Genomic DNA, 56,934 nt, shown 5'->3' on the forward strand with positions numbered 1-56,934 from the left:
CCTCCTTTGGCTTGTCGGCGCCATGGCGATCTTCATCAGCGGAGCAACAGCCTCGCGCGCCTACATCACCAACGACAACTTATTGGTGCTCATCCTGGCACTCATCCTTTATTGCGTCGGCAACCTGATGATGGTGCGGCTGATGCGCGAGGGCGGTCTTGGGCTGGCAATCTCCGCCTCCTCCATCGCGCAGCTCGTCGTCGTCAACGTCATCGCCTTCATCGTGTTCGGCGAGCGCCTGAGCCTGCAGCAGATCGCGGGCGTCGGTCTCGGCATCGTCGCCATGGTTCTCATGCTCTATCCCACGCAAGGACGGGCATGACGATGGAAAAGGAACGGTTCTTCAAACACAAATTCCTGCCCGTTGTGACCGTCGTGCTTGCCATCCTGGCGCTGTGGTACGTCTTCGCCGTTGCTCTCAACGCTCCGTTCCAGCGCGATCTCGACCGGCGTGGCAATGTCACGTCGACGACGATGGAATTCATCGGCAAGACCCTCGCCCAGCCCAAGCCCATCCTGCCGGCACCACATCAAGTGGCGCAGAACGTCTTCGAAAACACCTTCCTGCGAGCTCTGACCAGCAGTCGAAGCCTGGTTTACAACGCGTGGGTGACCCTGTCCTCCACAGCGGTCGGCTTCGCGTTCGGCACGATCCTCGGCATTCTGATTGCCGTCGGCATCGTCCATGTCGTCGCGCTGGATCGCAGCCTCATGCCTTGGATCATCGCGTCTCAGACGATCCCGATCCTTGCCATCGCACCCATGGTCGTTGTCGTGCTCGGTTCCATCGGCGTGACAGGCCTCATACCCAAGGCGCTCGTCTCGACCTATCTGTCCTTCTTTCCCGTCGCCGTCGGCATGGTGAAGGGGTTGCGCTCGCCCGAGGTCATGCATCTCGATCTGATGCGCACCTATAATGCCAGCGCCATGCAGACTTTCTGGAAGTTGCGCGTCCCCGCTTCCGTGCCGTTCCTCTTCACCTCCATGAAGGTGGCGATCGCGGCCAGCCTGACCGGAACGATCGTCGGCGAGCTGCCAACGGGCGCCGTCGCCGGCATCGGGGCGAAATTGCTCGCCGGTTCCTACCAGAGCCTGACGATCGATATTTGGGCAGCGCTCGTTGCCGGTTCGATCCTCGCAGCCGTGCTGATCGCAATCGTCAGCATCATCGCGCGGATCGTCGATCGCGCCATGGGAGGTCGGCCAGCATGAAGATCTTTCATTTCTCCTGGCAATGCATCCTCGCGCTGCTTCTCTGTCTCGCCGCGATCACGACACTGCCGCTGTTTTCAGCCGATACGGCCGCGCCCGTCAGTAGCGGCACAGTCTTCGTGATCTTCATTCTCATCGCAGGTGCCGCCGCCATTTCGTTCACCAACCTGTCGGCAGGCCTCGGCGCTGCGATCCTTTTCTTTGCCGCCCATGCTGTCGCATGGCTGCTGCTTGCAGGACTATCCGGCAACGAGGGCAATGCGGAGGCTGCATTTTTCATTCTGCTCGCGGCAGCCTGGCTGCTCGCCTGGCGTTGCGTTTCTATCCTTTCCACCATTCCCGCGCATTCCTCCGCCGGCAGCTATACGCTGCGATTGCTGATCCCCGCGATTTTCGGGGTGTGGATCGTCATCGTCTGGGAGGCGGTGACGCGCGGCGCCGGCATACCATTCATCCTCCTGCCGCCGCCAAGCGCAATCGGCGCCAGAATTGCCGGTTCCCTATCGACGCTTTGGATCGATGTGCAGCAGACCATCTTCCGATCGGTCCTGATCGGCTATGTCATCGGTTGCGCCAGCGGCTTCGTCGTCGCCATTCTGGCCGATCGCTTCGCCTTCCTTCGCCGCGGCCTTTTGCCGATCGGCAACCTTGTCTCGGCCCTGCCGATCATCGGTGTTGCTCCGATCATGGTCATGTGGTTCGGGTTCGATTGGCAGTCGAAGGCTGCGGTCGTCGTCGTCATGACATTCTTCCCGATGCTGGTGAACACCGTGGCGGGGCTGACCGCAGCCGGCAACATGGAAAAGGACCTGATGCGGACCTACGCATCGAGCTACTGGCAGACCTTGTTCAAGCTGCGCCTGCCAGCCGCCGCGCCCTTTATCTTCAACGCGCTGAAGATCAACTCGACCTTGGCTCTGATCGGTGCCATCGTGGCCGAATTCTTCGGCACGCCCATGTCTGGCATGGGCTTCCGCATCTCAACCGAGAATGGTCGGTTGAACCTCGACATGGTCTGGGCCGAAATCGCGGTTGCCGCGATCGCAGGCTCCGTCTTCTACGGCATCGTCGCCATCATCGAACGAATGGTGACGTTCTGGCATCCGTCTATCCGTGGTGGGCAGACGTAATCCAGGATCCCCTTCAAGGGATCAAGGCATAACTCCAGAGGGAAAAGGGTGAAGACATGAAAAAAATAATGTTAGCATTGATGGCCAGTGCCATGACGCTTGCCGCCACCCAGGCTGCGATGGCAGCGGACAAGATCACGCTGCAGCTGAAATGGGTCGCTCAGGGCCAGTTCGGCGGCTACTTCGTCGCCAAGGACAAGGGTTTCTACAAGGATGAAGGCCTCGATGTCGACATCAAGCCGGGCGGCCCGGATATCGCCCCGGAACAGGTGATCGCCGGCGGTGGCGCCGACGTGATCGTCGACTGGATGGGCGGCGCCCTCGTTGCCCGCGAAAAGGGCGTTCCGCTCATCAACATCGCCCAGCCCTTCGACAAGTCCGGCCTCGAACTGATCTGCCCCAAGGACGGTCCGATCAAGACCGAGAAGGACTTCAAGGGCCACACGCTCGGCGTCTGGTTCTACGGCAACGAATATCCCTTCTTTGCCTGGATGCACAAACTCGGCCTGAAGACGGACGGCGGCGCCGACGGCGTCAACGTCCTGAAGCAGAGCTTCGATGTGCAGCCGCTCGTGCAGAAGCAGGCCGACTGCATCTCGGTCATGACCTATAACGAATACTGGCAGGCGATCGATGCCGGCTTCAAGGCCGAAGACCTGACCGTCTTCAACTACACCAAGCTCGGCAACGACCTTCTGGAAGACGGCCTCTACGTCAAGGAAGACAAGCTGAAGGATGCGAAGTTCAAGGCCGACATGGTGAAGTTCGTCCGCGCATCGATGAAGGGCTGGAAATACGCCGTCGAGCATCCGGATGAAGCAGCCGAGATCGTCATGGACAATGGCGGTCAGGATGAAAACCACCAGAAGCGCATGACGGCCGAAGTCGGCAAGCTCATCGGCAACGGCAAGCTGGACATGAAGACGTATGACCGTACGGTCGAGGCATTGCTCGATCAGAAGATCATCACCAAGAAGCCGTCCGGCGCCTACACGCATGAAATCACGGACGCTGCCCTGAAATAAGCTTCCAGCCGTCCAGGACTGTCGAGACGCGCGAGGTTCCGACCCCGCGCGTTTTTTTTCATTTTGTAACAAGAGCAACAAAATGCTGGCTTTCCTGCAGCATTTGACTGAAAAGCCCTCAGCTATCAACTTTTCGAATGCTGACATCACAAAGCCGTGATTGCTTCGCAAGGTTGCAGGCTATAGAAATACCCGCGAAATCATTTTCTCGTGATCTTGCGAGAATTGGAAACCGTTCCCATGTTGAGGAGCGATTTTAGGATGAGGGACCTGCAGCCATGACAGACGGATGTTAATCCGCCGGGTAAGCCGGCTCGCATGCATTGATCCCCCGTGTTCGCGACGGATAACAGCGAAATCCTTTTGACCAAGACGCTGAACTGGAACCAGACGCATGGCCCTCACGCCGTTCAGACTGCTAAGCACGACTGCCATCCTACTTTCCCTGCTCACACCGGCTGCGCTGGCGGAAGAATCCCCCGTGACTGCTCCGAAACAGAACCTGCCGGCGATCGTCATCACGACCGCCACCATGCGCAAGCTGACCGACAAGGTCGTTGCGACGGGCACGGTGAAGGCTGTCGAGGAAGTCTACATCCAGCCGCAGGTGGATGGGTTGTCGATCCGCACGCTCAACGCCGATGTCGGCGACAAGGTCGACGCCAATAGCGCGCTCGCTACATTGAATGACGACGCGCTCGTGCTGCAGAAGAGCCAGATGCAGGCGACACGCGCAAAGGGCGAAGCAAGCCTCGCTCAATTGCGGGCACAGCTGACGGAAGCCCATGCCAACGCCGAGGAAGCCGAGCTGCAGCGGGTTCGTGCCGTCGCAATGGGGGCCAAAGGCACGATGTCGACCTCGTCAGTCGAGCAGGCCAATGCCTCCGCAGCGGCCAACAAGGCGCGCGTGGTCTCCGCCGAGCAGGCGATCGCCGTTGCGGAAGCCGACCTGAAGGTTACCGATAGCCAGATCGCCGACACCGACCTGAAACTGGCTCGCACAGGCATCAAGACGCCCGTCGCAGGCACCGTCGCCTCGCGCAATGCCCGTATCGGCGCCATCGCCAACGGCAGCGGCGATCCACTCTTCACCATCATCCGCGACAGCCAACTCGAGCTGGTGGTCGATGTTTCCGAAAGCGACATCACCAAGATCGTCATCGGGCAGAAGGCGTTGATCTCCCTGTCCGGCGGCCACGAAAAGCTCTCCGGCAAAGTGCGTCTGGTTGCGCCTATCGTCGACTCCGTAACCCGCCTCGGCGCCGTGCATATCTCGATCGATGATGGCGAAAAAGCTCGCGCAGGCATGTATGGCAGCGCCGAAATCGTCATTCGACAGGACGAAGGCGTGGCGTTGCCGCTGACGGCCGTCAACAGCGAGGAAAACAGCTCCTCCGCCCGCAAGGTCGAGAACGGCGTGGTCAAGTTCGTGACTGTCGAAACCGGCATCCAGGACGGCGCCTATGTCGAAATCGTCAAAGGCTTGAAAGCCGGAGATGAGGTCGTCGCCAAGGCCGGCGCCTATGTTCGCGATGGTGACCATATCACGCCCGTACGCGACGCGTCGCAAGCCTCCAACTGAGCGAGAACGGCAAGATGAATTTCTCCGCCTGGTCCATCCGAAATCCGGTCGCACCGCTCCTCGGCTTTTTCCTGCTGATGGTGGTGGGCGCGCACGCCTTCTTCAACCTGCCGATCACCCGCTTCCCGAACATCGACGTTCCGGTCGTCAACGTCACCGTGACCCAGAGCGGCGCCTCGCCGGCGGAACTCGAAATGCAGGTGACGAAAGAGGTCGAAGATGCTGTCGCCGGCATCAACGGCATCGACGAGATACAGTCGACCGTCACTGACGGCCAATCTCAGACGGTCGTGATCTTCCGCCTGGAAGTGCCGACGCAGCAGGCCGTTCAGGACACCAAGGATGCCATCGACCGCATTCGCGGCAACCTGCCCTCGACGATCGATGAGCCCATCGTCTCGAAGGTCGACGTCGAAGGCCAGGCGATCCAGAGCTTTGCCGTTTCCTCGCCCAACATGACGCTCGAAGAGCTGTCCTGGTTCGTCGACGACACGGTCAAGCGTGCCTTGCAGGGCCAGAAGGGCATCGGTCGTGTCGACCGCTACGGCGGCGCCGACCGCGAAGTCCGCATCGAACTCGACCCGAACAAGCTGAATGCCTATGGCATCACTGCGCTCTCGGTCAGCCAGCAGCTGCGCGGCACCAACATCGACCTCGGCTCCGGTCGTGGCCAGGTTGCCGGCAGCGAGCAGGCAATCCGCGTGCTCGGCGATGCCCGCAATGTCGCACAGCTTGCCGATACGACCATCGCGCTGACCAACGGTCGCTTCGTCAAGCTTTCCGATCTCGGCATGATCAAAGACACCTATCAGGAGCCGAAGTCGTTCTCGCGCTTCAACAGCACGCCTGTGGTGACCTTCGGTGTCTTTCGTGCCAAGGGCGCGAGCGAAGTGACCGTCGCCCAGACGGTCGGCGATACGCTCGACAAGGTGCGCGCGGAAAATCCGAACGTCTCGATCGAGATGATCGACGATTCCGTCTACTATACCTACGGCAACTATGAAGCCGCGATGCACACCCTGCTCGAGGGTGCGCTGCTCGCCGTCATCGTCGTGTTCCTCTTCCTGCGAAATTGGCGCGCAACGCTGATCTCCGCAGTCGCGCTGCCGCTATCCGCGATCCCCACTTTCTGGATCATGAACCAGATCGGCTTCTCGCTGAACCTCGTCAGCTTCCTGGCCTTGACGCTGGCAACCGGTATCCTCGTGGATGACGCCATCGTCGAGATCGAGAACATCGCCCGCCACATCAAGATGGGCAAGACGCCATACCGCGCCGCCATCGATGCCGCCGATGAAATCGGTCTCGCCGTCATCGCGACGACCTTCACGATCATCGCGGTCTTTGTACCGGTCTCGTTCATGCCGGGCATTCCGGGCCAGTATTTCATCCAGTTCGGTCTGACTGTCGCCTTCTCGGTATTCTTCTCGCTGCTTGTGGCGCGCTTGATCACACCGATGATGGCCGCCTATCTCATGCGGGCTGAGGACGCCGTTGACGATCATCACGATAATGACGGCCGCCTCATGCGCGGATACAGCTGGCTGGTGCGGGTTACGACCAGCCGGTGGTACACGCGCTATCCGACGTTGCTTGCCGCCTTTGCCTTTTCGATCGCTTCCGTCGCGGCGCTCATCATGTTCGTTCCGGGCAGCTTCATTCCGCCGGATGATTCCTCGCGTATCGTGCTGTCGGCCGAGTTGCCGCCGAATGCGCGTCTTGACGACACCGAACAGGCAACGAACGAGATCTACCGGCGCGTGAAGGGCATCGACGGCGTGCAGAACGTCTTCGTCCTCGGCGGCGCCTCGCCGAAGGGTGATCTGGAACTGCGCCGCGCGACCGTCACGCTCACGCTCGGCAAGCTCGATCAATCGCTGACCAAGAAGCTGGTGAACGATGTCCTTGGCTCACTGCCGGTCATCGGCCCCTATATGCCGAAGGTCACGGTTCACGGCCGCGAGCGCCCGCAATGGGAAGTGGAAAAGGAAGTCTTCGCAAAACTGCGCTCGATCCCCGACGTCCGGATCACCAAGCTCAACGACCGTGGCGACCGCGACCTGACCTATAACTTCCTCTCGCGCAACGAGAAGGATCTGAACCAGGCGGTCGGCATTCTCGAAGCCAAGCTGCGCACCGATCCGGCGCTGGCCAATGTCAGCGCAGACGGCGCTCTGCCGCGCCCGGAACTGCAGATCTATCCGCGCAAGGACGAGGCTGCCCGCCTCGGCATCACGCCGCAGATGATTTCCGACACGGTGCGCGTGGCCACCATCGGCGATATCGACGCGTCGCTTGCCAAGATCTCGCTCGACGATCGTCAGATCCCGATCAGGGTCCAGGCTTCGCTCGGCATGCGCCGAGATCTGGCGGCAATTCGTGCGTTGCGCATCAAGACGTCGATGGGCACTGCCGGACAGGCATCCACCAACTCCAGCGTGCCGCTGTCGAGCGTAGCCGACATCGACTATTCGGAGGGTCTGTCTTCCATCAAGCGCAACAACCGCTTCCGTGTCGTCGCCATCGGCGCCGACCTGCCGCAGGGCGTTGCGTTGGATACGGCATCGGAGCATTTCCTCAACATCGTCAACAATGCCAAGATCCCGGCAACCGTGCATCTGGCTGAAAGCGGCGATACCAAGGTTCAGAAGGAGATGGTGCAGAGCTTCGGCAACGCGATGCTGCTTGGCCTTCTGCTCGTGCTGACCGTGTTGATCCTGCTGTTCAAGGACGTGATCCAGCCCTTTACGATCCTGCTATCGCTGCCATTGGCGATCGGCGGCGTTGCGCTGGCCCTGATGATGACCGGCAACGCGCTGTCGATGCCCGTGATGATCGGTATTCTGATGCTGATGGGCATCGTCACCAAGAACGCCATCCTGCTGGTCGATTTCGCCATCGAGATGATGCATCACGGCATGCCGAGACTGGATGCCGTCATCGAAGCCGGCCGCAAGCGTGCCCGACCGATCATCATGACCTCGATCGCCATGTCGGCCGGCATGCTGCCCTCAGCTCTCGGCGTCGGTGAAGGCGGTTCATTCCGCGCGCCGATGGCGATTGCCGTGATCGGCGGCATTATCGTCTCGACCGTGCTCAGCCTCGTGGTCGTGCCGTCATTCTTCCTGATCATGGACGATCTGTCCCGTCTGCTCGGCTTCCTCTTCGGCAAGCTGGTCGGCAAGAAGGATGCGGATGATGAGGTGCTCACCAAGGAAGGCCTGGCAACCGCCGTCGATGAGAACCGCAAATCGCTGGCATCGCTGGAAGAGCGGCTGGAAACCATCGAGAACAGGGACGGCAGAGGTCGCAAGGCGGCTGGCACGAATGTGCTGAAGTTGCCACCATTTGCCGCGGAATAGCCGGCTGAAATGAATGGATGCGTTATGACGGGGCGGCTTAAAGGCCGCCCTGTTCCTTTAGGAAGCTGACGATAGAGCTGACCCCCTCGCCCCGCTTCATGTCGGAAAAGACGAACGGGCGAGCCTGGCGCATCCGGTTGGCATCACGATCCATCACATCGAGATCGACCTCGACGAAGGGCGCGAGGTCCTTCTTGTTGATGACGAGCAGATCAGACTTGGTGATGCCCGGACCACCCTTGCGCGGAATTTCCTCTCCTTGGCACACCGAGATCACGTAGATGGTGATATCGGCAAGATCCGGCGAAAAGGTCGCCGCCAAATTGTCACCGCCGGATTCGATGAAAACAACGTCGAGATCGGGAAGCCGCTCGTTGAGACCGGCAATGGCCTGCAGATTGATCGTCGCATCCTCACGGATCGCCGTGTGAGGGCATCCTCCGGTTTCAACGCCGACGATACGATCGGAGGCCAGCGCCTGCATGCGCACCAGCGCTTCGGCATCCTCAGTCGTGTAGATGTCGTTTGTGACGACGGCGACCGAGTATTCATCCCGCATCGCCTTGCACAGCTTCTCCGTCAGCGCCGTCTTGCCCGATCCGACAGGGCCGCCGATACCGACGCGCAAGGGTCCATTTCTCGATTTCATGCTCGCAACTCCGATGAAGCGACAGCATAGCGAGGCATCCGCTCGCCGCACAGCGGCGAATGACGTAGATGGCTCATTGATTGCGTGATTTTCCCTGTGCCAGATATCATGAGCGAAAGAGACGCGTGGCCTGCGTCTCGTGCCGAAGACTGGCAATATCGGCTTGCACGGTGGCGGCGCCGAGATCGCCGAGGCCGGATTGCGCCGCCTGCGTCGCAACATCGGCAACGACAGTCTCAAGAGCCGCTAGAACGGCGACGCCATCCTTCTGACCGGTCACGCCGAGCCGAATACCGGCCGACACCATCTGCGATACAACGGCGTGAAGAAAAGCGGCCAGCGCCTTTTCTGCGGAAATCCCATGTGCGCGGGCAACCGCGCCGACTGCAACGGGATAAGCGGTCTTTGCCGGCAGGATCGAGAAGATCTCGTGTGGCCACGCGACGGCGGCCGTCAGGAAAGCCTCTCCAAGCAGCATGGTTTCCATATGTCGTTCTTTTGAGCCCGCGAGCGCCTCTGCAAGCTCGCCGATCGCCATCAGCCGCAGCGCATCGTCGCCGGCATGATGTGCTTCGGCAAAAAGCACCGCATCGTTCCAAACGGAGCCATTGCGAAGAAGCGTTTCGATCCAAGTGCGAAGGCTGCCGCTATCGGGCACCAGCCCATCATGCACGGCGCGCTCAAGCCCACCGGAATAGGCAAACGAACCAACGGGAAAGGCCGGCGACATCCAGGCCATCAGTCGCAGCAGGGCCTGAAGATCGTGGTCGTCGGACATCAACGCGCCGCTCACGAGCGATCAATCATGCGAGTGGTGGTCATGGTGATGGCCGTGGCCATGCGAATGGCTGCCGTGGGAATGATAGGCGCCGCGAGCCGGCTGAAACGGTTCAGTGACCTCGCTTACCGTCGCACCGAGCCCCTCGAGCATGGAGCGAATGACATGGTCGCGCAAGATGAGGATGCGCTCCTCCTCGATCTGTGCCGAGAGGTGGCGGTTGCCGAGATGCCAGGCAAGCTCGATAAGATGTCGGCGATCGCGCGGCTTGATTTCGAAGAGTTTTTCGTCGGCGGCAACGATCTCGATCAATTCGCCATCCTCACGCACCAGAAGATCACCGCTGGCAAACAACACAGGCTCCTTCAGGTCGAGCATGACCATTTCGCCGTTTTCGAGATGCAGCAGCTTGCGGCGCAGATGCCGCAAATCATGCGGCAGCACGACACGATCGATCGGATTGGAAGACGGAGTACCGGCAGGCAGATGGGAGGTGACGCGTAGCATGGCTGATCCAGTTCAAGGCTTGGTCAGACCATGCAAAATAGTCGCCTGCTGTGCAAGCGCAATGCGGCTCAGCCGCACTATATGCATTGCATATAAAGGTGCAATTCCCCGGCATCCATCCTCGGTTCCCGACCTTGCTCGGCAACCGAGCGTTGCCAGATCTGCCGCAGCCGTTCGCACTCGTGGATCACGCGATTGCGTCCAAGCGTCTTTGCCAGATACAGCGCCTTGTCGGCCGCTGCATAGACCGCGTCGGACTTTCGATCCGCGCCGATCTCGGCAATGCCGGCAGAGATGGTGATCTTGACCGAGCCGCCCTCGACGGCAATCGGGTGATTGGCGACCTGCTCCTTGACGGCCTCTATCCGCGCCATGCGCCTGGCGATATCGCCACCATGGATGATGACGCCGAATTCTTCCCCGCCGAGCCGGGCAATCACCTCCTGCTCCGTAAAGACACCAGCGAACAGCTGCGATACCGCAACGATGACCGCATCACCGGAGGCATGGCCAAAACGATCATTGATCGTCTTGAATCGATCGACATCGAAAATCACCAGCGAGCTGCCATCACCCGCCGTATTCAGCGCCTCGGTGAAGGCGCGGCGGTTGAGCAGGCCGGAAAGCATGTCGGTGCGGCTGAGCCTCTCGAATTCGGCGCGGGAAACGGCAAGCTTATGGATCGAATACCCCGCAACGATCGCCAATGCGCCGGATACGATCCCGCCGATGATCCAGGCAAGCATGACGCCGAAGCGCATCGCATCCATGAATGGCAGCGGCAACAGATCGAGCCACTGCAGAACCGGAAGCATCGCAATCATGATCGCAAGAGACATGATGATGGCGATGAAACTCATCTTAAGCGCGAAAATATAAATCGCACCTCGCTGCTGAAAGTTACCAAGCTCGGTCTGCAGCGAAATCCATTGTCTCATGCGATTCACCTCCCTCTGCCACCGGTTTCGTTATGTGAGATAGGGGTGAACGCGCTTCCAGCTCCTTAACACAACAATTAAAATGCGCGATATTTCCCAACTTATGAACTGTTAGAAACAGGTACGCACTCTTGCGGCCGCATATGGACAAGGACTGCGTCACCGTCGACAGGCGCAAGCCGTTGATTATGTTGCACTACCCAGAACGGGAAGATGCTATCTTACGAAAATCCTTAAAATAGGAGGCTTGCGGAATAAAAAAATTGTGACGCGCCGCAGCCAATTGCCCGATCGGAATCTACATAAATCGGGAGCTTAATACTCTTGGATGCGCTGTTCGATTTTGCCGCGGTTCTTTTCGAGATAGCGACGGTTTTTCGTGAAATTGGCACGAAGCCCGCTGGTGGCATATTGCCCTATGGGCGAGACATCCTCGTTCGTCAGCAGCGCTCTTACAGCCAGCGCAAACCCCCATTCGTTTTGGGTGAGATACCCCAAGCGTCGCGTCGACCAGCCTTGCGTACTGCTGGCATCATCACGATATTGACTGAACTGAAACGACTGGTTTCCACCGAAAACGCCGAAGCCCAGGAACACCGTTGCAAGATCTGTCATGAACTCTTCGTTTTCAGCCCAATCCGGCGGCCTTGTGGGAACCGAAAACAATATCGAATGGCAGATTTCGTGGATGAGAACAGCGATCAGCTGCTCCAGATCGCGCACGATTCCGGGCGTATAAGTGATGATGTGCCGATTGTTTGCGGCGCGATACGTACCGCCCGGATCTTGCGGGACATTTTGCACGAGGGCCAGACCGCCCAGGTGCGGCTCGATTGCCTCCTCCTGCTCACGAACTTCGAAGCTCTCGGCATCAAGCTTGAGAAGTTGACAGAGATGAGAAAAGACAAAAATCACATGCTCATGCCCCGATTGCCCGGAATTTGGGAAATCGGCATGTCGCGGATATCTTGAGGTGAACCTTTTCAAGGCGTCCAAGCCCCCAAGATTTTCCAGCAGCCATCCCCACGCCGAAAGCTGCCAATCCTCGTCATCGGTGCTTATCGTGGATTTGGAAAACCAGAACATGTTCAGAACAGGAAATAGCGCTGTGCCATTGGCAACACAGTCGCCGGTTCGCAGGTCAGAAGCTCGCCATCGGCTCGAACTTCGTAGGTTTCCGGATCGACCTCGATATGGGGCGTGAGGTTGTTGTGGATCATCGATGCCTTTGAAATGCCGCCGCGCGTGTTTTTCACCGGCAGCAGTGCCTTGGCCACGCCAAGCTTGCCGGCAAGCCCGGCATCGAAGGCCGCCTGAGAAACGAATGTCACGGAGGAATTGGTGCGATTCTTGCCGAAAGCACCGAACATGGGACGATAATGCATCGGCTGCGGCGTCGGGATAGACGCGTTAGGATCGCCCATCGGCGCTGCAGCGATGGAACCGCCAAGCAGGACCATCTCGGGCTTCACGCCGAAAAAGGCCGGATTCCAGAGCACGAGGTCGGCACGCTTGCCGATCTCGATCGATCCCACCTCGTGACTGACGCCATGGGCGATAGCCGGGTTGATCGTGTATTTGGCAATATAGCGCTTCACACGAAAATTGTCGTTGTCCCCGATTTCCTGAGCAAGACGGCCGCGCTGACGCTTCATCTTGTCGGCGGTCTGCCATGTCCGGATCGCCACCTCACCGACGCGACCCATGGCCTGGCTGTCGGACGAAATGATCGAGAAGGCGCCGATATCATGCAGGATATCCTCGGCCGCAATCGTTTCCTTGCGAATGCGGCTTTCCGCAAAGGCGATATCTTCCGGGATCGACGGCGACAGATGATGGCAGACCATCAGCATGTCGAGATGCTCTGCGATCGTGTTAACCGTGTAGGGCCGCGTCGGGTTGGTCGAGGACGGGATGACGTTGGACTGACCGCAGATTTTGATGATGTCGGGAGCGTGGCCGCCACCGGCGCCTTCCGTATGAAAAGCATGGATCGTGCGGCCCTTGATGGATCCGATCGTGTCCTCGACGAAGCCGCTTTCATTCAACGTATCCGTGTGGATCATCACCTGGACGTCGTATTCATCGGCAACGCCCAGGCAGCAGTCGATGGCCGCCGGCGTCGTGCCCCAGTCCTCATGCAGCTTGAGGGCGCACGCGCCGCCCAGCACCATCTCTTCCAGAGCCGCCGGCACGGAGGCATTCCCCTTGCCTGACAATCCGATGTTCATCGGGAAGGCATCGAAAGACTCGATCATCCGCGCCAGATGCCAGGGGCCGGGGGTGCAGGTTGTCGCCAACGTGCCATGTGCCGGCCCGGTGCCGCCGCCGAGCATGGTCGTAATGCCCGACATCAGAGCCTCTTCGATCTGCTGAGGGCAGATGAAGTGGATGTGGCTGTCCATGCCGCCGGCGGTGACGATCTTGCCCTCACCGGCAATCGCCTCGGTGCCCGGCCCGACGATGATGTTGACGTTCGGCTGAGTGTCGGGATTGCCGGCCTTGCCGATCGCGATGATGCGGCCGTCTTTCAGGCCGATATCTGCCTTGACGATCCCCCAATGGTCGAGAATGAGCGCATTGGTGATGACCGTGTCGACGGCACCTGCCGCCCGCGTTACCTGGCTTTGCCCCATGCCGTCGCGGATAACCTTGCCGCCGCCGAATTTCACTTCCTCGCCATAGGTGGTGAAATCCTTCTCCACTTCGATGAACAACTCGGTATCGGCAAGCCGCACCTTGTCGCCCACCGTCGGTCCGAACATGTTGGCATAGGCAGCGCGGGAAATCCTGTAGGGCATCGATCAATCTCCTTGGGAGGCAGAGAAGAGGGTCTTGTCGGCAAGACGGCGCAGCCGACCGAGGGAGACATAAGCATTCACCAATCGCTTCTCGGCGGCAAAAGGATGCTCTTCCCAGCCGGTATGGCTGAAGCCGGTAATAGCGATATCGTCGTCCGGATAGCGCGCCATCGCCTCGGCAATCACGATCATGCCGCTGCTCGGCACCACGTAGGAGCCTGGATCGTGCTCTGCGAGAGCGGCATCGACGCTTTCGTGAAGGGATTGATCGATCACCACATGCCTCTTGCCGACGGCCTGACAGAAAACGGTGAACTGGTCCGTATAATCATCGCAGAAATCGTCGAGTTCCGGATGCGACACGGCAAGCGGCGCGCGCAACGCCTCGAACTTGCGGGGATCGCGGACGCTCCAGATTTCGGACGCTGCGGCGACGGCAGGGCTCTTGCGCCACTCCGCCGAGCCGAGCATGGCCCGCGCCGGCCGGCCGGTATTGCAGACGGCCACGACATCCGTCCTGTTGCCGCCGGCACCCATCGAGCGGCTGTCATTGAATCGGATCACCAGATCGGCGGCATCAATCTCGGCCGCAGCGCCCGCTGCGACTTCGCCATTGCCAACGATAACCACACGGCGCCTCGAACTCACTGATTAGCCTCCGGCCCATCGGCAAGTTCTTTCAGCTCCTTGGTTCGCTGCTTGGTGAGGCTCTCCTTGCAACCCGAAACAACCATGGGCTCCGCCGAACCACCGCGCATCCGGAAGCCCTGCGACTCGCATTCGCCATCGCGATAATCGACCCAGGCGCGTTGCGCCTTGACGAGCGCTTTTTCAGCACCTTTCAACTCACCGCTAAGGTTGGCATCAAGGGCGACCATTGCGGCACGGGCTTTCTTGTATTGAACGTTCAACGCCTGGTCCGCCTTGTCGAAGGCACGATCAGCACAAATATTCAGCTCCGATTGCACCGAGGTGTTGGCGCAATCCACCTTTGCGTCATCTGTACCGCTTTGCGCAAAGGCCGGGCCGCAGACGAAAACAGCGGCGATGGCCACGGCAGGTACAAGCAATTTCAAAAACATCGACTTCTTCTCCCAATTCTCAAAGCTTGCCCATGACCTGCTGGCGAAAGCCGTATACTTCGCGCTTGCCCGACAAAGGGATCAGCGTCACCTCGCGCGTCTGCCCCGGCTCGAAGCGCACCGCGGTGCCGGCCGGAATATCCAGCCGCATGCCTTTGGCCTTGTCGCGTTCGAACGAAAGCCCCGCATTGGTTTCGGCGAAATGATAGTGGCTGCCAACCTGGACCGGACGGTCGCCGGTATTGGAAACCTCGAGCGTCACGGTCGGCGCGCCGACATTGAGCTCGATATCGCCGCTCGCAGCGATAACTTCACCTGGGATCATGGTTTTCTCCTCATGAGGATCAGCACCAGCCGGCGTTCCGGCGGTAAATCCGTGTCGCATTGGCAATCGGCTCTCAGACGGAGCATCGCATCTTACCGGATCGGTTCGTGGACGGTGACAAGCTTCGTGCCGTCAGGAAACGTCGCCTCGACCTGAATGTCGTGGATCATCTCGGCGATGCCTTCCATCACCTGATCCCGCGTGATGACGTGGGCGCCAGCCTCCATCAACTCGGCGACTGGACGACCGTCACGGGCGCCTTCGACGACGAAATCGGTGATCAGTGCGATGGCTTCGGGATGGTTGAGCTTGACGCCGCGTTCAAGACGGCGCCGTGCCACCATTGCCGCCATGGAAATCAGCAGCTTGTCTTTTTCTCTCGGAGTAAGGTTCATCGCCTACCTATGTGATTGCTGTTCTTCAGAGCATGATGTCGAAAAGTACGAGCGGTTTTCGGCGTCATGATCGACTTCTCTGATTTTGGTGCCGGAGGATCTCAGGTCAAGCAGCCCTAAAATCTTTCGGCGTCGAGGACTACAAGTTCCAGACTTTCGGCACAGGCGCTCCATTGCGCAAGGCTGATATGATGGGGATCAGAATTTTTCTCAGCGCAAATCCATCGGCGGCGGCGAGGCGCACCACCAGCTTCTCACCCCATTGGCTGACGCCTCCCATATGGGTTTCGACAAGCGGCCTGATGCGGGAGAGATAAGTCTCGGCCGAGGTCCCGACATAAAGCAGGGTCGCAAACGCGACCTGCCCGCTGAGAACGGCCGCCTTGGCCGTCAAACCGGCGACATCATCCTGCAGGCGCAATTCCTCGGCATGAACCAGGCGCCCGTTGCGACGAATGCGCCAGCGATCCTGAAAAAGGCCCTCTGCCATCGCTTCACCCATGGCCTTGCGCCCGAGCAAAATCGCCTCGACGGCCAGGAATTCGGCTGTATCGTCAAGCTCGACGCTCAGGCTGCGCGAAAGCGATGCACGGTCGAACAGGATGGTTTCCTGCGGCAGCCAGTCGACCCGCGCGCCGGCGCTGACCTTGATCGATGTCTCCACTTCGGCCGTCGCAGCCGAAGCCTTGTAGATTTTTTCGCAGGCTTGCGTTGTCACATCGATGCGCGTGCCGGGCCCTGCCACCACGCTCCAATCCATGTGATCACCACCGGTAAGGCCGCCAGCGGTGTTGATGATGACGGCTTCCATGGAGCGATCGAAGGTCTCGGGCAGCCGGATTTTGGCCGCACCTTCCTGAAACAATTCGGCAAGGCGCGTGCATCCGCCGAGCGACTTGGCCGCAAGATGGCCGCGACCCCGCGCCCTCTGCGGTCTTGTCTCTGCAGCCATCATCGCCATCAGCCTCTCCAGACATCACACCATATCGTGCCCGATCATTGAAACCCGGCAACGAATAACTGCAAGCAATTCCCGTGCCTTGTTCGACACCCGGCGACAAGGGTGCTTCAGCCGCAGCAATCGCCGCATTTTTCGCCAAACGCTAAAAACAAAGGCAATTCCTTGGGGCTCGATGCGCGAGCAGGCTCCGAAACTAGACCACGCGGTCCGGTGGCTCACGGCCATCAAAGAAGGCGGTGATGTTGTCGACCACCTTCATGCCCATCGCCGAGCGCGTCTCCTCCGTCGCACTGCCGAGATGCGGCAGAAGCACGACGTTATCGAGCGCTCTCAATCGTTCCGGCACATGCGGTTCGGCCTCGTAAACGTCAAGGCCCGCACCGCGGATCGTGCCTCGTTCAAGCGCTGCGATCAATGCGGCTTCATCGACAACATCGCCCCGCGCCGTGTTGATCAGGAAGGCCTCCGGCTTCATCCTCGAGAGGCGCTCGGCATTCATCAGATGCTTGTTTTCCGTACCGCCTGGGCAATGCAGGGAGACAAAATCAGAAACCTCCAGAACCTCTTCGACGGTCTGCAATTGCATGGCGCCATAGCGCGAGGCTTCCATCGGATCGATGGCGGAGCGGTTATAGAAGACCACGTCCATGCCGAAGCCGAAGTGGCAGCGCTGCGCGAAAGCCCGGCCGATACGGCCAAAGCCGATGATGCCGACGGTCTTACCCGTGACCTTCGTGCCGACGAGATGCGTCGGCCGCCAGCCGGTCCACCCCCCTGCCCGCACCTCACGTTCGCCTTCACCGCCGCGACGGGCGACGGACAGCAGGAGAAGCATGGCGATATCGGCCGTGCAGTCGGTCAGCACGCCGGGCGTATTGGTGACGACGACGCCTTTTTCCTTGGCCGCGGCGATATCGATATGATTGAAGCCGACCCCGAAATTGCCGAGAATTTTGGTCTGGATCGCCCCACCCTCGAAAAGTGAAGCCGGAAACCTGTCGGAAACCGTCGGAAGGACTGCATCATAGGTCGACAACGCCTCGCGCAATTGTGCCGCATCGAGAGCCACGTCATCCGTGTTCAACGTAACGTCAAAGCGCTCTGCCAGCACAGCCTCGACAGAGGCCGGCCAACGCCGGGTAACGAGAATACGGGGCTTGCTCATGCTCAATTCCTCCTGCCGATACCGCGCAGACTTAATCCAGGACGGACCCGAAGGAAATGGCGAAGATCTTCTGAGTGCTTGAAAAGCGCAGAAACGAAAAAGCCCGGCCAAAAGGCCGGGCTTCGTAACTCTCGTATCAACCGGCAAGCCGGCCGCGATGATTACTTCGTGATTTCGGCGTAAGCGTACTTGCCGTCGGAACCCTTGGACCACTTGTACATGACATAGTCCGGACGGGTGATGTCGCCCTTGGCATTGAAGCTGAGGTCGCCGATTGCGGTCTTGAACGGGCCCTTTGCCTTGATTGCGTCGGCAACGGCCATCGGGTCGTTCGAGCCGGCAGCCTTGGCAGCAGCAGCAATGACCTGCATCGCCGCATAGCTGTAGAAGGTATAACCTTCCGGTTCGTAACCGGCAGCGCGGAACTTGGTCACGAGATCGGCAGCAGCCGGATTCTTGCGTGCATCCGGTGCGAACGTCATGAGCGTGCCGTCGACGGCATCGCCGGCGATGGAAGCAAGCTCGTTGGTGACGATACCGTCACCCGACATGAAGTGAGCCTTCACGCCCTGATCGGCCATCTGGCGCAGGATCAGGCCGGCTTCGGTGTGGAGACCACCGTAGTAGACGAAATCGATGCCTGCCTGCTTCATCTTGGCGATGAGGGCCGAGTAGTCCTTGTCGCCGGGAGTGATGCCTTCATAAAGAACTTCCGTAACGCCAGCGGCATTCAGGTTCTTCTTGGTTTCATCGGCAAGGCCCTGGCCGTATGGGGTTTTGTCGTGAACGACGGCAACCTTGGCGCCCTTGAAATTGTCGACGATGTACTTGGCGGCAACGATACCCTGCTGGTCGTCACGGCCGCAGGTACGGAAGGTGTTCCAAAGGCCACGCTCGGTGTAGGTCGGGTTGGTGGCAGCCGGCGAAATCTCAAGAATGCCGTTTTCGGCGTAGACTTCCGAAGCCGGGATGGAAACGCCCGAGTTGAAGTGACCGACAACGAACTTGACACCATCGGCGACGAACTTGTTGGCAACCGAAACGCCCTGCTTGGCGTCGGATACGTCATCGCCGAGTTCGACCTTGATCTTTTCCCCATTGATGCCGCCAGCCGCATTGATATCGGCAGCAGCCTGCTCGGCGCCCTTCTGAAGCTGCGCGCCAAACGCGGCATTCGGGCCCGTGAGGGGAGCGCCGACTGCAATAATGACATCGGCCTTCGCAACGCCGCCGAATGCGATCATCGCCGACAATGCCACTGCCGACAGAAGATACTTCTTCATATTGTTACTCCCAATTTTTGAGCGGGTTCCGTTTGATTCGCCCTGCGCGATACCCACCAATCATCACGCCGGTAAACGCTTGTATTCCGAACTCTGGAAGCACGATCCCGCTGTGTGCTGCTTGTTTTTATCATGCAGGAAAGTGCCAGTAGTGCAATCAGACTGTGCCCAGTTTCAGGGCACTGTCAATTCTTCTTCTTCCAGGAAAAGGCCGAAGTCTTTTCATAGAGCCAGTAATAGTTATTCACCATCTGATCGGTACGTCGATACCGGTATCCTGCCGTCGAGAAAATGAGCAGGCACACAATATCGATGATGTAGATAGTGAGATCGAACACGGGGCCAGCAAACAGCGCATGATGCAGAAACTGCAGCGCAAATCCGAGCAGGATGCTGTAGACGACCGCGAGCGGATAGCTTTCCCAATTGGAAGCGACAGCGCGACCGGTGCGCCATGCCGTCCAGAATCCGAGGATGACGATGACGACGCGGATGACCATACGGCCGCCGGTATCGCTATCGAAGAGAAGTCCTTGCATGTCAAATTCTCCGCGAAACGAAACTCAATGGTGCCCGCCTTCAAGATAGGCGGCGCGGACTTCCGGATTGGCCAGCAACTCCTTGCCCGAACCGCTCATCGTCACCCGACCGTTGACCATCACATAAGCGCGGTCCGAAAGCTTCAGCGCCGCAAAGGCGTTCTGCTCGACCAGGAACACGGTCAGACCCTGCGTCTGATTCAGAACCTTGATCGCTTCGAAGATGCCCTTGATGATCAGCGGCGCAAGACCAAGCGAAGGCTCGTCCAGCAACAGCAGCTTGGGACGTGCCATCAGCGCGCGACCGATCGACAACATCTGCTGCTCGCCGCCTGAAAGCGTGCCGCCGCGCTGCGCCTGGCGTTCCTTCAGGCGCGGAAAGAGCGTGAAGATCTTCTCGACGTCCTCGTTGAAATATTTGAGCTTGTCGAGGCTCGCACCCATCTGCAGGTTTTCATAAACCGTCATGCGGGGGAAAATGCGCCGGCCTTCAGGCGACTGGGCAATGCGAAGCCGCGCAATCTCATGCGTCGGCATGCGCGTGATGTCCTGGCCGTCAAAGGTGATTTTGCCGCTGCGAGCCTGCGGCGTCCCGCAGATCGTCATCATCAGCGTCGATTTTCCGGCGCCATTGGCGCCGATCAGACTGACGATCTCGCCACTGTTGACCTCGATATCGACGCCGGCAAGAGCACGGATATTGCCATAATAGGTTTCGACGCCCGCGACCTTGAGAAGTGGTTGTCCCGTCATCAATTCTCGCCCTCTTGGAGGTGCTCGACTTCGGCAATCACCTCTTCCACTTCTTCGTCCTCAACGCCCAGATAGGCCGCGATCACCCTCGGATCGTTCTTGACCTCGTCCGGCGTACCGTCCGAAATCTTCTGCCCGTATTCGAGCACGATGACATGGTCGGAGATTTCCATGACGACCGACATGTCGTGCTCGATGAGGAGAAGCGACGTGCCGGTATCCTTGCGGATGCTGCGCAGAAACTCGTTGAGAACGAGGGACTCGCGAGGATTGAGACCGGCTGCCGGCTCGTCCAGGCAAAGCAGTTCGGGGCCGGTGCACATGGCACGGGCGATTTCCAGACGGCGCTGCGCACCATAGGAAAGGTCACCGGCCGGGTCATCGGCACGGTCGATCAGATCGGCCTTTTCGAGCCAGAAGCGCGCCAGCTCGATCGCGTTCTTGGCTTCCGTGCTGTAACGGCCGATGCCGAGCAGCCCGAGAATCGTATAACCGGAGGCGCGCATCAGCTTGTTATGCTGCGCCACAAGCAGGTTTTCGAGCACGGTCAGACCGGAAAAGAGCCGGATATTCTGGAACGTGCGCGCCACCTTGGCTTCGCGCGTAATCCGGAAATCCGGAAGCCGCTCGAGGAGATATTCCTTGCCGCTCTTCTGGTTGAGGGTGATCATGCCCATGGTCGGCTTGTAGAAGCCGGTGATGCAGTTGAATACCGTGGTTTTGCCGGCGCCGTTCGGACCGATCAGCGCGGTGATGTCGCCACGCTTCGCCTCGAAGGAGAAGTCGTTGATCGCCATCAGGCCACCGAACTTCATCGAGAGATGATCGACCTTCAGCAGGATGTCGTTGGGGGTTGTGGTCACAGCGTTCATCAGCCGTGGCCCTCCTTGGTAAAGCTGCCGGAGACCGCTTTTCGTTCCTTGAGGAACGCGGTCGGTTCGCGCGTGCCGACGAAGCCGCGCGGCTTGATGATCATAACGACCACCATGGCGAGACCGAAGATCAGCATGCGGTAGAGTTCCGGGGTGAAATCTTCGCCGAAGAAGAACTTGAGGAAGCCCATGTAACGCAGCGCTTCCGTGCCGCCGATCATCACGATCGCCGCAATGGCGATCCCTCGAAGCGAGCCCATGCCGCCAAGCACGACGATGGCCAGGATCACAGCCGATTCAAGGAACACGAAGGATTCCGGCGAAACGAAGCCCTGGCGGGCGGCGAAGAACGAGCCGGCGAAGCCGCCGAACATCGCGCCCGTTGCGAAAGCCGTCAGCTTCGTCGTCACGGTGTTGATGCCGAGCGAGCGGCAGGCGATTTCGTCTTCACGCAATGCTTCCCACGCCCGTCCGATCGGCATGCGGCGCAGCCGGATCGTCACATAGGCGGTCAGCATGCAGAGCGCCAGGATGACGTAAAACAGGAAGATCTTGTACCACGCCGTCGACATCGGCAGCCCGAAGGTGCGAACGAAATTGTTCGGATCCTTGATATCGAACGAGTAAAGCCCGAACAGCGATGCCTTGGTGATGTTGGAGACGCCGAAGGTGCCCTTCGTCACGTCGGTCCAGTTGATCAGCACGATGCGGATGATTTCACCGAAGGCAAGCGTGACGATCGCAAGATAGTCGCCCCGCAGACGCAGGACCGGGAAGCCCAAAATCATACCCCAGAGTGCTGCGAAAATACCCGAAAGCGGCAGAAGCACCCAGAAGGACAGGCCGAAATGGGCCGACAACAACGCGTAGGAATAAGCACCGACCGCGTAGAAGGCCACGTAGCCAAGATCGAGCAGGCCGGCGAGGCCGACGACGATGTTCAGCCCCCAGGCCAGCATGACGTAGATCAGGATCTGGATGCCGAAGTTATCGACGAAGACCAGCGACCCTTGAGGACCGCGAAGTGCCAGCGCGACGAACGGGTAGATCAGCAACAGGCCCAACGCCACCACGTTGAAGTTCCTGGAGATGACGCCTGGCTCTTTGACAACGGGCGCAGCCTTGGCCTTTCGGGCCTTTCTGGCGGCGAGATAAGGCTGGACGAAAACCGTCATCATAAAACGGCCGGCGGCGGCAATGGCAACGATGACTGCCAACAAGCCCCAGCGCTGCACGATGATCAGCTTGTTGTCCATGTTCTGATCGGTTTTGAGACCGATATAGAGCACGAACATGCCGAGCGCGATCAGCGCGGTCCAGAAGGCATCCGTAATCCCTTTCCGGACAAGGCCGGACGCGGTCTTGCCTGCAACGAAATTTGAATTTGCCATGGCGTTATACCTTTTCGACTTCCGGCCGTCCGAGGATACCGGTCGGCTTGAAAATCAGAACGAAAGCCAGGATGCCGAAGGTTGCGACATCCTTGTACGCGATGGGGAAATTGCCCGACCAGAACGATTCGATAAGGCCGATCATCAGGCCGCCGAGAACGGCGCCCGGAAGCGAGCCGATACCGCCGAGAACAGCTGCCGTGAACGCCTTGACGCCCGGAATGAAACCGTCGGTGAAGTTCGCGACGCCATAATACATCAGATACATCGTGCCGGCGACGGCAGCGAGTGCCGCACCCATGATGAACGTGACGGAAATGGTGCGGTCGACATTGATGCCGAGCAACGCCGCCATCTTTCGATCCTGTTCGGTGGCGCGCTGGGCGCGGCCGAGCGACGTCTTGTTGACCAGATACCAGAATGCGGTCAGCAGCACGATCGTCACGGCGAAGATGATGAGCTGCTTCAGCGACACCGAAACGGCGCCGAAATTGTAAACATCGCCCACCAGTGTCGGGATCGGCTTGTTGCGCGGGCCCTGAGCAACCTGGATGAAGTTCGACAGCACGATCGACATGCCGATCGCGGTGATCAGCGGCGCCAGGCGGAACGAACCGCGCAGCGGACGATAGGCAACGCGCTCGATCACCCAGTTCCAAAGGCTGGTCATCAGCATGGCGACGAGGAGCATCACCAACAACAGGATAGCGACCGGTAGGCCGGCGAAGAGCGAAACGAGAACGAGGTAGGTGATCAAAGCGGCAAAGCCGCCGAGCATGAACACGTCACCATGGGCGAAATTGATCATGCCGATGATGCCGTAGACCATGGTATAACCAATGGCGATCAGGCCATAGATAGACCCAAGAGTCAGCCCGTTTAGGAGCTGCTGGATAAAATAATCCATATGTCATTTCCCCTGGATGCGACGTTAAACGACCGCACCTCTTATTACTTTTTTGGTTTCCTTCATGAGGACCCGTGGGGCCGATTCCATACTGCTTTCGAAGGAAATGTGAAGCCAAAAAGGCAAGAAATTGACAAATTCTTTTCAAATCACCGTAAGCTGACGCAAATCCGGCCGAAAATGATATAAAAACGGCAATTCACAGCTCAAAAACTAGCCAAACTGGTCGAGCTTAAAGCGGGCGCTGAAGAATTTTTATCAGCAGCGGGCCATTGCAAAGCCCGCTGCATTTGCGTTCAGACCGGCGATACTAGGCACGCATCCTTGCACCATCGGCATCGAACAACGGCTCGACCTGCAGTCTTGCGGGCAGAAGCTGACCGAGCAGCTCGATCTGCCAACCCTGCGAGTCGTCGGCGATCTCCTTCGGCACGTAGCCGACGGCAACGGAGAGTCCCGATGCATGGGCATAGCCGCCCGACGTCACCCAGCCGCAGACGGCGCCATTGTGATAGATGGGCTCATCCCCGATGACGTCGGCATCGTTGGCGCTTAGAATGAAGGTGCGCAGCCGCAGCGTTCCGCCTTCGGCCTTCTCCTTGGCCGCAGCAGCCTTGCCGACGAAATCCGCCTCCTTGGACAGCGCGACGAATCGATTGAGACCGGCCTCGAACGGCCCGTAGAGCGGCCGATATTCCCGCGACCAGCTGCCGTAGGACTTGTCCAGACGCAGCGCATTCAGCGCCCTCAGACCGAAGAGGCGGATGTCGAACTCCGCGCCTTCCTGCATCAGAAGATCGAAAATATAGCGCTGATGCTCCGGCTTCATCCAGATTTCGTAGCCGAGGTCGCCCGTATAAGAGACGCGGCCGACGATGGCGGGCGCCATGCCGATATCCATGCGCCGGATCGACATGAAGGGGAAGGCAGCCGTCGACAGATCTTGATGCGTCAGCTTCTGCAGCAGCTTGCGGGCGTTCGGACCGGCAATCGAGAGACCGAGGAGAGAAAGGCCGAGTGCCTGTAGTTCGACGGAGCCGTCCTTGGGCAGCAGGCTTTCGAACCAGCGCATATGATAGGCTTCAGCAATACCGGAGCCGATGAGAAGGAAATCCCCCTCACCGAGCTTCGCCAGCGTGAAATCACCGATCAGCTTTCCGTCGTGCTTGAGCATTGGCGCGAGCGTCATGCGGCCGATGGCTGGGATACGGCAGGTCAGCAGCGTGTCTAGGAAGGCTTCCGCACCCGGTCCCTTCACCGAATACTTGGCAAAGCCTGAAGTCTCCATCAGCCCGACGCTCTCGCGCACCGCCTTGGCTTCGGCAGCGACGACATCGAAATCGTTGGAGCGACGCCAGGAGAACTGATCGACCTCGCCCTTCGGCGCGAACCATAACGCCTGTTCCAGACCGTAGTAGGCACCGAAGACGCCGCCGGCATCCTTCAGCTTATCGTAGATCGGCGTCGTCAGCAGCGGACGCGCGGCCGGCAGCTCTTCGTTCGGATAGCGGATCGAGAAGCGGCGGGCGTAGTTCTCACGCACCTTGGCATTGGTATAGGCGAGCGTCGCATAGTCGCCATAGCGGGAGACGTCCATGGCGAAGACGTCGAAGCCCGGATCGCCGTAGATCATCCAGTTGGCGAGCGCGAGACCGACGCCGCCGCCCTGGCTGAAGCCGGCCATGACGGCGCAGGCCGACCAGTAGTTGCGAAGCCCGCGTACCGGTCCGACGAGCGGGTTGCCATCGGGCGAGAAGGTGAACGGGCCGTTGATGATCCGCTTGATGCCCGCATTGTTGAAAGCCGGGAAATGGCGGAAGCCGACTTCCAGCTCCGGCGTGATACGCTCGATGTCCTCGGCCAGCAGCTCATGACCGAAATCCCAGGGCGTCGTCACCGGCGACCATGGGCGACACGCCTTTTCATAGGTGCCCATCAGCATGCCCTGCCGCTCCTGGCGAAGATAGATCTCGCCGTCGAAGTCGACGCAGTGCATCAGCTCCTTGCCCGTCGTCTTGTTGAAGTCGATGACCTCGGGCATGTCCTCGGTGATGAGGTACATATGCTCCATCGCGAGCACCGGCAGTTCCAGACCCACCATGCGGCCGACTTCGCGCGCCCAGAGACCGGCGGCGTTGACGACATGCTCGGCGATGATCTCGCCCTGGTTGGTGATGACACGCCAGGAACCATCCTCGCGCTGCACCAACTCTTCCACCTTGGTGTGGAGATAAATGTCGGCACCATTCTTCTTGGCCGAGCGGGCATAGGCATGGGTGGTGCCGTAGGGGTCGAGATGGCCTTCGACGGGATCGTAGAGAGCACCGACGAACTGATCGGGATCGAGAAGCGGCATCATCTCATGCGCCTCCTTCGGCGTCAGCAGCGTCGCTTCAAGACCATTATAACGCCCCTTGGCAAGAATGGACTTCAGCCAATCGAAGCGCTGCGGCGTTGCGGCCAGCATCAGGCCGGAGGTCAGGTGCAGGCCGATGTCCTGGCCGGAATATTCCTCGATCTCCTTGTAGAGCTCGACGGTATATTTCTGCAGCTTGGCAACGTTCGGATCGCCGTTGATCGTATGCATGCCGCCGGCGGCATGCCAGGTCGATCCGGATGTCAGCTCGGAGCGCTCAAGCAGCACCACATCCTTCCAGCCGAATTTCGTCAGGTGATAGAGCACCGAACATCCGACGACACCGCCACCGATGACGACGACCTTGGCATGGCTTTTCATCTAAGGAATCCCCTGTTTTCGGTACGAAGCCGCCGAGTGTCTTCCCGAGCGACCGACCGCATTTGAGAGGAAACCTAGAGACTATCCGATAAGCCAAATAGCCCGAACTGCGAAACCGATATGTCTGTTTGCGCCATCGCAATTGTTCGGATCGCGCCATTGGCCATCGAATGCCCATGCCGGCTGGCTGGGCATTCGAACTCCGACGATGCAGGATTTCTCAGTCTGCGAAACCGGCCGTCAGCGCAAACTCGCGGCCCATCTCCATGATCTCTTCGAAGACGCTGCCGGCATAGGAGCGCGGAACGATGATTTCGAAGCGATCGGGCCCGGTGCGGGCCACATTGGCGCTGACATGGCAGCACAGCATATTGGCCGAATGCCCCTCGGCAAAAACCTGCGGGTGGAGGTCGACCGCCACGCATTTGGCAAGGATGCGGCGAACGCTGGGGCCGGAGATAAGCAAAAGGACGCGACCATCGCTTTGCTCGAAAAACGAGACCTTCGCCGGATCAAGCGTAAAGAGATCCCGCGCCACGCTATCGGCGCCGAGCGTATCGGAGACGACAAACCATTCCCTGGGTCCGACTTCGCGAACAGATACGTCCTTTAATGCCTTCAGGCTTGCCAGCACGCTGTCATGATCCCCTGCCCTGCCAAGCACGGAAAAAATGGCTGGGCGGCGCACCACGATGAGGTGATTCGGATTGGCGGCCGCCTCGAAGCCGGAAATATGGTCTTCCAGAACATGCCTGTTTTGAAATGCAACGCTCATCGATCCATCACCCCAAAAGCTTCTTGTTATCAGGATCGACAAAGACCGGGCTGCAGACCTCCGCCGCCACCTCCTCGCCGCGCAATCCGTCCCAGACGGTGACCCGTTCACCGATCCGCTCCCGACCCGACTTCAGGAATGCCAGGGCGATGTGATGGCCGAGCGTCGGTGAGAAACACACCGAAGAAATATGCCCCTGGTCGTTCAGCGTCGACGGCCTTGCGCCCTCTTTCAGAATATGCGCGCCGGCATGGATCTCCTTGGCGGTGTCAACCGGCTTCAGGCCCACGAGCTGGCCACGGTCGGCAGCGGTGAGACCGAAGCGGGTCGATAGCCTTTTGCCGATGAAATCCGGCTTCTGCGTCGACATCATCTTGCCAAGCCCGACATCGTCGGGCGTCGTGCGGCCGTCCAGCTCGCTATGAGTGACATGCCCCTTCTCGATGCGCAGCACATTGAGGGTCTCGACGCCGTAAGCGCAGATACCATGCGCCTTGCCGGCCTCCATGATCGCGTCGGCGACAGCCTCGCCATAACCGGCTGGCACGGCGAGTTCATAAGCCAGTTCACCCGAGAAGGAGATGCGGAACAGGCGTGCTCGCAGCCCTCCCTTCAGCAGCACTTCGGCTGCGGCAAGGAAGGGAAAGAACGCGTCGGAAATATCGTCCTCGATGATCTGCTCCAGCACCAGCCGGGCCTTTGGCCCGGCAATCGCCATCTGCGCCCATTGATCGGACGAGGACACGAAACGAACGTCGAGCTGCGGCCAGAGCGTCTGCGCGCAGAATTCCATGTGAGTCATCACCTCGCCGGCCATCGCCGTCGTGGTTGTCATGAAGAAATGATCAGGCGTCAGGCGGCTTGTCGTACCGTCATCGAAAACCATACCGTCTTCGCGTAGCATCAGGCCGTAGCGAGCCTTACCGATCGGCAGCTTGAGAAAGGCGTTGGAATAGATGCGGTTCAGAAACTCAGCCGCATCCTTGCCGAAAATCTCGATCTTGCCGAGCGTCGACACGTCGCAAATGCCGACATTGTTGCGAACGTTCAGCACTTCACGGTCGACGCTGTCGCGCCAGCCCTTCTCGCCCGCTCGGGCAAACCAGGATGAGCGATACCAGAGGCCGGCTTCGACGAAGCTCGCGCCATTCTTTTTGGCCCAGCCATGCAGCGGCGATTCTCTCACCGGCTGAGCATGTTTGTCACGCGCCGTACCAGCCAGCACGCCGAAGGAAACCGGCGTGTAGAACGGCCTGAATGTCGTCGTGCCGACAGCGGCCGGAGTGACGCCGCGCATGCCGGCGATAATACCGGCAGCATTGACGTTCCCAAGCTTGCCCTGGTCCGTCGCCATGCCGCTCGTCGTATAGCGCTTGGCGTGCTCCACATGGCCGAAGCCCTCGCGCAATGCGAGACCCAGATCCTTGGCATGGACATCGTTCTGGAAGTCGACGAATGCCTTGTCCTTGGCACCAGGCACATGCCAGATCGCCGCGAAGGACGGATCATAGTCTCCCTCGACATCCGGCAACTCTGCCGCCTGAACCGCGCGACCGAGGCTTTCGGCAACCAGTCGGCCTTTTTCAGCACCATCGGCAAGGCAGCCCGAAATGCTTTCGATACCGCCGGCCGAGCCGGCGATCTCCAGTTCGCCGCCGACGAGCGGCGCCATGAAGGCCTGTCTCTCATCCGACCAGACCGGCTTTGCGCCGCGCTGGCAGGCAAGATGAATGATGGGCGACCAGCCACCGGATATGGCCAGCGCGTCACAGGCGATCAGCTCATCCAGCCCACCGCGATCGGCGATGACGCCGCTGATGCGATATTTGCCCTTGGTCGCGTGGACACTCGCGCCATGGACGACGCGAACGCCCTGGGGCGCAGCATCCGTCGACTGGGCGCGCGTATCGAGAATCACAGAAATTTCGACACCGGCAGCAGCGAGATCGCTCGCGGTTCGGTAACCGGAGCCACCATTGGTAAAGACCGCTACCTTCTGCCCGGCAACGACGCCATAGCGGTTGAGATAGCTGCGCATGGCGCCCGCCATCATCACACCCGGACGATCGTTGCCGCCGAACACCAGCGGCCGCTCTTCGGCGCCGGAAGCCAAAATGGCGCGCTTGGCGGCAATGCGCCAGAGGCGCTCCACCGGCAGGTCACGCGAAGGCATCGCAACATGTTTTTGCACCTTCTCGACCGCGCCGAAAACATTACCGTCATACCAGCCGAACACGGTCGTCCGCGGCATCAGGGTCACATTCTCGAAGCTCTGCAGCTCGTGAAGCGTCGCCTGGACGAATATGTCGGCGGACACGCCACCGATCGTCAGCTTTTCCGAAAGCAGCGATCCGCCGAAGCGGAAGCCCTCATCCGCCAGCACAACGCGCAAGCCCGCGCGGGCAGCGGTCAAAGCCGCCATCAAGCCTGCAGGACCGGAACCGATGACGAGCAGATCGCAATGCGCCCAGGCTTTTTCATAGCGGTCCGGATCGGCCTGCATGACCGCCTTGCCGAGGCCGGCCGCGCGCCGGATGATTGGCTCGTAAACCTTCTCCCAGAAGGCAGCCGGCCACATGAAGGTCTTGTAGTAGAAGCCGGCGCCAAGGAACGGCGAAAGCAACCCGTTGATCGAGCCGATATCGTGCTTCAGCGACGGCCAGCAGTTCTGGCTCTCTGCCGTCATGCCCTGATAAAGCTCGGCGACGGTGGCGCGCGTATTCGGCTCGGTGCGGCCATCCTTTCCGATGGTGACCAATGCATTGGGCTCGGCCGAGCCCGCCGTCAGAATGCCGCGTGGACGATGGTACTTGAAGCTGCGCCCCACCAGCAGCTGATCGTTGGCAAGGAGAGCGGCGGCGAGCGTATCGCCCTCCAGCCCCTTCATTTCCTTGCCGTCAAACTGAAAGGACAGCGGACGAAGGCGATTGACTAGGCCGCCGGTCGACAGACGATAGGATGTCATCGTGCCGCCTCCTTCGCCTTGTCTTCGGCATCGATGACGGAAAACACCTCGTGGGTCACGTTGCTGCGGTCGACAACCAGCCAACGGCGGCAGCCGGCAGCGTGATGCCAGAATTCCTGAATCCGGCCGCGCTCGTTGTCGCGGATGAACACATAACGGTTCCAGTCTTCATCCGTTGCCGCAGGCGCGGGACGGACGACGGAGGCCGAGCCGCGAATGGAGAATTCTTCCTTGGGTCGCACGCCGCAATGCGGGCAGTTGATCAAGCTTGCCATTGGTATTGTGCCCTCAATGCAGGTTCGGCTGCGGACCCTTGCCGCCTTCGTCGATCGCAAAGCCGCGCTCGAAGCGGTCAAGACGCAGGAGGCGGCTGACATCGTGGCTCTCGCCCTTGGCGATCAGATGCGCGAAGCAGAAGCCCGAGGCCGGCGTCGCTTTGAAGCCGCCATAGTTCCAGCCGCAGTTCAGATAGAGATTTTCGATGGGCGTGCGATCGATGATCGGCGATCCGTCCATGCTCATGTCCATGACGCCGCCCCAGGCGCGCAACACCCGGACACGCGAAAGGCCGGGGATAAGCGCCACCCCCTCCTCTATCGTATGCTCGACGGTCGCCAGATTGCCGCGCTGCGCGTAGGAGCTGTAGTAGTCGATATCGGCACCGAAGACCAAGCCGCCCTTGTCTGACTGCGAGATATAAAAGTGTCCTGCACCATAGGTGATGACATTGTCGATAACCGGCTTCAGACCTTCGGAGACGAATGCCTGCAGGACGTGCGTTTCGATCGGCAACTCCAGATCGGCCATATTGCCAAGGATCGACGTGTGGCCCGCGGCGGCGAGCGCCAGTTTGTTGCAGCCAATGAAACCGCGATTGGTTTCGACGCCCGTCACAGCACCGCCCTCATCGCGCCGGATGCCGATCACTTCGCATTGCTGGATGAGATCCACACCCCGGCTGTCGGCGCCGCGCGCATAACCCCAGGCGACGGCATCGTGCCGCGCCGTACCGCCACGCCGCTGCAACAGGCCGCCGAGAATCGGAAAGCGCGCATGGTCGAAGTTCAGATAAGGCATCATCCGGCGAACCTGCTCGCGGTTCAGAAGCTCCGCATCGACGCCGTGCATGCGCATGGCGTTGCCACGTCGGGCATAGGCATCGCGCTGTCCATCGGAATGGAACAGATTGACGATACCGCGCTGGGACACCATGGCGTTATAATTGAAATCCTGCTCCAGCCCTTCCCAGAGCTTCATCGATAACTCATAGAAAGGCTCGTTGCCCGGCAGCAGGTAATTGGACCGGATGATCGTCGTGTTGCGGCCGACATTGCCCGAGCCGATATAGCTCTTTTCGAGCACCGCGACATTGGTGATGCCGAACTCCTTGGCGAGATAATAGGCTGTCGCCAATCCATGCCCGCCGCCGCCGACGATGATGACATCATAATGGGGTTTTGGCTCCGGTGTCCGCCAGACCGGCTGCCAATGGCGATTGCCGGAAAACGCCTGTTTTAGAAGCTGATATGCGGAATAACGCATGCATTCACCCTGATCCCTATCCGGCCGCACATTCGCACATGCAATAAAAACGACAAGTCCCGAAAGGACGAAAACACTTCGCAAACAGAACATGTTCTTTTCCGAATGCGCAGCTGCGGTTGTCTCCCAAATGACACGCCTCGGTGGTCGAACTCAATTCCCGCCCACGCAACGACGCACGACTTTATTGCGAAAGCCGCGCCATACGAGTAAGTCATAGAAGGCCGGATCGCTTAAACCCTAAATTTCATGGTCGCGACTTCCTATATGATGTCCGGAGCATAAGGCGCGAACATGGCGCGGAAGACGAATAGGCAAATGCTTGCGACATTCGAAAAGGCGGCACTGGAAGCGGGTCAGGCCATATTGGAGGTCTATCGCGCCGGATATACTGTCGCCCTGAAGCAGGATATGAGCCCCGTCACGCTTGCCGACGAGCGGGCAGAACACATCATTTTGGAGCATCTGGCTCGCGATTTTCCGGATATCCCAGCGATCGCAGAGGAATCGGTCGCGGCCGGCAAGGTTCCCGATATCAACGGCCACTCGTTTTTCCTGGTCGATCCGCTCGATGGCACGCGTGAGTTCATCGAGCATCGCGACGAATTCACCGTCAACATCGCCTATATAGAAAAGGGCGTCCCGATTGCCGGCATCGTCTATGCCCCCGCCCTTGGCGTGGCCTTTACCGGCGAAGCCGGCAGAGCCCGCAAACTGATCATCGACGACCAGTTTGCCGTGGCGGATCGGCTGACCATTGCCGTGCGCGAGCGGCCTGCCCATCTCACCGCGCTCGCCAGCCGATGCAACAGCAATAAGACGACCGAGAGCTTTCTGTCGGACAATGCCGTTTCCGCCTGCGCGTCTATCGGTTCGTCGCTCAAGTTCTGTCTGCTTGCCGAGGGCAAGGCCGACGTCTATCCGCGCTTTGCCCGCACCATGGAATGGGATACCGCGGCCGGCGATGCCGTCCTGCGCGCAGCCGGCGGGGTGACGCTCACAGTCGATGGACGCGCCCTCGCCTATGGCAAGATCGACCAGAGCGAAGACAGCGACTTTGCCAATCCGCACTTCATTTGCTGGGGCGGCAAGAAACCCGCCCTACACGCATAGGGTCATTTTTTTCGATAAAAACATCGAAATACACGCAATCTGATAATCTCCTCACATAGGAGTTTTTCAGCTTAAAAGCGTAAGTTTTGACTGACAAAAAATGATATTATCAAAGCGATTTTTCCTGAAATAACAGGGAATTATGCGGATTCTCGCTCGTTTGCCCGAGGGCAAATCACCAGGCCGCCACATTCATTAAAATTCTTAGCAAAGTCTTACTATGTGCTTAGGCAATTTTTAAATGTGGCAAGATAGAGTGCCTCTCGTGGTCTTGAGTGTGTGTAGAGAGTCCAATGACCGAAATGATACGTCCCCGAGTGAAGTATGTCATCGGCCCCGATGGCAGCCCGCTGACGATAGCAGATCTTCCGCCGCCGAATACGCGCCGTTGGGTCATACGTCGTAAGGCAGAGGTTGTCGCCGCTGTGCGTGGTGGTCTGCTCAGCTTGGAAGAAGCTTGCGAACGTTATACGTTGACCGTCGAAGAGTTCCTCTCCTGGCAGTCGTCCATCAATACGCATGGCCTTGCAGGCCTTCGGACGACACGCATACAGCAGTATCGCCACTGACAGCGACAGCACGACCTTAATTCAATCTTTTCTTCGGGCCTCTTTCCTCGCGGAACAGAGGCCCGAATTGTTTGCACGCCGAATGCCCGGCCGGTCGTACCAGGCCTGTGCTTGAGGGCTTGGAGTGCTACGATTGATCCGCTGCAAGCGGAGAATCGAAACTGTGCTCCTTCATTCATTGCCGACGGTGATTACCCATAACTTTCACCCTGCAAGAGGCGCTTTCCGTAATGTCTGCTCGCTCCCACGCGATGATGCCGAGCGCATAATCGCTTCGATACGGCACGACGGACATGCCTATATTAACGGTGACTACTTCACTCGCAGATTGAAAACCGAGGATTGGCTCATTGCGGAACGCAGTCGAAAAATCGGCACAACGCGGTTGGAGCGTCCCATTTACTTCTTCCTCGGAAACATGGCCGACGGATGGGACGAATCCCGCCCGGCGTCCATCGTTCTTCCGCTTGCCATGTTCGATGCCGAGGCAATCACCTTCACCTTTCCCGACAGCATGACGAGTTGTCCATCAACAAACCGCGATGATTCCGGGACATGCCCATGGCGTGGAGATGTTTTCACACTGGCTGAAATAATCGAAATCGTTGAACGGCACGGCTTTCCCGATCCATCGCAGCCCAGGGAAAAGCGGGGACCGGATGCTTTCATCGAAGTTCAGATCTGGGATGATCGCCCTCTCGTCAAAAACGGCGTCTATCAAGGGTTGTAAATGAGAGATCCACGGTTGGCATCGTGTCGGGCAAATGCCATCCTTGCTGAATTCAACGCGATCACGGAGGCAGACCATGGATATCCGCAACGAAAACAATGCATCCGGCGGCCGGTATGTTGCAACGGTCGAAGGGCATGAGGCGGAGATGACGTTTTCCCGCACGTCGCCAAAGCTGATCATCATCGACCATACCGGCGTTCCCGACACCCTGCGCGGCAAGGGCGTGGGACAGGCCCTTGCTCTTCATGCCGTCGAAGAAGCGCGGCGCGGCGGCTGGAAGATCATTCCCCTTTGCCCGTTTTTCAAGGCGCAAGCGCAGCGTCATGACGATTGGCGCGATGTCATCAACGCCTAGGACTATCGCGGAAAAGTGTTCAGCTGCTTCGCGACGACGACACGTTTAAATCGAGGGGTGGCAGCGCAGGCGGCGAATCCTTGAGATCCCGCTGCACTTCAAGCCGGTCACCGGCATTGATGGAACCGACATCTTTTCAAGAACTTGCATTCTCGACAAATACAAAAAGCCCCGCATGGCCGGCCTCGTTATGGCCGGTCATGCGCGGCTTTCGTACCGCTCTCCTCAAATCCCGCATGGTCTGCATTCAGGCCGCTGATGCGCCGGAATGCTGCGTGTCCTTAGAGGAGGACAGCGCTTTCGACCTCAGGCACGCGCCCTGGCCGGACCTGAACCATCGCGCTCTTCAAGCGCTGCGGCTTTGGCATATTCGGCCTGCATGTCTTCAAGCGAGCTTTCCAACGCCTCTTCCTGAACCTGAAGCTCCCGGATCGACACCTGCAGGTTGTCCGCACGCTGGCGGGCGGCCTTGGCGAAGGTCGGGTAAGCAAAATGGTTCGGGTCGGCAATGCCGGACTTCTTCTCTTCCAGCACGATCTGGCTCTCCAGATCCTTTGTCATGCGGTCAAATTCCGCCATCATCATCTGCAGTTGTTGCAGCTGACGGCGTTTTTCGTTCACCTGAAACTCTTTCAGACGAACTAGGCTCTCACGTGACTTCATACGCATTACTCCCGTGATGCGAGACCCCGGCTCTCGATATTTCCCACCCGCCGCGCCGCTTTGAGACGGCTTGGTTAAAAAAAATTACAGCGATCTTAATAAAAGCCTACCGCTGGTAACCTTTCGTTTACGGGCATCGTTAATGATAGGCGCAATGATTTAAGGCTCGGTAAATGCTTCGGTCTGAATTCGACATCTTCGCATTCATGAGTCCGATGAATCATTTGGCGTGAATTCTTAAAGCGATACTTTAGGAGATGATTTTACTGATTGTCGTTGGAAAACAGTGCAATGGAAAAATTATTTAATAAATTCGATACGTCTTGCCAGAGTGAATCAGAATTTGTTAACCATTGCATGTCAGCTTCCAAATCAAGCAGTGATTTGATCGGTATCGCGTAACGGGACTGACGACCTTTCGGCGGCGGTAAAGGGGACAATTATGCGGGTTCTACTCATTGAAGACGATAGCGCGACAGCGCAGAGCATCGAGCTGATGCTCAAATCCGAAAGTTTCAACGTCTACACCACCGATCTCGGTGAAGAAGGCGTCGATCTCGGCAAGCTTTACGACTACGACATTATCCTTCTCGATCTTAACCTTCCGGATATGTCCGGCTACGAAGTGCTGCGCACGCTGCGCCTCTCGAAGGTCAAGACACCGATCCTCATCCTCTCCGGCATGGCCGGCATCGAGGACAAGGTTCGCGGCCTCGGCTTCGGCGCCGACGACTATATGACCAAGCCGTTCCACAAGGATGAGCTGGTTGCCCGCATCCACGCCATCGTTCGCCGCTCGAAGGGCCATGCCCAGTCGGTGATCATGACCGGCGAGCTGATCGTTAACCTCGACGCCAAGACCGTCGAAGTCGGCGGCCAGCGCGTGCACCTGACCGGCAAGGAATACCAGATGCTGGAGCTGCTCTCGCTCCGCAAGGGCACGACGCTCACCAAGGAAATGTTCCTCAACCACCTCTATGGTGGCATGGATGAGCCCGAACTGAAAATCATCGACGTCTTCATCTGCAAGCTGCGCAAGAAGCTCGCCAATGCAGCCGGCGGCGCCAACTATATCGAAACCGTCTGGGGCCGCGGCTACGTGCTGCGCGAGCCCGACAGCAACGATTTCGCCGAAAGCGCCTGAAGCCGCCTCCCCTTATTACCGCCGAACTATCGAAATCCCGCCTCCAAGGCGGGATTTTTCGTTGGCGCTAAAGCATGCCGCGAAGAATTGAGCCGTCACCGGTTGCGGCAGCGAGATACGCAGACCCGAAGAGTTAAAGAGCCGGAAACAATCCAAAAGCGCACAGCACGCTTCGGCCTGACAAAACAAAAGCCGCCTCGACCGGGCGGCGGCTGTTAATCTGATAGACCCATAAAATCAGGCAGCCGCGGCGCGGTTGCCAAAGATCGCGGTCAGGATCTTACGATCGAACGGCTTCAAGAGGAAATCCGTAGCGCCCGCCCGCTTTCCCGCCATCAGCTTGCGAAGATCAGCCTCGACGACGCAATAGTAGATTTTCACGTTCTTACCATCAGGCATGGCCCGGATGCTTGCGATCAGCTCGAGTGCACCCTCCATCCCGGCATCTACGATCAGATAGTCCGGAAGTTCGGCCTGGCAGCGCGCCAGTGCCTCGCGGGCATCGCCAGCTTCGCTCACGAGGAAATCCAGTTCAGACAGGATACGCTTGCCGACCTTGCGTACGACATCCGAACTATCCGTGATCATGAACCGCTGCATCTATGAGCTCCCTGGCACCATCGGCCACTGTTATCAGAACAGTAACCCCAAATTAGGACGATAGGACCAGCATGCTAAGGATTCGTTACCGCTACATTATCAAATGCGCGAGCACTTGAAAAATACACGCATTGAGCGACGAAACGAAAAGCCCGCGGCCAGGCGCTGACCACGGGCTAGATGTTCATGCGAGCAGATTCGCCTATTCAGCCGCGGCCATCACTGCGGTGAAGGTCAGCTCTTCCGGCGTCGCGTTATAGGAAATTTCCATACCGCTCTCATCGGCCAGCAGCACCGTGTAGTACGGCTGGATCGAATGGGCATCGATCGCTTCTTCCAGCGTACCGGAGCAGATCTCGGCGAATTTCGGCGGCACACGCATCAGCCGTCCCTTGACGGCGATCGTGAACTTCGCATCGAGTTCCGGGTTCTCCAACGTCACCTCGATGCTGCCGCCACGCGGGATGGCGCCATAAGCCACCAGAAAAAGGTTGAGCAATAGCTTGACGCGGTTCTTCGCGATGATGGCGCGCGGGCCGACCCAGGTCACCTCGGTCTTCTTTTCCGCAGCGGCGAAATCTTTCGCGGCGCGCTCGGCCTCGCCGGTATCGATCGACGCGCCGACCGAGCCGGAAGCACCGAACGCCAGGCGGGCGAATTTCAACCGCACCGATGCATTCAGTGCGCTGGTGCGGATCAGGTCCATCGCATCGGCGTCGGCACCACCCTCGTCGAGCAGCTCCAGGCCATTATTGATCGCTCCGACCGGCGAGATCACATCATGGCAGACGCGGCTGCATAGCAGCGCGGCCAGATCCGGTCCGGTCAGAGTGAGGTTTGGATTCTTCGACATTCATTGTCTCCTGAATGCTGATAAGGCGAAACGCAGTAGACTCCACGTTGCCACGGTAAGGTTGCCCGAGGATTGTCGCAGCCGGTGTACCGCGCGCCATAATGACACCATATTTGGTAAACCGATTGTTAAGACGATCCGCGCAAAATGCATTCATCACCATCAGACTTTTTCGCACGCGAATCGTTCTGCGATGGATGGACGGAATGGTCTGAAAGAGGGGTATGTCATGCACGGCATGTTCAGGCGAACATGGAGTGGGGCTTCCTCTATCGTACCGACCATGATGAACGGATGACTTTCATGCGCTATGAATTCCTGAAGAGAATGCCAGCCCCCGGCACCAGGACGCTCGGCCTTGGTCTGATCGTGGCCATCGCAGCATTCATGAGCTTCGTATTGCCGGCCCGTCAGGCGGCCGCGGCGCCGACCAATCAATATTCGGCGCAGGAAATCGTCGATGCCGGACATTCCTTCTTCGGCTCCACCAGTGGCGGTCTCGCCAAGGTGATCGAGCGGGCGTTTCAGCAATATGGCTTGCCGAACGGTTATATCCTCGGACAGGAAGGGTCCGGCGCCTTTCTGGCTGGCCTGACCTATGGCGAAGGGCAGCTGAACACCAAGAACGCCGGCGAGCATCCGCTTTATTGGCAGGGTCCGTCGCTCGGCCTTGACTACGGCGGCCAGGGCACGCGCGTCATGATGCTCGTCTACGACCTGCCGAGCATCGACAGCGTCTACACCCGCTTCGGCGGCGTCAGCGGCCAGGCCTTCGTTGTCGCCGGTTTCGGCATGACGGTTCTGAAGAACAACAATGTTGTCCTCGTTCCGATCCGCACCGGCCTCGGCGCGCGCCTCGGCATCAACATGGGCTATCTCAAGGTCACGCAGAATCCGACCTGGAACCCCTTCTGAGCGTGGAGCTTAATATCGCCTCCCAAGCAGCTCCTGCTCAGGCCCGCTTAGTTTGCGGGCCTTTTCTTTCAGTAAATCCGGCCGCGCCGGTAAACCATATCCGATTTAAACGCTTGCCCGCATGCCGAGCCCATGATTATTCATTTCATCCAGATCGAAAATAACACCAGGATACTGGCCGCGCCGTGATTCAATTTGCTCTATTGTTCGGATTGGGCTTTCTGACGGCCGCTCTTCTGGTCTTTATGATTGCGCCGGCAATCCATCGCCGCATCGTCTGGTTTACCGAGAAGCGCCTGAAGGCGACCATGCCGCTGAGCCCGCAAGAAGTGCGTGCGCAGAAGGACATGGCCCGCGCGCTTTTTGCCGCCGAAAATGCGAAGTCGGAACAGGCCCTAACACAGGAGCGCGACAAAACGGTCGCGCTGCAAATCCACAACGGCAAGCTTCAACAGGAAGCCAGCCGTCTTGCCGCCGGCAACGCCGAGTCTCAGACCCGTATCGAGGATCTCGAACAGGAAGCCGGCGAACTGCGTTCGCGTCTGCGGCATGAGGAGAGCTACATAAGTCAGCTCAAATCCAGCATTCACACGGCGGAACAGGCCAGCAGCGACAAGGAAAGCGATATCGACAGCTTGCGCAAGCGCATGACGAAAATGTCTGCCGACGCCGATAATCTGAAGATCGACCTCGCAACCCGCGAAACCGAAATCGAAAGCCTGAAGCTGCGCATCAACACCTTGCGCGACGAGCGCGACACGCTCCGCAAGGATCTGAACGCCGCAAGTCTGCGCGCTGCCGACGCCGAGCAGTCGCTTCGCCAGGAGAACGACAAGAGCAAGCGTCTGGAGGAGCGGCTCGGCCGGGAGATCGCCGGGAACGCAGACAAGGAAACCGCCATCGCGCGGCAGGCTCAGGACGTCGTTCGCCTGAAAGAACGCCTGGAAACTGCAGTCAACGACTCGAAAGAGGCTGGCAAGGCGCTGCGTGCTGCTGGTATTGCACCGGCAAGAAAACCGACCCGAACACCGAAAGTGTCCGCCGCATCGATGGTCAGGGATAGCGGCGACAAGACGATGAACTCAGCCGAACCGGAAAAGACCGTGGAAGACGATATTGCTCAGATGACGGAAGAGGTACGCAATCGGGCGGCCGCCCTGTCGGACCGATTGCTGAAAGCACGCTTGCCTGCGCATGAAGACGCCATACGCGAGGAAATCGCGACCATCGCCGCGAACATGGTGGCGCTGACGGCGCTGAAGGAAGGCGACACCTCACCGATCCTCAAGCTTTTTCCAACTGACAAGGATGGCGCCGAACAAGGCGCGCGCATCAGTCTCGCGGACCGGGTTGCTGCATTGTTGCCAAAGCACCCTAGCCCTTGAGGCCGGGGGACGCCTTCAGACTCGCTTGATCCTGGCCGCCATTTCGAACAGCGCAATGCCGCTGGCCGTGGCGACGTTGAGGCTATCGAGCCCCGGCGCCTGCGGAATCCGCACGCTGTCGAAGGCAGACAGAATGCTCTGCGGTAAACCTTCCCCTTCCGTGCCCACGACGAGCGCCATCCGCTTCGATGCCGGAATGTCGCGGATATCGACCACTCCGCGCGGCGACAGGCTCCAGATGGCAAAGCCGCGATCGGCCATCGCGGCAAGCAGATCGGTGTCTGTCGATTGCCTGCAATAGGGCATGGTCAGGACCGAACCAACCGAGACGCGCAAGGCCTTTCGGTACAGCGGATCGCAGCAACTCTCGTCAAGCAGCACCGCATCGGCGCCGAAGGCGGCGGCGTTGCGGAACATCGAGCCCATGTTGTCGTGGTTGGAGATGCCGCAGCCGGCAAGGACAAGCGCTTCAGGCGGCAGGCGATCGAGGAAGGCATCGAGCCCAGTTTCCGCCTTTCGGCGCCCCAGTGCCAGCACGCCGCGATGCAGGTGAAAGCCGACAACGCCGTCAAGCACATCGCTCGTGGCCACATAGACCGGTACCTCGGCGGGAAAGGTGTGAATGATATCGCTGAGCCCCGCGACACGGTTTGTCAGCAGCAGCACCTTTTCTGCAAAGAAATCCCCGCCATTTGCATGCGCGCCGGCAAGAAGCCTGAGAACGACGGTGCCCTCGGCGATGAACCGGCTTTCGCGTCCGGTCAGATCACGCTCGCGGATATCGCGAAATTCGGCGATACGCGGATCGTCGGGATGTGTGATCTCGATGAGCCGCCCGTGCGTCATTGCTCGCCCGTCAATTCGACAGTGAGATGGTCGCCACAACGCGGCCGATGCTGTAATCGAAGACGAACGCCTGAGGTTGGCCGCTGGCAAGCGTGCCGTAAAACAGAACCTGGTTGCCCGAAAGCGCCGTGGATTGCACCGTAAAGCCGGCTGGCAGCAGGGCGGTGACGGCCAAGGGCGAATCCGAGGGAATATTGGATGCCGCCTGCCCCACAGGCTTTGCCGATGGCTTCATCGTCTTGTAGACAACGGCACCGAAGACAGCCATAAGGCTCACCACCATGACGGCCGCGGACACGATCTGCAGGCGGATCATCTTGCGTCGGACTTTTTCCAGGGCCGGATCGAGGGGCTTCTCCTCTTGATCGTTGGGCTCGGGATTCGTCATCGATGCGTCCTTACTGGTTGAGAGCGCCGTCGAGCGCCGGAGAAATACATTTGAGCGACCCCTTTAAAGAAGCCGCGGGCAATAGAAAAGTCCTTACCGCCGATGAAAGTGCCGAAGGACGGCTCGATTCATGGCTGACGGCCGAGATTGGCGAGGAATTTTCCCGCAGCCGCGTGCAAGCCCTGATCAAGGATGGCGCGGTTCTGCTCAACTCGGCACCCGTCACGGATGCCAAGCGCAAGGTTCGTCCAGGCGATGTCTACGAGATCACTCTGCCCGAGCCCGAAGACCCGACACCGCAGGGCGAGGACATCCCGCTCGATGTGCTTTACGAGGATGAGGACGTCATCGTCATCTCCAAGCCCGCCGGACTTGTCGTCCATCCTGCGGCCGGCAACTGGACAGGCACGCTGGTCAATGCGCTGATATATCATTGCGGCGACAGCCTGTCCGGTATCGGTGGCGTACGCCGGCCGGGAATCGTCCATCGCCTGGACAAGGATACGACCGGTGTCATGGTTGTGGCCAAGAACGACGTCGCCCACAGACATCTGTCGGAGCAGTTTGCCGATCATGGCCGGACGACATCGCTGGAGCGCGCCTATCAGGCCATCGTCTGGGGCCGCCCTCGTCAACTCGTCGGCACCATCGACGCCCCCCTTGGCCGTTCGAGCAGCGATCGGACGCGCCGCGCCGTCAAGCGTCCGGATTCGAATGATGCCGATGAAGCGATCACGCATTACGAGGTGCTGGAGCGTTTCCACGAAGGTCAGGATGCGCTTGCCCTTGCTTCTCTGATCGAATGCCACCTTGAAACCGGGCGTACGCATCAGATTCGCGTGCACATGGCGCATATCGGCAACCCGCTGCTCGGCGATGCCGTTTACGGCGGAGGCTTCAAGACCAAGGCAAATCTGCTGCCCGAGGCTGCGAAGCAGGTCGTGAACCGCTTCCCGCGTCAGGCGCTGCATGCCTACATGCTGCAATTCGAACATCCGCGCACGGGCGAGATCATGCATTTCGAAGCGCCGCTGCCTGAGGATATGGAAGAACTGGCCGAAGCCCTGCGCGCCTAGGCGCCTCAAACTTTTCAATAAAGGGGCGGCTGGACGGATCCCGTAGCCGCCCTATATCGTCAGTCTGAATAGAACCGAATTCCGGTGCACCGCGGCCGTCAAAAACGTCAGAGCGTTTTGAAGGCAAGCATGGCTGAGGCCTGCATCGCCGGATCATTCGGGAGGACAATCCCAAGGGCGATGTCACGGCGAGACAATGGGTCACGCTGCTATAACACTTGCGTGACCGCATCCTTGAATCACGGTTTGGCCGTACTTATCTTTACATTGGTTCAGTGCGGGGTCCTAAAGACCCGTACGCCTTGGTCCGCTTCGCAGAAGGCGCGCAATTACGCCCCCCAGAAGGTACCAAATCTCGAATAGGAGGGTGCACAATCATGGCCCGTAATACCTTGCCATCCATTGCTGCCGGAGAAGCCGGCCTCAATCGTTATCTCGATGAAATCCGCAAGTTCCCGATGCTGGAACCGCAGGAAGAGTACATGCTCGCCAAGCGCTATGCGGAACATGCCGACCGTCAGGCAGCTCATCGTCTCGTGACGAGCCATTTGCGCCTCGTGGCGAAGATCGCCATGGGCTATCGCGGCTACGGCCTGCCGATCGGCGAAGTCGTGTCCGAAGGCAACGTCGGCCTGATGCAGGCCGTAAAGAAGTTCGATCCGGAACGCGGTTTCCGTCTTGCCACCTATGCCATGTGGTGGATCAAGGCCTCGATCCAGGAATATATCCTGCGTTCATGGTCGCTGGTGAAGATGGGTACGACCGCAAACCAGAAGCGCCTGTTCTTCAACCTGCGCCGCCTGAAGGGCCGTATCCAGGCCATCGATGACGGCGACTTGAAGCCGGAACACGTCACCGAGATCGCCACCAAGCTGAATGTCTCGGAAGAGGAAGTCGTATCGATGAACCGCCGCCTTTCGGGCGACGCTTCGCTGAACGCGCCGATCAAAGCCTCGGAAGGCGATTCCGGACAGTGGCAGGATTGGCTCGTTGACGATCACGACAGCCAGGAAGACGTGCTGATCGAACAGGACGAACTCGACACGCGTCGCCGCATGTTGGCGCGCGCCATGAGCGTCCTCAACGATCGCGAGCGCCGTATCTTCGAGGCTCGTCGCCTTGCGGAAGAGCCGGTAACGCTGGAAGATCTGTCGACGGAGTTCGATATCAGCCGCGAGCGCGTGCGCCAGATCGAAGTCCGCGCTTTCGAAAAGGTTCAAGAAGCCGTGCAGAAGGATGCGCTCGAGCGAGCCAAGGCACTGCGCGTCGTGGAAGCAACTGCTTAACCGCTTCGATAGATGAAAGCCAAAACAAAAGGCGGGCCGCAAAGCCCGCCTTTTTCGTATTCATCATTCGGCGATGTCGGCCTTACTGACCGCTTGAAGCAACGCCGCCCAACGCCTGCCACTCGCTGATCGCCTTGTTGAAGGCATCGGTGCCGGTCGGGCCCTTCTCCATGGTCAGCAAGGCGCGGCGACCATTGCGGTAGACCACGGGGATATCGATCCAGTTGCGGTTCTTCAGCAGGTCGAGGTTGGTCTTGCGCGCATCCGGGAAGTCGTTGAGCGCGACCATATAGACATCGTCGGTGACCTTGGCCGGAACGGCGATAAGGGCGTCACCGCGATCCTGCTCGGTTGCCTTCAACGCAACGCGCTGAACATTGTCGATCGCTCCCCCTTCGAAATTCGGCGGCACCTGGAAAGCAAGCTCGATCAGGTGGCTTGCCGGCAGCGAGGAGTCCGAATTGCGGGATACGGTGATCGTGGCGGTCAACCCACGTTCAGGAACATTGATCAGCCCCTGTACGGAAGGCTCAGGCCTGCCATCGGCACCCTTGCCCTCCTGAAGCGACCAGCTGACGGTGCCCTGGAACGCGGCCGGCGACGTCTGGCCGAGACGTTCCTCATAAAGGAAGACCTTCTGCCCGTCCGTGACCGGCGCCGTCTGCTGCGTGACAGGCGGAGGTTGATTGGCGGCAGCCTGCGGCTGATTGGTTGCAGGGGGCTGCTGCTGGTCGGTCGTGGCCGGAGCCGTCGCGGCAGGAGCCTGTGCCTGTGCCTGTGGCTGAGCCTGCGGGGCAGCCGCATTGTTCGTCTGCGGAGCAGCCGTTGCCGGCGAATTTGCCGCGCTGGCCGGTGGCGTTGCAGAAGCGACGTTCTGCTCTGCTATCGACTTGCCTTCGGCCACGTTAGGCTGACCGGTCGGTGCAGGACCTTCGTCCTCCTCCGTTCCGTCGGCGTGAAGGCGCTGCGTGAACTTCGTGTTGACCGTGTTGGGGTCACTGTTGACAGCAGCAACGTCCGTATTGCCGGCACCCGGAGGAGTAACAGCGGCAGTGTTGCCTTGCGGCGCAGCTGTCGAAGGCTGGTTCGGAGCAACCGCGTTATTGTTTGCTGTATTGGTTTTCGCCGTCTCGGACGCGGGAGGCGTTGTCGCGCTCTTTGGCGCAGAGCTCACCAGCTTTGCCACCATGTTGTTGAGAGCGTCACGATTGAGCCACGCCGCGTAACCACCGCCCGCCAGGATTGCAAGCACCACCAGCGCAACGATGATCCCGGTCACGTTGACGCGGCGGCGCTTCGGCTCCATGCGGAAGCTCTTGCCCTGCAGCTTGGCAGCCATGGCCTGATCGAGATCGGGGTTGATGGAAGAACCACCCCGCACATCGTCGGCCCGCTTGTCGAAGCCGGCAAGTTCCTTGAGCTCCCGCCAGCCGTCATTCCCGGTGTCGCCGTCAGGCGCTGTCTTGCGGGGCGAATGCACGTCGGCGAACAGATCGACATCTTCAAAGGCGTTATCCGGCATCTGCCGTGCCGCAGGCTGGGCGAGCTGGGTCGACTGCGGAGCCGCAGGAACGGGCTGCATTTCCTCAAAGACATCCGCATCCCAGACGAAGCCCTTGTTCGGCGCGGGCGCCGGCGAGACCTTCGCGGGTTCGAATGGCTCGACCGGCTTTCCGAACGGCGCCTCGGTAAAAGCTGCGGCCGGCATGGTCGGTTCATCGACGTAAGGAGCCTGGGGCTCCGGTGCCGTGTGCCGCGTCGGCGCATCAACCTCGGCCCAAATCTGATCGACCTGACTTATGACATCGTCGACCGGCACCTTTTCGGTCCGCGCCGCAGGAGCGGCGTGAACGGGCTCGGGAGCAACCGGCGCAGCCTCGACGTGAGGTTGCACTTCCTCATGATGAACTTGAGGCTCTTCATGATAAACAGGCTCGAGAGCCGGTTCTTCGTAAACTTCTGGAGGATGCTGAGCTGCCGCGTGCTTTTCTTCTTCGTAAGGCGCCTGCCAATGCTCGGCCGGCTCTGGCTCATGCACCGGTTCCGGCTCGGCATGTGCGGCAGGCTCTTCGTATGCAGGTTCCTCATAAACCGGTTGAGGAGCGCTTGGCTCCTCATGGGCATGAACTTCTTCCGCCGCTGCCGGCTCCGGCTCTTCTACGTGAGGTTCCGCATGTGCCTCTTCGGCGGCATGGGTCTCGGGAGCAGGCTCCTGAACCGTGGCCCCATGTTCGACCGCCGCTTCTTCGGCTGCCGGCAATGCCTCGGCATGTTCGGCTTCGACCTCGACGATCGCAGCTTCGAGCTTGTCCAGCTGGCGGCGCAGCATTTCCTCGGGCGGGCGCGGCTTCATGCTCTCGAGCTGCCGCTGAACGGCACCACGAGCTCGATCGTAAACCTTGACCCGCATCTCGGGAGTATTGTCCGTCAGGCCGTCAACGGCCCGTCGAATGACTGCTACAAAATCCGCCATCAGTACTTTCTCATGATACCCGGCGGGCGGCCGGGCGGGGATTCGTCATAGGTTCGTGACTTTAGCCCTCAAAGGGGTCTGTCACAAGTATGGTGTCCTCACGCTCAGGGCTGGTTGAAAGCATTGCCACCGGCGCGCCGATCAGCTCTTCCACCTGACGGACATACTTGATCGCCTGCGCTGGCAGATCGGCCCATTTGCGTGCACCGACGGTCGACTGCTTCCAGCCTTCGAGCGTGATGTAGATCGGCTCGACGCGCGCCTGAGCCGCCTGGCTCGACGGCAGATAGTCGATTTCCTTACCGTCAAGCTTGTAGCCGACGCAAATCTTCAACTCGTCGAGACCGTCGAGAACGTCGAGCTTGGTCAGCGCAATGCCGGTAATGCCCGAGGTCTTGACGGTCTGGCGCACCAGCACGGCATCGAACCAGCCGCAGCGACGGGGGCGACCGGTATTGACGCCGACTTCGCGGCCGACGGTCGACAGATGCTTGCCGATCTCGTCATGCAACTCGCAGGGGAACGGTCCCTCGCCGACGCGGGTCGTATAGGCCTTGGTGATCCCAAGCACATAGCCGAGCGCCGTCGGGCCGAGACCCGAGCCGGCGGCAGCCTGACCGGCAACCGTGTTCGAAGACGTCACGAACGGATAGGTGCCGTGATCGTTGTCGAGCAGCGCGCCCTGCGCACCTTCGAACAGAATGCGAGCGCCAGCCTTGCGCTGTTCGTCGAGCAACCGCCAGACCTGATCGATGTAGGGGAGAATGTGCTCCGCAACGGAGGTCAGTTCGTTGTGCAGCGTGTCGAAGGAAATCTCATCGAGACCCATGCCGCGGCGCAAGGCATTGTGGTGCGTCAGAAGCCGGTCGATCTTGGCCGGCAGCGTATCCGGTTCTGCAAGGTCGATGACGCGGATGGCGCGGCGGCCGACCTTGTCTTCATAGGCAGGACCGATGCCGCGGCGCGTCGTACCGATCTTCGTGCCGCTGTTGGAGGCGGCATCTTCGCGCAAAGCGTCGAGATCGCGATGCAGCGACAGGATCAAAGGCGCGTTTTCTGCAATGCGCAGGACGTCCGGAGTGACAGCGATGCCCTGGGCACGCAGCTTGTCGACTTCCGCAACGAAATGGTGGGGATCGACGACGACGCCGTTGCCGATGACGCTGAGCTTGCCACGCACGAGACCGGAAGGAAGCAGCGCCAGCTTGTAGCTGACACCATCGACGACAAGCGTATGACCGGCATTATGACCGCCCTGAAAGCGTACAATCACATCGGCGCGTTCCGAAAGCCAGTCGACAATCTTGCCTTTGCCTTCGTCACCCCATTGCGAGCCGATCACTACAACATTCGTCATTTATCCATTCCCGCTTCCTGCGCGCGGCGGCGCGCCTTGCTCAAACCCGCGCATCTATAAAGCTTTGTTTTTGGGAAAGCGACCCTGTTGTCCCAGGAGATTCGGCTTTTTGCATGACGAATCAGCGCCTCCAACAGGATTTTTCCCGTTGAGAGGCCGGACAGGCGCGTGAAGCAACCTTGCCCGACCCGGAGCGATCCACTCTCAAACGCCGGGTTTGTGCGCGACGACATGGAAATATTCATGATCCGCCGAGGCGACCTCACCGATTGCATTCCCATCCAGATCGAGCAGCAACGCCGGCTTTGCAAAGCCGGCTTCGGCCAGTTGAGACTGCACCTGCGCGGGTGTCGTCGCATAGACCATCACGCCGAAATCGTGGGCGCCGTGCAACAGCACGGCATGCTCGCCGTCACGCTGTTCGAGCGGCCTCAACCGGCGCTGCCGCAAAGTGCCGGAAATACGGCCCTCGACATAGCGAAGCGTCCTCAGGCCAAGACGTACGGGATTGGATGTCCATTCCAGCCGCCGATAGTCGACACGATGCTCAAAGCCTCCCCAGCCGCGATGAAACGTGGAGAAGACGAAGGCGCCACCCGGAACAAGCACGCGGGCTGCTTCATGCAGCACGGCAAGCCGACCGGGAGCATCGACGGAATCGATGCCGTTGTAGCTGAAGACAACGAGATCAAAGCTGGCATCCGCAAACGCCGACAGATCACGCGCATCCATGACCTTGAAATCAAGATCCGGGTGATTTCGACGGCAAAGCGAGACCATCTCCGGCGTATAATCCACGCCGACATAGTCGCTGGCAATTGCACGCAGGAGATTGGCTGTGCGGCCCCCACCGACACCAATATCAAGAATGCGTCCCCTGCCCTTTTGCGGGGTAGCGATGGCAAAGGCGGCACGTTCGCCTTCGTTAAGATGACCGCTGCTGCGACGATAATCCCGTAAAGCCCATGGATTACGCCAGGTCTGGCGGTTGATGGTTTCCATTACATGCATAACCGGACTCCAATTCAGAAAATGAACATATCATTGCCCAATTTTCCCCTCGGCGGCCCCGGATGTTCTATATAGCGGCCAAGCTGCGGATGCAGCACCACATGGCCGGTTAAAGCCCTGATACGGCCATTAATCGTTTGTTAAGGTTAATATCGCCGCCGCGCTACCGGCCGGAATGAAGATCAATCAGCCAAGTTCGAGCGTGGTAACGCCGAAGACGCGATCGAGCGGCATTTCCGGCGCTTGGCCGCGATACATGCGCGTCGTCTCGAAGACAGGCGACAGCCCGATGTCTTCGGCAAGTCTGACCGCATCGATATTGTCGACGGGCACGTCCAGATAGACAGCCGCCCCCTTTGCTTCCGTTGCCAGCCTTGCAATCAGCGCCAGCGCTGTTTCCGGCTTGTTGGCAAAGAGCGGGCCGATCTTGAAACCGTGAAAGCAGCGCCGGATGGTGCCATAGCCTCGAACGCGGCTGCCCCCTCCGACGATGAAGGATTTCCGTCTTTCCGGCGCGCCGCACCAGGCCTGGATGAAGGAATGGCGCAGGCCAGGAAAAATGCCCGCATCGTAGCGCATCAGCCCGTCAAGCTTCCCATGCGTTACGGGCGCAACCTGCGAGGCCAAATCTCCTACATCCGGGATTTTGGCAATCCCACCATAGCGTACCGTCCGATAGGCGGCCTTGAAATCGTGCCGTTCATAATAGCTTTTTTGCGCGTCGACACCGTCCAATCCGACGGTGCGATTGCCGGCAAGCTTCATGCCTCTGTCCCACAGCTGTTTGCCGTAGCCCTTCCCGCGAAATTCCGGGTGAAGCATGTAAAGGCCGAGAAAAGCAAAGCGCTCGCCATAGCGAACCACGGATATGCAGCCAACCGGCACCTCTCCGATCGCGCCCACGAGGAACCCCGAAGGGTCAGCCTCCCAGAACGCCGGCGCGTCGTCGACACCGGGATTCCATCCCTCTTGCCGGGCCCACTCCAGAGCAAGTTCCAGTTCCCCGGCCCGCATTGTACGCACGGCAAAAGTCGGCTTCATGCAATAGTCCCGAACCACCTATTGTGTCATCGTTTCGGACGAAACGAGCGCCCCCAATTCATCATGCGGCAACATGATGGCAATCACAAGCGATCGCCATGATACGCTTAAAGTACAAAGGCTTCGTTTAACTTGCGATGCAGGTATCGCCCAATAAAGCCATAGCAACGCAAACCGTGTTTTATGACAGTTCTGTCGCAATTCCTTCCGTGGCAGCATCGGATATAGGCGGCACCGGAGATCGTGTGTATAAGCGCAGGCGATCGCCAATGTCGGCACCGCGCCTCGGCGCAGGAACCGGCGCCAGCAAGAGGCCAGCGAACGGCCAATAAAAGGATTGAAATTTCATGCGCATCACGATGATCGGCTCGGGATATGTAGGGCTCGTGTCCGGCGTCTGTTTTGCCGATTTCGGCCATGACGTCATCTGCGTCGACAAGGACGCAAGCAAGATCGAAGCGCTGCAGCGCGGCGAAATACCGATCTTTGAACCCGGGTTGGAAAGCCTCGTGGCCGACAATGTTCGCGCCGGACGCCTGTCCTTCACGACGAATGTCGAAACCAGCGTTGCCGATAGCGATGTCGTTTTCATCGCGGTCGGCACGCCCTCGCGCCGCGGCGACGGACATGCGGATCTCTCTTATGTCTATGCCGCCGCGCGCGAAATCGCCGAGCACGTCAAAGACTTTACCGTCATCGTCACGAAATCGACCGTGCCCGTCGGCACAGGCGACGAGGTCGAGCGCATCGTCCGTGAAACCAATCCGCAGGCCGATGTCGCGGTGGTGTCCAATCCGGAATTTCTGCGCGAAGGCGCTGCCATCGAGGATTTCAAGCGTCCGGACCGTATCGTCATCGGCCTGAACGACGAGCGCGCCCGCGGCGTCATGACCGAAGTCTATCGCCCGCTGTATCTCAATCAGGCCCCGCTGCTCTTCACCTCGCGCCGCACGTCGGAACTGATCAAATACGCGGCCAACGCCTTCCTCGCCATGAAGATCACCTTCATCAACGAGATGGCGGATCTCTGCGAAAAGGTTGGCGCCAATGTGCAGGAAGTCTCGCGCGGCATTGGGCTTGACGGCCGCATCGGCTCGAAATTCCTGCATGCCGGCCCGGGCTACGGCGGCTCGTGCTTTCCCAAGGATACGCTGGCCCTGGCAAAGACCGCACAGGATTTCGACACGCCCGTGCGCCTGATCGAAACCACCATCTCCGTCAACGACAACCGCAAGCGCGCGATGGGCCGCAAGGTCATCGCAGCCATGGGCGGCGATATCAGGGGCAAGACCATCGCTGTGCTCGGACTGACCTTCAAGCCGAACACGGACGACATGCGTGACAGCCCGGCGATCTCGGTTATACAGACGCTGCAGGACGCAGGCGCAACGATAACGGGCTACGATCCCGAAGGCATGAACAATGCCCGTCTGGTGATCGACGGGATTTCCTATGCCGAGGATGCCTACGGCGCGGCGCGTAACGCCGATGCGCTGGTGATCGTCACCGAATGGAACCAGTTCCGGGCTCTGGATTTCGCACGGCTCAAATCCGTTATGAAATCTCCCGTGCTTGTGGACCTTCGCAATATTTATCGCCATGACGAGGTCACAAAGCACGGCTTTGCCTATACCAGTGTCGGCAGACCGATGAACGGCGCTGAACTCTAGAATGTCTACGCATTTCCGGACGTAAAACCGCTTCGCACTTTTCCTGGAAATGCTTCAAGCAAAGGCCGATCAATGCGTTATCTTATCACCGGCACCGCCGGCTTCATTGGATTCCATCTCGCAAAGCGCTTGCTCGACGAAGGACATTTCGTCGTCGGCTTCGACGGCATGACGCCCTATTACGACGTCAAGCTCAAGGAGAAGCGAACAGCCATTCTCGCACGCTCCAACGGCTTCAAGGCCGTCGTCGGCATGCTTGAGGATAAGGCGGCCCTCGATCATGCGGCAGAACTGGCCGAGCCGGATGTGATCGTTCACCTCGCTGCCCAGGCCGGCGTGCGCTACAGCCTTGAAAATCCACGTTCCTACGTCGATTCAAATCTCGTCGGTTCGTTCAACATCCTCGAACTGGCGAGAAATCTGCAGCCCAAGCACCTGTTGCTGGCCTCAACCTCGTCCGTCTACGGCGCCAACGAAAAGATCCCCTTTGCCGAAAGCGACAAGGCCGACGAGCAGATGACGATCTATGCGGCGACGAAGAAGAGCATGGAGCTGATGGCGCACAGCTACGCCCATCTCTTCAACATACCCACAACCGCCTTCCGCTTCTTCACGGTCTACGGCCCATGGGGTCGCCCGGATATGGCGTTGTTCAAATTCGTCGATGCCATCCGCAACGACAGACCGATCGAAATCTACGGCGAAGGCAAGATGAGCCGCGATTTCACTTATATCGACGATCTTGTCGAAGGCATCGTGCGGCTGATCGGTGTCGTACCCTCGGAGGACAACAGGGTTGTGTCCGAGACGGTCATCGACACGCTGTCGAAGAACGCCCCCTTCCGCGTCGTCAATGTCGGTGGCGGTCAGCCGGTGGGATTGATGACCTTCGTCGAGACCATCGAGACCATGCTCGGCAAGAAGGCCATCCGACATATGCTGCCGATGCAGCCCGGCGATGTGCACAACACCTATGCCGTGCCGGATCTTCTTGTGGCCCTGACCGGCTTCAAGCCGCACATCGAGGTCGACGAAGGCGTGCGTCGCTTCGTCGAGTGGTATCAGGAAAACTATTGAAAAACCCGGCTGGAACGGCTCAGTTTTCACAGAAACGCCGAACCGTTCCAGCTCCTTGTTTCCAAGCAATTCCGGATGGAAAAACCGCTTCGCACTTTTCCGGGAATTGCTTTAGCCGGCCGGGTGATAGGCCCGGTCGAAATAGATTAGCCCCTGCCCGCCATCGCGGCGGCTGATGGCATCGACTTCGCAGAAGAGAATATCGTGCGTACCGCCATCGGCCTGGCGCACGATGCGGCAATCGAACGAAACCAGCGCATCCTCTAGCACCGGTGAGCCGGTGGACAGTTCCGACCACCCAGCCGCAGCAAACCGTTCGGCAACCGGCGTCTTGCCGCCGAAAAGGCGCGAGAGATCCTGATGCGTTTCCGCCAGGACGTTGACACAGAGCACGCCATTCTCCGTCACGGCAGGATGGACCGAAGCACCGCGATTGAGACAGACAAGCAGGGTCGGAGGGCTGTCAGTGACGCTGCACACGGCCGTTGCGGCAAAGCCTGCAAGGCCTGCCGGGCCGTTCGTCGTGACGATGTTCACAGCCGCTGCCATGCGCGCCATGGCATTGCGAAACTCGGCTCGCACCGTATCGGGATCGGCGACGGGCACCGCCTTCTCCATCGCCACGGATGTCTTCATGTTCATTCCCATTATCCCCAAAACTCGCGCCGGACGACCAAGCCTATCGAGTCGAGATCCTTATCTCAAGCAAAGGCGTTTCACCAAAGTCGCCAACCCTGAGCAATTAATTTTCTATAAAATCTATCAACAATAGGAAAACCAGTCGCTCCGTGGAACGTTTCGGGTATTTGCACCTATTCGCCAGGCAAAACGCCGATGCACGTTCGTAAGACAATAGCCTTTCTTCCACACCGGGCGCCATGCCTCTCAGGTCTTGGTCGAAATCAAAAGGAACATCGGTCGTTCGCGCTCGATCACCCACTCCGGATGCAGGGCCAGATCTTCATCTGTCGGAGACCACTCTTCGACATGCGCTATGGTGAAACCCGATTTCACCAGCAGATTGAGCGTCGTGCCCATGGTGCGATGCTGCTTGACGACGCCTTCGGCAAGCCAGTTCGTCAGCCGTTTTCCCTCGATCTGATAATCGCTCAGCGGCCAGATCTTGCCGCCGTCGGCATCGTCAAGCCATTCCGGCTGCCGTGGAGCCATATAGATCGGGTGCTCGATCGAAAAAATCAGTCTGCCACCGGGTTTCAACGCCCGGCGTATAGTCGCCAAAAGCCCGGCGAAATCCTCGATATAGTGGAACGCCAGAGAACTATAAATCAGATCGAAGCCCGCGGCCGGTAGCTGAAGCCGCTCCAGATCTGCCGTGTCATAGCGAATGCGGCTGTCCTTGTTCTCCTGACGAGCACGCTCGAGCATCTTGTCCGACACGTCGAGCCCAAGCACCCCGGAAGCCCCCTGCTCCGCCGCCCAGCGGCAGAACCATCCAAAGCCACAGCCGAGATCAACGACATCGAGCCCCTGAAGATCGGGCAAAAGCGCGCGGATCGCCGGCCACTCTGCTGCTCCGGCCAATCCCTGAACCGACCGCTGTAGGCGGCTATAGCCCTCAAAGAAGCCGGGATCATCGTAGATATTCTGAGTCATGACAGTCTCTCATTCTCCCGGCGGACAACGATTAAGCGCACCGGAGCATTGCGCCTGGCCTTGCTGCATAAACGCAAACAGAGCCAGTAAAGATGCATGGAAAAGAAGGCGAAGACGGCACCCATAGACCTGATATCGACGGGACGGCGTCATCTGTGATGCTGCGAGCAGCCGTCACATAATCTTTGCGGCGGTCACCTCGACCTCCACAAGAAACTCCGCCCGCGTAAATCCACCGACGATCAGCAGTGTGGAGGCGGGTTTCGGATCCTGGATATATCGGTCGCGCACGGCCATGTAGGCGGGGAAATCCTCACGTGTTGTAACGAAGCCGGCGATGCGGATGACATCGGCGAAACCCATGCCGGCTTCATCCAGAATGGCGCCGATCGCCTGGAAACATAGCTCCGCCTGCGCCGTGACATCGGCCGGGATTCGGTCGTCGAGACCGATGCCAAGCTGACCCGACGTGACCAGCAAACTGGCACCCGGCGGCACCAGCAATCCGTGATTGTAATTACCGAAGGGACGGCGAACGGACGGCGGATTGAATATCTTCTTCATCGATATCGACTCCTCGTGATCGAAGCGATTTCAACATTTTGAGACCAGCGCGACAAGCCGTTCATTGCGCTCTTGCGGAAGTAACCACCCGATTTCGCCGAACCTCGAGCAGGATATGGCCGAAAAGTGCGGCCAGCACGATAGGGCCGCCGATCAAGGTCGCCGTCGAGGGGCGCTCGGCAAAAACCATCCAGACCCAGAGCGGCGTCAGGGGCACTTCGAGCGCGGTCAGCAACGCGGCATCCGACGCCGGCACCAGTCGCGAACCGAATGTGTAGAGGCTGAGGCCCATGGCATTCTGAACGATGCCGAAGGCGATGATCAGCCCAAGATCCTGACCGGAAATCGACAGCGGCGACGCAAACCAGAAAGTCACAAACGAGCACAGCCAGGCAGACAAGGCCATGGCCGGCAGCATCGGCACATTGCGATGCTGGCGCATGACGACGGCAAGACCGGCGACCGTTATAGTCATGATCGCGGCCAACCCCTTACCGAGCCAGCTGCCGCCGTCGCTCGAATGGCCCGACAGCATGACGAGCACGCCGATGAAGGCGATGCCGCTCGCAATCAGCGTGCGCATGTTCGGGCGCTCGCCGATAAAGAGGAAGGCGACGCCTGCCGTGACGAACGGCACGGTCGCATAGATCACCATCGCGTCGGCAACCGACGTATAATAGATCGAACCGATACCGCTGATCATCGAAGCCGTGGAAAAAACCGTCGCCGCCAGCGAAGGACCGCCCATGGAGCGCAGAATCCGAAAAGCCTTGCGACGCTCGATGTAGAAAAATAGCGCGAATACACCGAGGCCGGAGACGATGCCGCGGCAGAAAAGAATGGTCATGAGGTCGGCATGGATCGCCCGCACGAAGAGGCCGGAGGTCGACCACGCCAGCGCCGAAAGCGCGACATAAGTGACGCCCAGCCTGTATTGTTGCTGTTCCGCCAGCGTAACCATCTCACCCCTCGCCCAGTTGTGGCTGATGCATAGCGAGCGGCCTTCATTGTCACAAGCAAAGCCTGCGCCGCAGCATGTCGCGGATGCCGGAAGATGACGAGGGTTGCAGGAAGGTCACGCTGGATCCCGTCAGTTAAGCCGCAGATCGCCACGTTGTGACAGGTAAGGCCGGAACCATATTCATCTTGCAGATATTCTCCATCGAATTACGGTTCGCACGGTTTCGCTTGAAGGAGAATCAATTGGGTCTGCTGTCGGCCATCTTGTTCGCATGCGGCTGCGTCAGCCTCGTCGACGGCCCTTTATGGCCGCCGGCTACGACCTATGTCGACACAACGGTTCAATGCAGCGCAAGCAGCGATCCCGCCCGTTGCCAGCATACGCGCGATACCTGGAAAGCCGAATATGAGGAAGCCATTGCCGGTGGCTACCGAGCGCAAAAGCATGTTGCGCTCTGCATGAGCACCGGTTGTGATTCAGCAATCCAGGCCGATAAAATGCTTGGCTGCGCCTGGCGCATGGTCATCGCCGACACGAGGCATGCCGGAGCCGAAAACTCCGATGCAACCAATCTCAACCGCTTCTGCGGCGCCGATTATCTCGATCAGAACGGAAAACTTGCGGCTGCGTCGCAAGCCAAGGCGATGGCGCGCCTGATCGGCAAATAACCGGCCGCAAAAGCCCAAGGGCTGCATGCGGCCGGTCACCATTCGTACTTATGCGTATTGCGCAAGAAATGTGCGGATCGCCTCGATCTCGTTGGGACGAATATCGTGGCCACCTGCATGCCAGTCGAGCTTCACATCGACATTCTGCCGCGCGTAGTAATCGGCCAGCGCCCTGGTCAACGAGACAGGTGCAATCGGATCGCGTTCGCCTGCCGTGATCAGCACACGCTTTCCTTCCAACCGTGAATTATCCTTCGGCTGGAACGGGATCAGCGGATGCATCAGCACGGCCGCATCGAACAGATCGCCATGCTCGATCAGAACATTGGCAAGGATGTTCGCGCCGTTCGAGAAGCCGAGCCCGATAATCTGCGATGCACTATGTTGCGCCGCCAGCTCCGAGACATAGGCGGCCATCTTATCCGTCGCGCGGGCAAGATCGGCTATGTCATAGACACCCTCACCCGTCCGGCGAAAGAAGCGCGCCGCGCCATATTCCGAAACATCGCCGCGTGGCGAGACGATGGTGGCATCCGGCAGCAGGCGGGTCGCGAAGTCGAAGAACTGGTTCTCGTCCCCGCCTGTTCCGTGAAACGTGAAGAACACGGGCTTTCCGGGTGCACCGGCCTTCAGCCGGTGCACATAGGTCGTATCGGTCATGATATCTCTCCTCGATTAGCCTTCCAGCGGTTCGAGATGCTGCTCGATCAGCCCGCGCAGATGCGCATGCTGTTCAGGCAGCTTCAGCGCTTCACCGAGATGAGCCGTATCCTCGTCACGGTCGAAGCCGGGTTCATTGGTGGCGATTTCGAACAACACGCCGCCCGGCGTGCGGAAGTAGATCGCCCAAAAGTAATCGCGGTCGATGACCGGTGTGACCTGATAGCCCGTGTCCA

At 59.3% G+C, this 56,934-nt stretch carries 56 protein-coding genes (2 of these 56 cut by a window edge); 18 read left to right on the forward strand and 38 right to left on the reverse strand.

What is annotated here, in order from left to right; genetic code table 11:
• From HGP17_RS08790 to HGP17_RS08815, 6 genes are all read left to right on the forward strand, one after another.
• Positions 1 to 322, forward strand: the 3' portion of a protein-coding gene (locus HGP17_RS08790) for a hypothetical protein (protein ID WP_168807874.1). 14 nt of this gene lie to the left of the window's left edge; 322 of the gene's 336 nt are visible here — the last part of the coding sequence; its start codon lies beyond the left edge, outside the window; it ends in the stop codon at positions 320 to 322.
• Positions 323 to 324: 2 nt separating this feature from the next.
• Entirely contained in the window at positions 325 to 1,212 is an 888-nt protein-coding gene (locus tag HGP17_RS08795) for an ABC transporter permease (protein WP_168807876.1), read from the forward strand.
• Positions 1,209 to 2,342, forward strand: coding sequence for an ABC transporter permease (locus HGP17_RS08800; protein ID WP_168807878.1), 1,134 nt, complete (start codon positions 1,209 to 1,211; stop codon positions 2,340 to 2,342). Before HGP17_RS08795 ends, HGP17_RS08800 begins: the two co-directional genes overlap by 4 nt.
• 56 nt (positions 2,343 to 2,398) lie before the next feature.
• Complete coding sequence (locus HGP17_RS08805; RefSeq protein ID WP_168807880.1) at positions 2,399 to 3,367, forward strand: ABC transporter substrate-binding protein; 969 nt, start codon at positions 2,399 to 2,401, stop codon at positions 3,365 to 3,367.
• Between the two features lie 394 nt (positions 3,368 to 3,761).
• Positions 3,762 to 4,949: an efflux RND transporter periplasmic adaptor subunit gene (locus HGP17_RS08810; RefSeq protein ID WP_168807882.1), complete on the forward strand. Its 1,188-nt coding sequence runs from the start codon at positions 3,762 to 3,764 to the stop codon at positions 4,947 to 4,949.
• 14 nt (positions 4,950 to 4,963) lie between these two features.
• Positions 4,964 to 8,311 (forward strand): efflux RND transporter permease subunit, encoded by a 3,348-nt coding sequence (locus tag HGP17_RS08815; RefSeq protein WP_168807884.1) that lies wholly within the window; start codon positions 4,964 to 4,966, stop codon positions 8,309 to 8,311.
• A 37-nt stretch (positions 8,312 to 8,348) separates the two neighbouring features.
• Here the strand turns inward: HGP17_RS08815 and ureG are convergent, their stop codons facing one another.
• From ureG to HGP17_RS08930, 23 genes are all read right to left on the reverse strand, one after another.
• Positions 8,349 to 8,960: an urease accessory protein UreG gene (gene ureG / locus HGP17_RS08820; protein WP_168807886.1), complete on the reverse strand. Its 612-nt coding sequence runs from the start codon at positions 8,958 to 8,960 to the stop codon at positions 8,349 to 8,351.
• Between the two features lie 106 nt (positions 8,961 to 9,066).
• A complete protein-coding gene (locus tag HGP17_RS08825; protein WP_168807888.1) occupies positions 9,067 to 9,738 on the reverse strand; it encodes an urease accessory protein UreF in 672 nt (223 codons plus the stop codon).
• Between the two features lie 21 nt (positions 9,739 to 9,759).
• Complete coding sequence (ureE, locus tag HGP17_RS08830; protein ID WP_168807890.1) at positions 9,760 to 10,245, reverse strand: urease accessory protein UreE; 486 nt, start codon at positions 10,243 to 10,245, stop codon at positions 9,760 to 9,762.
• A 77-nt stretch (positions 10,246 to 10,322) separates the two neighbouring features.
• Positions 10,323 to 11,183, reverse strand: coding sequence for a GGDEF domain-containing protein (locus HGP17_RS08835; RefSeq protein ID WP_168807892.1), 861 nt, complete (start codon positions 11,181 to 11,183; stop codon positions 10,323 to 10,325).
• A gap of 315 nt (positions 11,184 to 11,498) precedes the next feature.
• Positions 11,499 to 12,269: a hypothetical protein gene (locus tag HGP17_RS08840; protein ID WP_168807894.1), complete on the reverse strand. Its 771-nt coding sequence runs from the start codon at positions 12,267 to 12,269 to the stop codon at positions 11,499 to 11,501.
• Positions 12,270 to 12,271: 2 nt separating this feature from the next.
• On the reverse strand, positions 12,272 to 13,984 hold the full coding sequence (gene ureC / locus HGP17_RS08845; RefSeq protein WP_168807896.1) for an urease subunit alpha: 1,713 nt from the start codon (positions 13,982 to 13,984) through the stop codon (positions 12,272 to 12,274).
• Between the two features lie 3 nt (positions 13,985 to 13,987).
• Complete coding sequence (locus HGP17_RS08850) at positions 13,988 to 14,632, reverse strand: glycosyltransferase family 29 protein (protein WP_168807898.1); 645 nt, start codon at positions 14,630 to 14,632, stop codon at positions 13,988 to 13,990.
• Positions 14,629 to 15,066 (reverse strand): lysozyme inhibitor LprI family protein, encoded by a 438-nt coding sequence (locus HGP17_RS08855; protein WP_168807900.1) that lies wholly within the window; start codon positions 15,064 to 15,066, stop codon positions 14,629 to 14,631. The genes HGP17_RS08850 and HGP17_RS08855 overlap by 4 nt, the downstream gene beginning before the upstream one ends.
• A gap of 19 nt (positions 15,067 to 15,085) precedes the next feature.
• The gene (locus HGP17_RS08860) at positions 15,086 to 15,391 is read right to left on the reverse strand and encodes an urease subunit beta (protein WP_168807909.1); all 306 of its coding nucleotides are present in this window, start codon (positions 15,389 to 15,391) and stop codon (positions 15,086 to 15,088) included.
• A 92-nt stretch (positions 15,392 to 15,483) separates the two neighbouring features.
• Entirely contained in the window at positions 15,484 to 15,786 is a 303-nt protein-coding gene (locus HGP17_RS08865) for an urease subunit gamma (RefSeq protein ID WP_004107086.1), read from the reverse strand.
• 139 nt (positions 15,787 to 15,925) lie between these two features.
• Positions 15,926 to 16,747, reverse strand: a complete 822-nt coding sequence (locus HGP17_RS08870; RefSeq protein ID WP_168807911.1) for an urease accessory protein UreD — start codon at positions 16,745 to 16,747, stop codon at positions 15,926 to 15,928.
• Between the two features lie 193 nt (positions 16,748 to 16,940).
• Positions 16,941 to 17,912 carry a D-glycerate dehydrogenase gene (locus HGP17_RS08875; RefSeq protein ID WP_168807913.1) on the reverse strand — a complete coding sequence of 324 codons (972 nt, stop codon included), beginning with the start codon at positions 17,910 to 17,912 and terminating at the stop codon, positions 16,941 to 16,943.
• 161 nt (positions 17,913 to 18,073) lie between these two features.
• A complete protein-coding gene (locus HGP17_RS08880; RefSeq protein ID WP_168807915.1) occupies positions 18,074 to 19,195 on the reverse strand; it encodes a branched-chain amino acid ABC transporter substrate-binding protein in 1,122 nt (373 codons plus the stop codon).
• A 185-nt stretch (positions 19,196 to 19,380) separates the two neighbouring features.
• On the reverse strand, positions 19,381 to 19,734 hold the full coding sequence (locus HGP17_RS08885) for a DUF6867 family protein (protein ID WP_168807917.1): 354 nt from the start codon (positions 19,732 to 19,734) through the stop codon (positions 19,381 to 19,383).
• A gap of 24 nt (positions 19,735 to 19,758) precedes the next feature.
• Entirely contained in the window at positions 19,759 to 20,487 is a 729-nt protein-coding gene (locus tag HGP17_RS08890; RefSeq protein WP_168807919.1) for an ABC transporter ATP-binding protein, read from the reverse strand.
• Positions 20,487 to 21,359, reverse strand: coding sequence for an ABC transporter ATP-binding protein (locus HGP17_RS08895; RefSeq protein ID WP_168807921.1), 873 nt, complete (start codon positions 21,357 to 21,359; stop codon positions 20,487 to 20,489). Before HGP17_RS08895 ends, HGP17_RS08890 begins: the two co-directional genes overlap by 1 nt.
• Complete coding sequence (livM, locus tag HGP17_RS08900) at positions 21,359 to 22,750, reverse strand: high-affinity branched-chain amino acid ABC transporter permease LivM (RefSeq protein WP_168807923.1); 1,392 nt, start codon at positions 22,748 to 22,750, stop codon at positions 21,359 to 21,361. Before livM ends, HGP17_RS08895 begins: the two co-directional genes overlap by 1 nt.
• A gap of 4 nt (positions 22,751 to 22,754) precedes the next feature.
• Positions 22,755 to 23,657, reverse strand: coding sequence for a branched-chain amino acid ABC transporter permease (locus tag HGP17_RS08905; protein WP_168807925.1), 903 nt, complete (start codon positions 23,655 to 23,657; stop codon positions 22,755 to 22,757).
• A gap of 310 nt (positions 23,658 to 23,967) precedes the next feature.
• Positions 23,968 to 26,394: an FAD-dependent oxidoreductase gene (locus tag HGP17_RS08910; protein WP_168807926.1), complete on the reverse strand. Its 2,427-nt coding sequence runs from the start codon at positions 26,392 to 26,394 to the stop codon at positions 23,968 to 23,970.
• A gap of 220 nt (positions 26,395 to 26,614) precedes the next feature.
• Complete coding sequence (locus HGP17_RS08915) at positions 26,615 to 27,169, reverse strand: sarcosine oxidase subunit gamma family protein (protein ID WP_168807927.1); 555 nt, start codon at positions 27,167 to 27,169, stop codon at positions 26,615 to 26,617.
• 7 nt (positions 27,170 to 27,176) lie between these two features.
• Positions 27,177 to 30,134 carry a sarcosine oxidase subunit alpha family protein gene (locus HGP17_RS08920; RefSeq protein ID WP_168807928.1) on the reverse strand — a complete coding sequence of 986 codons (2,958 nt, stop codon included), beginning with the start codon at positions 30,132 to 30,134 and terminating at the stop codon, positions 27,177 to 27,179.
• The gene (locus HGP17_RS08925) at positions 30,131 to 30,409 is read right to left on the reverse strand and encodes a sarcosine oxidase subunit delta (RefSeq protein ID WP_168807929.1); all 279 of its coding nucleotides are present in this window, start codon (positions 30,407 to 30,409) and stop codon (positions 30,131 to 30,133) included. Before HGP17_RS08925 ends, HGP17_RS08920 begins: the two co-directional genes overlap by 4 nt.
• Positions 30,410 to 30,422: 13 nt before the next feature.
• Positions 30,423 to 31,676 (reverse strand): sarcosine oxidase subunit beta family protein, encoded by a 1,254-nt coding sequence (locus HGP17_RS08930; protein WP_168807930.1) that lies wholly within the window; start codon positions 31,674 to 31,676, stop codon positions 30,423 to 30,425.
• Between the two features lie 318 nt (positions 31,677 to 31,994).
• Here HGP17_RS08930 and cysQ point away from each other — a divergent pair, with 318 nt between their 5' ends.
• The 4 genes from cysQ (at position 31,995) to HGP17_RS08950 (ending at position 34,446) form a co-directional block, all read left to right on the forward strand.
• A complete protein-coding gene (gene cysQ / locus HGP17_RS08935; protein WP_168807931.1) occupies positions 31,995 to 32,789 on the forward strand; it encodes a 3'(2'),5'-bisphosphate nucleotidase CysQ in 795 nt (264 codons plus the stop codon).
• A gap of 293 nt (positions 32,790 to 33,082) precedes the next feature.
• Positions 33,083 to 33,358, forward strand: a complete 276-nt coding sequence (locus HGP17_RS08940) for a DUF1153 domain-containing protein (protein ID WP_004107124.1) — start codon at positions 33,083 to 33,085, stop codon at positions 33,356 to 33,358.
• A gap of 133 nt (positions 33,359 to 33,491) precedes the next feature.
• Positions 33,492 to 34,088, forward strand: coding sequence for a hypothetical protein (locus HGP17_RS08945; protein ID WP_168807932.1), 597 nt, complete (start codon positions 33,492 to 33,494; stop codon positions 34,086 to 34,088).
• Positions 34,089 to 34,164: 76 nt separating this feature from the next.
• Positions 34,165 to 34,446, forward strand: a complete 282-nt coding sequence (locus HGP17_RS08950) for a GNAT family N-acetyltransferase (RefSeq protein WP_168807933.1) — start codon at positions 34,165 to 34,167, stop codon at positions 34,444 to 34,446.
• A gap of 306 nt (positions 34,447 to 34,752) precedes the next feature.
• Here the strand turns inward: HGP17_RS08950 and HGP17_RS08955 are convergent, their stop codons facing one another.
• A complete protein-coding gene (locus HGP17_RS08955) occupies positions 34,753 to 35,109 on the reverse strand; it encodes a flagellar export protein FliJ (protein ID WP_168807935.1) in 357 nt (118 codons plus the stop codon).
• A 442-nt stretch (positions 35,110 to 35,551) separates the two neighbouring features.
• On the opposite strand from HGP17_RS08955, the gene ctrA reads away from it, so the two are divergent.
• On the forward strand, positions 35,552 to 36,253 hold the full coding sequence (gene ctrA, locus HGP17_RS08960; protein ID WP_004116994.1) for a cell cycle two-component system response regulator CtrA: 702 nt from the start codon (positions 35,552 to 35,554) through the stop codon (positions 36,251 to 36,253).
• 237 nt (positions 36,254 to 36,490) lie between these two features.
• Here the strand turns inward: ctrA and HGP17_RS08965 are convergent, their stop codons facing one another.
• Positions 36,491 to 36,853 (reverse strand): response regulator, encoded by a 363-nt coding sequence (locus HGP17_RS08965; RefSeq protein WP_168807936.1) that lies wholly within the window; start codon positions 36,851 to 36,853, stop codon positions 36,491 to 36,493.
• Positions 36,854 to 37,055: 202 nt separating this feature from the next.
• Positions 37,056 to 37,706, reverse strand: coding sequence for a histidine phosphotransferase family protein (locus HGP17_RS08970; RefSeq protein WP_168807938.1), 651 nt, complete (start codon positions 37,704 to 37,706; stop codon positions 37,056 to 37,058).
• A gap of 387 nt (positions 37,707 to 38,093) precedes the next feature.
• Here HGP17_RS08970 and HGP17_RS08975 point away from each other — a divergent pair, with 387 nt between their 5' ends.
• Both HGP17_RS08975 and HGP17_RS08980 read left to right on the forward strand, forming a co-directional pair.
• The gene (locus HGP17_RS08975; RefSeq protein ID WP_246704003.1) at positions 38,094 to 38,621 is read left to right on the forward strand and encodes an EipA family protein; all 528 of its coding nucleotides are present in this window, start codon (positions 38,094 to 38,096) and stop codon (positions 38,619 to 38,621) included.
• 185 nt (positions 38,622 to 38,806) lie between these two features.
• Positions 38,807 to 40,006 carry a hypothetical protein gene (locus tag HGP17_RS08980; RefSeq protein ID WP_168807942.1) on the forward strand — a complete coding sequence of 400 codons (1,200 nt, stop codon included), beginning with the start codon at positions 38,807 to 38,809 and terminating at the stop codon, positions 40,004 to 40,006.
• 15 nt (positions 40,007 to 40,021) lie between these two features.
• Here HGP17_RS08980 and HGP17_RS08985 read toward each other — a convergent pair whose 3' ends face one another.
• On the reverse strand, positions 40,022 to 40,852 hold the full coding sequence (locus HGP17_RS08985; protein WP_168807944.1) for an RNA methyltransferase: 831 nt from the start codon (positions 40,850 to 40,852) through the stop codon (positions 40,022 to 40,024).
• 10 nt (positions 40,853 to 40,862) lie between these two features.
• A complete protein-coding gene (locus tag HGP17_RS08990; RefSeq protein WP_168807946.1) occupies positions 40,863 to 41,240 on the reverse strand; it encodes a hypothetical protein in 378 nt (125 codons plus the stop codon).
• A 50-nt stretch (positions 41,241 to 41,290) separates the two neighbouring features.
• Here HGP17_RS08990 and HGP17_RS08995 point away from each other — a divergent pair, with 50 nt between their 5' ends.
• Both HGP17_RS08995 and rpoH read left to right on the forward strand, forming a co-directional pair.
• Positions 41,291 to 42,316 carry an RluA family pseudouridine synthase gene (locus tag HGP17_RS08995; RefSeq protein ID WP_168807948.1) on the forward strand — a complete coding sequence of 342 codons (1,026 nt, stop codon included), beginning with the start codon at positions 41,291 to 41,293 and terminating at the stop codon, positions 42,314 to 42,316.
• Positions 42,317 to 42,693: 377 nt separating this feature from the next.
• Positions 42,694 to 43,602, forward strand: a complete 909-nt coding sequence (gene rpoH, locus HGP17_RS09000) for an RNA polymerase sigma factor RpoH (RefSeq protein WP_168807950.1) — start codon at positions 42,694 to 42,696, stop codon at positions 43,600 to 43,602.
• An 82-nt stretch (positions 43,603 to 43,684) separates the two neighbouring features.
• Here rpoH and HGP17_RS09005 read toward each other — a convergent pair whose 3' ends face one another.
• From HGP17_RS09005 to HGP17_RS09020, 4 genes are all read right to left on the reverse strand, one after another.
• The gene (locus HGP17_RS09005; protein WP_168807952.1) at positions 43,685 to 46,075 is read right to left on the reverse strand and encodes a hypothetical protein; all 2,391 of its coding nucleotides are present in this window, start codon (positions 46,073 to 46,075) and stop codon (positions 43,685 to 43,687) included.
• Between the two features lie 61 nt (positions 46,076 to 46,136).
• On the reverse strand, positions 46,137 to 47,432 hold the full coding sequence (locus tag HGP17_RS09010; protein ID WP_168807954.1) for an adenylosuccinate synthase: 1,296 nt from the start codon (positions 47,430 to 47,432) through the stop codon (positions 46,137 to 46,139).
• A 204-nt stretch (positions 47,433 to 47,636) separates the two neighbouring features.
• The gene (locus HGP17_RS09015; protein WP_168807956.1) at positions 47,637 to 48,443 is read right to left on the reverse strand and encodes a class I SAM-dependent methyltransferase; all 807 of its coding nucleotides are present in this window, start codon (positions 48,441 to 48,443) and stop codon (positions 47,637 to 47,639) included.
• Between the two features lie 186 nt (positions 48,444 to 48,629).
• Positions 48,630 to 49,484 (reverse strand): GNAT family N-acetyltransferase, encoded by an 855-nt coding sequence (locus HGP17_RS09020; RefSeq protein ID WP_168807958.1) that lies wholly within the window; start codon positions 49,482 to 49,484, stop codon positions 48,630 to 48,632.
• A 347-nt stretch (positions 49,485 to 49,831) separates the two neighbouring features.
• Between HGP17_RS09020 and HGP17_RS09025 the strand changes: the two genes are divergently transcribed.
• Positions 49,832 to 51,154, forward strand: a complete 1,323-nt coding sequence (locus HGP17_RS09025) for a UDP-glucose/GDP-mannose dehydrogenase family protein (RefSeq protein ID WP_168807960.1) — start codon at positions 49,832 to 49,834, stop codon at positions 51,152 to 51,154.
• 72 nt (positions 51,155 to 51,226) lie between these two features.
• Entirely contained in the window at positions 51,227 to 52,231 is a 1,005-nt protein-coding gene (locus HGP17_RS09030) for an NAD-dependent epimerase (RefSeq protein ID WP_168807961.1), read from the forward strand.
• Positions 52,232 to 52,342: 111 nt separating this feature from the next.
• On the opposite strand, the gene rutF is transcribed toward HGP17_RS09030, so the two are convergent.
• The 4 genes from rutF to HGP17_RS09050 all read right to left on the reverse strand — a co-directional run bounded on the left by rutF (position 52,343) and on the right by HGP17_RS09050 (position 55,370).
• Entirely contained in the window at positions 52,343 to 52,849 is a 507-nt protein-coding gene (gene rutF / locus HGP17_RS09035) for an NADH-dependent FMN reductase RutF (protein WP_168808162.1), read from the reverse strand.
• Positions 52,850 to 53,116: 267 nt separating this feature from the next.
• Complete coding sequence (locus HGP17_RS09040; protein WP_168807963.1) at positions 53,117 to 53,845, reverse strand: methyltransferase domain-containing protein; 729 nt, start codon at positions 53,843 to 53,845, stop codon at positions 53,117 to 53,119.
• Between the two features lie 174 nt (positions 53,846 to 54,019).
• Positions 54,020 to 54,409 carry a RidA family protein gene (locus tag HGP17_RS09045; RefSeq protein ID WP_168807965.1) on the reverse strand — a complete coding sequence of 130 codons (390 nt, stop codon included), beginning with the start codon at positions 54,407 to 54,409 and terminating at the stop codon, positions 54,020 to 54,022.
• A 61-nt stretch (positions 54,410 to 54,470) separates the two neighbouring features.
• Positions 54,471 to 55,370, reverse strand: coding sequence for a DMT family transporter (locus HGP17_RS09050; RefSeq protein WP_168807967.1), 900 nt, complete (start codon positions 55,368 to 55,370; stop codon positions 54,471 to 54,473).
• Positions 55,371 to 55,612: 242 nt separating this feature from the next.
• On the opposite strand from HGP17_RS09050, the gene HGP17_RS09055 reads away from it, so the two are divergent.
• Positions 55,613 to 56,038 carry a hypothetical protein gene (locus HGP17_RS09055; protein WP_168807969.1) on the forward strand — a complete coding sequence of 142 codons (426 nt, stop codon included), beginning with the start codon at positions 55,613 to 55,615 and terminating at the stop codon, positions 56,036 to 56,038.
• Positions 56,039 to 56,086: 48 nt separating this feature from the next.
• On the opposite strand, the gene HGP17_RS09060 is transcribed toward HGP17_RS09055, so the two are convergent.
• Both HGP17_RS09060 and HGP17_RS09065 read right to left on the reverse strand, forming a co-directional pair.
• On the reverse strand, positions 56,087 to 56,698 hold the full coding sequence (locus HGP17_RS09060) for an alpha/beta hydrolase (RefSeq protein ID WP_168807971.1): 612 nt from the start codon (positions 56,696 to 56,698) through the stop codon (positions 56,087 to 56,089).
• 15 nt (positions 56,699 to 56,713) lie between these two features.
• On the reverse strand, positions 56,714 to 56,934 hold the 3' end of the coding sequence (locus tag HGP17_RS09065) for a VOC family protein (protein ID WP_168807973.1). The gene runs 712 nt beyond the window's last position; only the last 221 of its 933 coding nucleotides appear in the window; its start codon lies off the right edge, out of view; the stop codon is at positions 56,714 to 56,716.

The organism is Rhizobium sp. P38BS-XIX, from assembly GCF_012641435.1.
Lineage (GTDB): Bacteria > Pseudomonadota > Alphaproteobacteria > Rhizobiales > Rhizobiaceae > Rhizobium.

Bases quoted from the DNA above. Each gene is read 5' to 3' on its own strand.
- HGP17_RS08890 (WP_168807919.1), bottom strand. From the start codon at position 20,487: ATGACGGGACAACCACTTCTCAAGGTCGCGGGCGTCGAAACCTATTAT.
- HGP17_RS09015 (WP_168807956.1), bottom strand. From the start codon at position 48,443: ATGCATGTAATGGAAACCATCAACCGCCAGACCTGGCGTAATCCATGG.
- HGP17_RS08895 (WP_168807921.1), bottom strand. From the start codon at position 21,359: ATGAACGCTGTGACCACAACCCCCAACGACATCCTGCTGAAGGTCGAT.
- HGP17_RS08875 (WP_168807913.1), bottom strand. From the start codon at position 17,912: ATGAGCAAGCCCCGTATTCTCGTTACCCGGCGTTGGCCGGCCTCTGTC.
- rutF (WP_168808162.1), bottom strand. From the start codon at position 52,849: ATGGAGAAGGCGGTGCCCGTCGCCGATCCCGATACGGTGCGAGCCGAG.
- HGP17_RS08860 (WP_168807909.1), bottom strand. From the start codon at position 15,391: ATGATCCCAGGTGAAGTTATCGCTGCGAGCGGCGATATCGAGCTCAAT.
- HGP17_RS08835 (WP_168807892.1), bottom strand. From the start codon at position 11,183: ATGAGACAATGGATTTCGCTGCAGACCGAGCTTGGTAACTTTCAGCAG.
- HGP17_RS08810 (WP_168807882.1), top strand. From the start codon at position 3,762: ATGGCCCTCACGCCGTTCAGACTGCTAAGCACGACTGCCATCCTACTT.
- HGP17_RS08910 (WP_168807926.1), bottom strand. From the start codon at position 26,394: ATGAAAAGCCATGCCAAGGTCGTCGTCATCGGTGGCGGTGTCGTCGGA.
- HGP17_RS08920 (WP_168807928.1), bottom strand. From the start codon at position 30,134: ATGACATCCTATCGTCTGTCGACCGGCGGCCTAGTCAATCGCCTTCGT.
- HGP17_RS08965 (WP_168807936.1), bottom strand. From the start codon at position 36,853: ATGCAGCGGTTCATGATCACGGATAGTTCGGATGTCGTACGCAAGGTC.
- HGP17_RS09020 (WP_168807958.1), bottom strand. From the start codon at position 49,484: ATGAAGCCGACTTTTGCCGTGCGTACAATGCGGGCCGGGGAACTGGAA.
- HGP17_RS08985 (WP_168807944.1), bottom strand. From the start codon at position 40,852: ATGACGCACGGGCGGCTCATCGAGATCACACATCCCGACGATCCGCGT.
- HGP17_RS08870 (WP_168807911.1), bottom strand. From the start codon at position 16,747: ATGGCGATGATGGCTGCAGAGACAAGACCGCAGAGGGCGCGGGGTCGC.
- HGP17_RS08865 (WP_004107086.1), bottom strand. From the start codon at position 15,786: ATGAACCTTACTCCGAGAGAAAAAGACAAGCTGCTGATTTCCATGGCG.
- HGP17_RS09060 (WP_168807971.1), bottom strand. From the start codon at position 56,698: ATGACCGATACGACCTATGTGCACCGGCTGAAGGCCGGTGCACCCGGA.
- HGP17_RS09010 (WP_168807954.1), bottom strand. From the start codon at position 47,432: ATGACGAATGTTGTAGTGATCGGCTCGCAATGGGGTGACGAAGGCAAA.
- cysQ (WP_168807931.1), top strand. From the start codon at position 31,995: ATGCTTGCGACATTCGAAAAGGCGGCACTGGAAGCGGGTCAGGCCATA.
- HGP17_RS08805 (WP_168807880.1), top strand. From the start codon at position 2,399: ATGAAAAAAATAATGTTAGCATTGATGGCCAGTGCCATGACGCTTGCC.
- HGP17_RS08915 (WP_168807927.1), bottom strand. From the start codon at position 27,169: ATGAGCGTTGCATTTCAAAACAGGCATGTTCTGGAAGACCATATTTCC.
- ureE (WP_168807890.1), bottom strand. From the start codon at position 10,245: ATGCTACGCGTCACCTCCCATCTGCCTGCCGGTACTCCGTCTTCCAAT.
- HGP17_RS08940 (WP_004107124.1), top strand. From the start codon at position 33,083: ATGACCGAAATGATACGTCCCCGAGTGAAGTATGTCATCGGCCCCGAT.
- HGP17_RS08990 (WP_168807946.1), bottom strand. From the start codon at position 41,240: ATGACGAATCCCGAGCCCAACGATCAAGAGGAGAAGCCCCTCGATCCG.
- HGP17_RS08795 (WP_168807876.1), top strand. From the start codon at position 325: ATGGAAAAGGAACGGTTCTTCAAACACAAATTCCTGCCCGTTGTGACC.
- HGP17_RS09050 (WP_168807967.1), bottom strand. From the start codon at position 55,370: ATGGTTACGCTGGCGGAACAGCAACAATACAGGCTGGGCGTCACTTAT.
- HGP17_RS08970 (WP_168807938.1), bottom strand. From the start codon at position 37,706: ATGTCGAAGAATCCAAACCTCACTCTGACCGGACCGGATCTGGCCGCG.
- HGP17_RS08825 (WP_168807888.1), bottom strand. From the start codon at position 9,738: ATGTCCGACGACCACGATCTTCAGGCCCTGCTGCGACTGATGGCCTGG.
- HGP17_RS08930 (WP_168807930.1), bottom strand. From the start codon at position 31,676: ATGCGTTATTCCGCATATCAGCTTCTAAAACAGGCGTTTTCCGGCAAT.
- HGP17_RS09030 (WP_168807961.1), top strand. From the start codon at position 51,227: ATGCGTTATCTTATCACCGGCACCGCCGGCTTCATTGGATTCCATCTC.
- ctrA (WP_004116994.1), top strand. From the start codon at position 35,552: ATGCGGGTTCTACTCATTGAAGACGATAGCGCGACAGCGCAGAGCATC.
- HGP17_RS08855 (WP_168807900.1), bottom strand. From the start codon at position 15,066: ATGTTTTTGAAATTGCTTGTACCTGCCGTGGCCATCGCCGCTGTTTTC.
- HGP17_RS09005 (WP_168807952.1), bottom strand. From the start codon at position 46,075: ATGGCGGATTTTGTAGCAGTCATTCGACGGGCCGTTGACGGCCTGACG.
- ureG (WP_168807886.1), bottom strand. From the start codon at position 8,960: ATGAAATCGAGAAATGGACCCTTGCGCGTCGGTATCGGCGGCCCTGTC.
- HGP17_RS08925 (WP_168807929.1), bottom strand. From the start codon at position 30,409: ATGGCAAGCTTGATCAACTGCCCGCATTGCGGCGTGCGACCCAAGGAA.
- HGP17_RS08955 (WP_168807935.1), bottom strand. From the start codon at position 35,109: ATGAAGTCACGTGAGAGCCTAGTTCGTCTGAAAGAGTTTCAGGTGAAC.
- HGP17_RS08880 (WP_168807915.1), bottom strand. From the start codon at position 19,195: ATGAAGAAGTATCTTCTGTCGGCAGTGGCATTGTCGGCGATGATCGCA.
- HGP17_RS08950 (WP_168807933.1), top strand. From the start codon at position 34,165: ATGGATATCCGCAACGAAAACAATGCATCCGGCGGCCGGTATGTTGCA.
- HGP17_RS08885 (WP_168807917.1), bottom strand. From the start codon at position 19,734: ATGCAAGGACTTCTCTTCGATAGCGATACCGGCGGCCGTATGGTCATC.
- ureC (WP_168807896.1), bottom strand. From the start codon at position 13,984: ATGCCCTACAGGATTTCCCGCGCTGCCTATGCCAACATGTTCGGACCG.
- HGP17_RS09045 (WP_168807965.1), bottom strand. From the start codon at position 54,409: ATGAAGAAGATATTCAATCCGCCGTCCGTTCGCCGTCCCTTCGGTAAT.
- HGP17_RS08905 (WP_168807925.1), bottom strand. From the start codon at position 23,657: ATGGATTATTTTATCCAGCAGCTCCTAAACGGGCTGACTCTTGGGTCT.
- HGP17_RS09025 (WP_168807960.1), top strand. From the start codon at position 49,832: ATGCGCATCACGATGATCGGCTCGGGATATGTAGGGCTCGTGTCCGGC.
- HGP17_RS08800 (WP_168807878.1), top strand. From the start codon at position 1,209: ATGAAGATCTTTCATTTCTCCTGGCAATGCATCCTCGCGCTGCTTCTC.
- HGP17_RS08975 (WP_246704003.1), top strand. From the start codon at position 38,094: ATGAGCTTCGTATTGCCGGCCCGTCAGGCGGCCGCGGCGCCGACCAAT.
- HGP17_RS08840 (WP_168807894.1), bottom strand. From the start codon at position 12,269: ATGTTCTGGTTTTCCAAATCCACGATAAGCACCGATGACGAGGATTGG.
- HGP17_RS09040 (WP_168807963.1), bottom strand. From the start codon at position 53,845: ATGACTCAGAATATCTACGATGATCCCGGCTTCTTTGAGGGCTATAGC.
- HGP17_RS08815 (WP_168807884.1), top strand. From the start codon at position 4,964: ATGAATTTCTCCGCCTGGTCCATCCGAAATCCGGTCGCACCGCTCCTC.
- rpoH (WP_168807950.1), top strand. From the start codon at position 42,694: ATGGCCCGTAATACCTTGCCATCCATTGCTGCCGGAGAAGCCGGCCTC.
- livM (WP_168807923.1), bottom strand. From the start codon at position 22,750: ATGGCAAATTCAAATTTCGTTGCAGGCAAGACCGCGTCCGGCCTTGTC.